Origin of the sequence: Afipia sp. GAS231 (genome assembly GCF_900103365.1) — a bacterium.
Lineage (GTDB): Bacteria > Pseudomonadota > Alphaproteobacteria > Rhizobiales > Xanthobacteraceae > Bradyrhizobium.
Genome location: NZ_LT629703.1, coordinates 7498944 through 7556614, shown reverse-complemented (window position 1 = coordinate 7556614; position 57671 = coordinate 7498944). Strand labels below are relative to the sequence as shown.

Sequence of the window (57671 nt, the reverse complement as noted above, 5' to 3'; positions counted from 1 at the left end):
GCAATTGCCTGCGAGCCCAATCGAGGAAAGGCCTCAGGCGTCCCAACCTGCGGCCCGGCATGAGACCGCCAACGTCTGATGGACAAAAAAAGCCCCCGGAGCGATCCGGGGGCTTGGGCCTTACAAGTGGGTGCATGCGGATCGGAGGCGGTGATCGCGCCTGACGATCGCCGCCACACGTTGAACGGTTAGCCTGCCGGTTCACGCCGGCGGGTTTCTTACGATGTAGCGCGTGACAGACCTAAGCTGTTGCCGCGCGGTTTTAAAAAGGAGTGCCGACGTGGCGACGGGCACCTGTGGCCCTGCAGCCACTAAACCTTTGTTCTTGCAACGGAACCGCGCATTTCGATTTACAGCGGACCTAACGAGTCCTTAGCTCTGGTCACCGGGCTGGGTACATTGTTTTAACGTTCAAATTTTTCAAAACCCGGGCGAGCCGCAGCGCGAAAATGCCTGCGGCTTTTGCTTTGAGACACGCGCAATCGCCTCACGAGGTGGCGCATCCGGACGAGGAGAGGTGAGGGCGGCCGGTTACCCGAGCTGTCTCGCCGCACTGTCTGTCCCAGCCCCGTCGGCTCTGGAACAGGTCAGAGGGAGGAAGTCAGGATGTTAAGTCGAACAATTCGGCAGGCCACCGAAGTTAATCGTCTATGATCACTAGGCGAGCCCTGAACCTTGGTCGGGTCCCGGAAACGCTTCGATCGTAGCTTGAACCCGTGGGTTTTGTCGGCCTGAGTTGAAAAATTCAATTTGTTCAACGGTTGTTTGGAGGATTGGTGATCCTCCTAAAATTCCTAGTCCCTCTTCTGCACAGTGCTTTCTTAATGACAACATTGCGATACACGGATGCTGCGTCGTGGCATCCAGTGAGCGCGCGTAGACGATGACCTTTTTGGTAGAGCCTTGGAGCTAGTTGCTCAAATGGCTCTGCAGGTTTTTCAGGCACTCGATCGCCGAATCGTCAGACAAGACATCCCAGGCGAGACTGCAAATTAAATTAACAAGTCGCCCTGCGTCTGACTCAGATCCCGGCGACCATACCTCAAACGTTTTGGTGCTCGCCGCTGTTCGACAGTGGACGTCGATTGTGATTCCGTCGAAGCCTAGAGTCTGTTCAATCTTGAAAGGCGCCAGCAACATAGCGTCCAGTTCGGTCCAAAACCGCGATGCACGATCGGACGAAACAATAGCCTTACGAGCGAACCGTTGCTCAAAGATGCTCTTGGCACCGATTAGTTCCAACGTAGTGCCGTCGCAGTTAGCTACCACGCGCAGCAGGGCTTTAGGATCAAATGAGGGACGAAATCGCGCTTCTGCAATTCGGAGCGTTTCCTGCCGATCTGGACGCGGTTGGCCAACCGATCGCTCGGCGGCCTTCTTTGCCAGGAATTTCATCAATGGGACGGGAGCATCTTCTTGAGGAGGGAGGGGGGAGTATTCGCCTCCTACTGCCTGAACCAGGATGCGCATCCCATCGGACCAACCCAATAGTTCGATCATTGTCCGTGGATCGAGCCTGTCGTCTTGCGCCCACCCTTCGAAGAGGTCACCTAGCGAAATCAACTCTGCTCCTAAAAGGGTATTGAGGAGGGCGCGGGAGGTATCGCATAAAAATGGCGGATTGCTTCGGCTTCGGAACCGCTTATCGTTCGGCTGAGCGGCTTTCTCTCCCGAACATAACCCTGAATGTCAGATGCTAGGCTGCTCTCACGCCGGCTTCACTCCGCCTCCACTTCTGATTTAGAAGCCTCAAGCAACTCCTCCATTTTTTGTTGAAGATCGGATCGATCGCTGTCGTCGGCGTTTCGGAATTCCGCCAGGGCAGCCGCGTACCTGCTTGCACAGAGTAAAATATGGTGATCCGGACTCGAAGCGTCGACCATCGTTCGTTTCCAACCAAAATGAGATGGTGCGTTGTACGTTCGTCACAATCAGAGTTGGGCCATCTTTAGCCCGGTATAATCGGCAACCCGTCCTTTGCTCGCCGCTCAGCTTCCACCAGACCGATCAACCGACCTGAGAATACTGAGGTTACGATTACAAATGCGGCAGCAAGACCCTGATACAATTCCGTAAGCGCGGTAGGGTTATTTGGGGTGCCATCAAGCCAGATGCAAACCGCAATAGCTGCTGTCGCAATTGCACTTCCCCACGCAATCGTCATGTATGATCTTCGACTAACCATAACTGTGGTGAGATGTGTGGCGAGCGCGACCGGGGCGGCAAAGCCAGCGGTAACGATGATGAACACGCCGGCGCGCACTTCTTGCCGGGCGGCGTCGCGCTTGATGCGGGCATCCTTCAGCGACACGTCCTGCAGCGAGCCCAAGCCATGCCAGCGCTCTTTGCCGCCGATCCAGTACCGGTACGACCAATTGCGCGACGTCGCGCTCGCAACGACGAGGTAAAGGCCGTCACCATCCGGATATTTTCCCGGCGTGATCTGGCGCGAAACTTCCAACGGACTGAGTTTTCCAGCCATGACGTGTTCTCCAAAAACCGTCCGCCAAACTCACGGGAAAAAACCACGGTCGGCGCTTTGACTACGGAGAACACTGTAGAACATCCAAGTACAGCGTTCCGGCTCAAAGCACTGACATTACTGTGGATTTCGAACAACGGCGAACAAGGGAGAACAGTATACTGGCGGAAGGGGTGGGATTCGAACCCACGGTACCCTTGCAGGCACGCCGGTTTTCAAGACCGGTGCCTTAAACCGCTCGGCCACCCTTCCGTCTTGGAATGCTGCGGCTTAGCAGGGGCGTGCCGCCGGGGAAAGCCACAATTCGGGCAGGCCCGGCGGCGTGGTTCTAGCCGAACGCAAAGGCCAGCAAACTGGAGCACAGCAGCAGCAGGCTAGCCGTGGTCAAGGCGAGGAATCCGTTGGAGACATAGTCGTGGTTGCGCATGGTACACCTCACGCTCACGATGCTCGTCCGAATTGATTAAAGCTTTCCAAATCTCCGAAGGGGGCGGGTGGCGCGTTTCCGCGTCCACCCGGCCTCAAGCGGCCCAAAAATCAGGCCCTGGAACGAAAACCTTCAAACGCGTGGGCAAGAAAAATCCCGGCGCTCACCAGGCCCATCACTGCAGTCACTGTCTCAATCATCGCAAAAGTCCTTTTGCGCCCCTGCACCCACCAAACGACCGCGCCGTTGCACAGTCAAAAAGATTCAGGGGGCGGAATCCAAATCGCGCTGGAGTGATGATTTGCTGCAACAGGTTGTCTGAAACCAGGACAGGCAAATGCGAGAGGTGCGCATTTTGCTCGCGTATTTCAACGGATTCGCTTGGCAACCAATCGTTCACCACGCAGGCGCTGACCCCATTTCCGCCGCGTTCCGGATGCGATATCTTCATCACTTGATGCGGAGGTGGGCCGCATCGTGATTCATGGTCGTGGCCGCCTTGGTGCAGGCGTCCGACCGCTGGAATGGTAATTGGGGCGAATGGGGATTCGACGGTCAAATCCGAAGGTGATGGCGCGTGGCGCGGCGGCCTTGGCAGCGTGCCTTGTCCTCGCCAACTGCGCCTCATCGGGAAAATTCGCCAGCCGGGTCGATCCCAAATACGGCGTTTCTTCGAGCCCCCGGGTGGTGGCGCTCGGCGACCCCGTGCCGAAGGGTGGCGGGACCTATCGCGTCGGCAAACCCTACACCGTCGGCGGCCAAGTCTACGTCCCGGAAGAGGATAACAGCTACCGCGCCGAGGGCATGGCCTCCTGGTACGGCGATGATTTCCACGGCCGGCTGACCGCCAATGGCGAAGTGTTCGACATGGGTTCGCTGACGGCGGCCCATCCGACCCTGCCGATGCCGAGCTACGCCCGGGTGACCAACCTGCGGAACGGCAAATCCCTGATCGTTCGCGTCAACGACCGCGGCCCGTACCATGGCAACCGTCTCATTGACGTCTCGAACAAAGCCGCCGAACTGCTTGATTTCAAAGGAAATGGCGTCGCCAAGGTTCGGGTTGAATATGTCGGCCGGGCGCCGCTCGAAGGCTCCGACGACCGCCAGTTGGAGGCGACGTTACGAACCGGAGTTCCCGCGCCGTCGCCGTCGATGGTCCGGGTAGCCTCGGCTCGTCCGTTCGTTCCCGAAATCCCGTCGTCCGCGGGCCGGATTCGTGGCGAGGTTCCGATGCCGGAAGGGCGCCCCTATAGCCTCGGCAACAGTTCGGCCGATTACGCCTCGATCAACGCGACCTCGGAAATGTCGGCATCCAGCCGCTCCCGGGGCCGGGCGCTCGAAAACCCCCGCGCTGTTTCCTACGAGAACGACGCGAACTATGCGGCCCCAAGCTCGGCCTATCTGCCGGTCGATCCGCGCGGCCCCAGCGAAGTGCTCAGCGGTCGCGGGCTCTACTAACTTCTCAAGAATTCGATCACCGCCGCGTTGACCTCGTCAGGGCGCTCCTGCTGCACCCAGTGGCCGGCGCCGTCGATGATCAGCTTTTGCCGCAGATTCGGCAGCACCCGGTCCAGCTCGTTGACGCGCTTGGCGCCGATCAGGCCGGTGATGACCGAATCCCTGGATCCCGCGATGAACAATGACGGCTGATGGATCTGCGCGCCCTGCCAAGGCGCGGTCAGGTCCCAGTTGCGGTCGAGGTTGCGGTACCAGTTCAGCCCACCGCGGAAGCCGGAGTGCCGGTAGGCCTCAGCGAAATGGGCGATGTCGGCCTCGCTGAGCCAGTCCGGCAGCGTCAAGACAGGCGGGATGTTGCCGAGAAAGCCCTTGCCCTCGGTGACGAAGAGCGCCGCGGGGTCGGAGACGCCGCGGCCTAGGATCTTGCGCATCGAGGTGGCGACATCGTGCTCGAATTCCGCCTCGGCGATCCCTGGGGTCTGGAAATATTGCCAGTAGAAATTGGTGACGCCACTGGCGGTGAGGCTGTCGAGCGGCCGGGCGCGGCCGCGAAAGGGCGGGGGAACGCTCAAGCCTGCCACCTTGGTGAACATGTCCGGGCGGAACAGCGCCGCATGCCAGGCGACCGGCGCGCCCCAGTCGTGGCCGACGATCACGGCCTGCGTTTCGCCCAGCGCCGTCACCAGCGCGACCATGTCACCGACCGTGTCGAAGATGCTGTAGGCTGCGACGTCGGCGGGCGCGCTGCTCCGGCCATACCCGCGCATGTCGGGGGCTACGACATGAAAGCCCGCCTCGGCGATGGCGTTGATCTGGTGCCGCCACGAATAAGACAGTTCAGGCCAGCCATGGCAGAGCACGACCAGCGGACCCTGGCCCTGCTCGCGCAAAAACAGCTCGATCCCGTTGGCGGAAATGGTGCGTGTGGATGGCATCGCGTTTCCGCCCTGTTTTTCGTATTTTGTCGGGAAATTGCAGTATCGGCACGATACGGTCGTTCGACCGGCGCTGCAATCCGATCGACACGGCAGCAAATCCCAAAAGCTGTGTTGTTTGCGATACTTCCACCTGTTAGAACGCCCGGATTCAGGACATCGCAAATGGCCGTCGAGACCCCCGTTTTCCGCCAATTGAGAGCCGCGGCCGCGTTGCCGTGGCGCAGCCTTGTGGCGTCAGCGCTGGCGCTTGCCATCGGCTGGGGCGGGATCGTCTATGCCGCCAACAACAGCGTGCAGGGCGCCAAGAAGGACGAGGGCGGTTTTGACGGGGACGCGCCGACCGCGATCCTGATCGAGGCTTCCAGCGGCAGCGTGCTGTTCGAGAAAAATGCCGACGAACTGCGCGCGCCGTCCAGCATGATGAAGTTGATGACGGCGGAGGTGGTGTTCAACGCCATCAAGAAGGGCGACGTCAAACTGACCGACGAGTACCGGATCAGCGAGAACGCCTGGCGCAAGGGCGGCGCGCCGGCGGGCGGCTCGACCATGTTTGCGGTGCTCAACAGCAAAGTGTCGGTCGATGATCTCCTGCATGGCGCGCTGATTCAAAGCGGCAACGATGCCTGCATCGCGCTGGCCGAAGGCATGGCCGGCAACGAGCGCATCTTCGCCGCCGACTTCATGACCAAGCGCGCCCGCGAGCTCGGCCTGACCAAATCGACGTTCGGCAATTCCAACGGGCTGCCCGATCCCGCCAACAAGATGACGGTGCGGGAACTATCGAAGTTGGCTCGCTTCGTGATCCAGACCTATCCCGACATGTACAAATTGTTCGGGGAGAAGGAGTTCACCTGGAACAAAATTCGCCAGCAGAACCGCAATCCGCTGTTGAACTCGCTCACCGGCGCCGATGGCCTCAAGACCGGCTATACCAAGGAGGGCGGCTACGGCATGGTCGGCTCCGCCGTGCAGAACGACACGCGGCTGATCGTCGTGGTCAACGGCTTGGAAGATCCCGATGATCGCGCCACCGAAGCCAAGAAGATGCTGGAATGGGGCTTTCGCAATTTCGAGACTCGTACCCTGTTCGCGGCCGACCAGCCGGTCGGCTACGCAAAAGTGTTCGGCGGCGACAGCCGTTCGGTCAAGCTCGCCAGCCCCGAGCCGATCAAGCTGATGGTGCCGAAGAACGGCAGCGAGAAATTGATCGCCCGCGTCATCTATAACGGCCCGGTGCGCGCGCCGGTGCAGTCCGGCCAGCCGGTGGGCGTCGTCAGGGTCTGGCGTGGCGCCAACATCGCGATGGAAGCGCCGGTCTATGCGGCCGAATCCATCGGCACCGGTTCCACCATGCGCCGCGCGATCGACGGGGCCAGCGAGCTCGTGATCGGCATGTTCCGCGCGAGCGCAGAGAAACTTTGACCATGGCCGAAGCAGCGCTGAACCGGCCTTCCGGACGCGGAAAGTTCATTTCGTTTGAGGGCGGCGAGGGCTCGGGAAAGTCCACGCAGATCAAGAAGCTCGCCCAACGTCTGGCGACCGCGAAGCTGCGCGCCATCGTCACGCGCGAGCCCGGCGGATCGCCGGGGGCCGAGATCATCCGGCATCTGGTGCTGTCGGGCATGGGCAAGCTGCTCGGGCCCGATGCGGAGACATTGCTGTTTGCGGCGGCGCGCGACGACCATGTCCGCACGGTGATCCAGCCCGCGCTCAGTCAGGGCACCTGGGTGCTGTGCGACCGGTTCTTCGATTCGACCCGCGCCTATCAGGGCAGGTTGGGACAGGTTTCACCTAGCGTCCTCAACGCCATGCAGCGGGTCACGATCGGCGACCTGAAGCCCGACCTCACCATCATTCTGGATATCCCGGTCGAGGTCGGCATGCAGCGCGCGGCGGCACGGCGCGGCAAGGGCGCGCCGGATCGCTTCGAGGCGGAAGATCTCCAATTCCACCAGGACCTGCGGGACGCCTACAAGCAGATTGCCGCGGAGGATCCGCAGCGCTGCGTGCTGATCGACGCCAATGCCGATGCCGACGCGGTCGCAGCGGAGGTCTGGAAGGCGCTGCGCGACCATCTGTTCACGCTTCCCGCGGCCGCGGCGACTACCGCATGAGCGCCCGCAAGACCGAACAGGAAATCGCCGTCCGGCATCCGCGCGAAACCGCGGAGCTGTTCGGCCATCGCGAGGCGGAAGCGGCCTTGCTCAATGCCTACCGCAGCGGAAGAATCCCGCATGCCTGGCTGATCGGCGGCCCGCAGGGCATCGGCAAGGCGACGCTGGCCTATCGGATGGCGCGGTTCGTGCTCGCCCACGCCAATCCGCTGGCGCCGTCCGTGCAGCGCGCCGAGACGCTCGCCGTCGATCCCTCCGATCACGTCGCGCGCCAGATCACGGCCGAGGCCCATGGCGGCCTCTTGGTGCTCGAGCGCGGCCTCAACGACCGCGGTGTGCTGCGCACCGTGATCACGGTCGACGAGACGCGGGAGACGATTTCATTTTTCGGCTCGACGGCGGCAGTGGACGGCTGGCGGGTCTGCATCGTCGACACCGTCGACGAACTCAATCCAAACGCGGCCAACGCGTTGCTGAAGATTCTGGAGGAACCGCCGCAGCGCTCGCTGTTCCTGCTGGTCAGCCATTCGCCGGCGCGGGCATTGCCGACGATCCTGTCCCGCTGCCGCAAATTGCCGTTGCGACCGCTTTCGACCGCCGACGTGGTCCGCGCGGCGGCGCTAGCTACCGACAAGGACGCCAACGACCCGGCCCTCACCGAGGCCGCAGAGGCATCGGAAGGCAGCATATCGCGTGCGCTGACACTACTCGGCGGCGATGCGCTGAAACTGCAGCAACGCACTGCGGCCCTGCTGGCGACCCTGCCCAAGGTCGATCCGCGCGAGCTGCACGCGCTGGGCGACGCGCTCGGCACCAGCGACCGCGTGGCGCTCGCGGCCTTCATCGACGGCATCGACCGCTGGATCGGCGAAAAGCTGCGCGCCGGCGACGCCAACGCGAATCTGCCGCGCCTTGCACGGCTGGCGGAGGTATGGGAAAAGATCGTCCGCGCCGCGCGCGACACTGAATCGTACAATCTGGAACGAAAACCACTGGTTTTTTCGGTTTTCGGAATGCTCGCGGAAGCGACGCGGTAGCACCGCCTGACATCCATCCAGACCAACTTGTTTGAATGACATTTGAGGGAATTCGCCGTGGCGACGTCTAAGAAGAAGGCTTCCAAAAAACACAAGGCGAAGAAGGCCCGCAAGGCTGCGCCCGCAAGCGCCAGCAAGAAGGCGACGGCGAAAAAGCGCACGGCGAAGAGCAAGCGCAGCGTGAAAAAGGCCGGCAAGACCGCGAAGCGGGTTGCCAAGAAGGCTTCCAAAAAAGCCGCGAAGAAGACGGCCAGAAAAACGGCCAAGAAAACAGCCAAGAAAACAGCGAAGAAAGCTGCGAGGAAAACGGTAGCCAAGAGGACGGTGGCCAGAAAAGCCGTTGCCGCGCCGAAGAAGGCCAGCGCGGTCGACCGGACTTCATCCGCCGAAAAGGCTCCAAAGACGGTTGCGCCGCGAGTCATTGCGCCGAAAATCGTGAAGCCTGCGCCCAAGCCGGTGCCCGCGCCGACGGCCGAACGCAACACCTACTTCATCACGACAGCCATCGCCTATCCGAACGGGCAGCCGCATATCGGCCACGCCTATGAAGCGATCGCAACCGACGCGCTGGCGCGGTTTCAGCGGCTCGACGGCAAGGACGTCTTCTTCCTGACCGGCACCGACGAGCACGGCCAGAAGATGATCCAGACCGCGACCGCCGAAGGCATGACCGCGGCCGAACTCGCTGCCCGCAACGCCGCCCGCTTCCGCGATATGGACCTGCGTCTGAACGTGTCGTTCGACCGCTTCATCCGCACCACCGAGCCGGCGCATCATCATTCGGTGCAGGTGGTCTGGAACCGGATCCAGCAGAATGGCGACATCTACATCGACGTCTATTCCGGCTGGTACTCGGTGCGCGACGAAGCCTATTACGCCGAAGACGAAACCGTCGTCGGCGAGGACAATGTGCGCCGCGGGCCGCAGGGCTCGCCGGTCGAGTGGGTCGAGGAGAAGAGCTACTTCTTCAAGCTCTCGGCCTATCAGGACCGGCTGCTGGCGCTGTATGAGAACCAGCCCGATTTCATCGGGCCGGATTCGCGCCGCAACGAGGTCATCAGTTTCGTCAAAGGCGGGCTGAAGGACCTGTCGATCTCGCGCACGACCTTCGACTGGGGCATCAAGGTACCGAACGACCCCGAGCATGTGATGTATGTCTGGCTCGACGCGCTGACCAATTACATCACCGGCGTTGGCTTTCCCGACGAGAGCGATCCGAACTGGCGCTACTGGCCGGCCGACGTCCACATCATCGGCAAGGACATCATCCGTTTCCATGCTGTGTACTGGCCGGCGTTCCTGATGTCGGCCGGCATTCCCGTGCAGAAGCGGGTTTACGCGCACGGCTTCCTGTTCAGCAGGGGCGAGAAGATGTCGAAGTCGGTCGGCAATGTCGTCGACCCCTTCAACCTGGCCGACCAGTATGGCGTCGACCAGATGCGCTATTTCTTCCTGCGCGAGGTGTCGTTCGGGCAGGACGGCAACTACAACCATGAAGCCATCGTCGCGCGCATCAACGCCGATCTCGCTAACGGTCTCGGCAACCTGGCGCAGCGCTCGCTGTCAATGATCGCCAAGCAACTCGGCGGCGTAATGCCGGAACCCGGCGACTTCACCGACAGCGACAAGGCGATGCTGGCGATGGCGGACGGTATGCTGGAGCCATCGCGGACCGCGATGGCGACCCAGCAGATCCATCAGTGGATTAATACCGTCTGGGCGGTGGTCGCCGAAGGCGACCGCTATTTCGCCGGCGAGCAGCCGTGGGCGCTCGCCAAGACCGATCCGGCGCGGCAAAAGACGGTGCTGTACGTCACCGCCGAAGTGGTGCGTCAGATCGCAATCCTGGCCCAGCCGGTAATGCCGGATGCGTCGGCAAAACTGCTCGACAGCCTCGGCGTGCCTGCGGATGCGCGCGACTTCAAGGCGCTGGGCACGCGGATCGTGGCCGGCACGGCGTTGCCGGCGCCGGTCGGCGTGTTCCCGCGCTATGTCGAGCCCAAAGTCGATATCAAGGCAGATTGAGCGGTCGCATTCCATGCTCGTCGACAGCCACTGCCATCTCGACTTTCCGGATTTTGCCGAGGACCTCGACGCCATCGTGGCGCGCGCCGAGACCGCCGGCATCGGCCGTATCGTCACCATCTCGACCCGGGTGAGGCGGCTCGGCGGGCTGCTGGCCATCGCCGAGCGGTTTCCCAATGTCTATTGCTCGGTCGGCACCCACCCGCATAACGCCGACGAGGAAGACGGCATTCCACCCAGTGAGCTGATCGAACTGGCGAAGCATCCGAAGGTCGTGGCGCTCGGCGAAGCGGGGCTGGATAATTTCTACGAGCACGGCTCCAGCGGCGCGCAGGAGCGCGGTTTTCGCGCGCATATTGCGGCGGCCCGCGCCACCGGCCTGCCGCTGGTCATTCACACCCGCGAGGCCGACGAGGAGTGCGGCCGCATCCTCGAAGAGGAAATCGCCGCGGGACCGTTCAAGGCCGTGCTGCATTGCTACACCGGCGGCCGCGAGCTGGCGATGAAGGCGATTTCGCTGGGCCTTTCGATCTCGTTCACCGGCATTCTGACGTTCAAGAAGTCCGAGGCGTTGCGCGAACTCGCGGCCGAACTGCCGGCGGACCGCATCATGGTCGAGACCGACTCGCCATATCTCGCGCCGGGCAAGTTTCGCGGCAAGCGCAACGAACCGTCCTACGTCGTCGAGGTCGCAAAAGTGCTGGCGGAAACGCGCGGGGTGTCGCTGGAGGAAATTTCACGGCAGACCACCGAAAACTTCTTCCGCCTGTTCTCCAAGGTACCAGCGCCGAAGGCGGTCGCATGACGCTGACGCTGACAATTCTCGGCTGCGGTTCCTCGGCCGGTGTGCCGCGCCCGGCGCTGGGCTGGGGCGCCTGCGATCCCAACAACCCGAAGAACCGCCGCCGTCGCTGCTCGTTGCTCGTGGAGCGCACCGGCGGGCACGGCACTACGCGGATCGTGATCGACACCTCGCCGGACCTGCGCGAGCAGTTGATCGACGCCGAGGTCGACCATATCGACGCGGTGTACCTGACTCACGAACATGCCGACCAGACCCACGGGATCGACGATTTGCGTTCGGTCGTGATGCACCAGCGGCGGCGCATTCCGGTTTATTTCAACCAGTCGACCGCCAAGGACATCATGGCGCGGTTCTCGTACTGCTTCATCTCGCCCGAGGGCAGCGACTACCCGCCGATCCTGACGCGCCATTCGATCGAGGCCGGCGAGAGCCACACCACCGAAGGGAAGGGCGGTCCAGTGAAGCTGGAGGCCTTCCTGGTTCATCATGGCAAGATTCCCGCGCTCGGTTTTCGGGTCGGCGGCGCAGCTTATACGCCCGACCTGCACGACATTCCCGAGGAGAGCTTTCCGGCGCTGGAAAACCTCGATCTCTGGATCGTCGACGGCCTGCGCTACGCTGGCCATCCCAGCCATTTCAGCGTCAGCGACGCGCTCTCATGGATCGAGCGCTTCAAGCCGCGCCGCGCCGTCATCACCAACATGCATTCCGACCTCGATTACGAAGTGCTGCGGAAGGCGCTGCCGGCCGGCGTGATCCCGGCCTATGACGGCATGCGGTTGACGCTGGATCGTGCAGGTTGAGCCTGGTTCGACGCTGTGACGCCTGTTGCCGGCAAAAGGAGTGGTTCGATGATCGCTCTGTTCTTTGAAGTTCAGACCCGGCCGGGCCACCGGGATCAATATCTCGACCTCGCCGCATCGCTGCGGCCTGCGCTCGATGCGATGGGCGGCTGCCTCTTTATCGACCGGTTCAGCAGCCTGAGCCGTGAAAACCTGCTGCTGTCCTATCAGATCTGGCAGGACGAAGGCGCGATGACGGCATGGCGGGTTCACGGCTACCATCACGAGGTCCAGACCATCGGCCGCGAAAAGGTGTTTTCGGACTATCGAATTCGCATCGCCCAGGTGATCCACGAGGAAAGGCCGGGGCAGCCGGTCTGGCAGCCGGAGCGGCGCACGCCGTACAACGATCCGGCGCGGCGCCATCCGACCTTTGTGCTGGTCGCGGAATCGAAGCGCGCCGAACTTCCGGTGCAGACCGAGTGGCGCCGTGATTCCTTCAACAGCGTCTACCACGACGGCACTTTCGCGCATTTGATCGATGTGCCGGATCAACAGGCCGGTGTCGAGTTGGGCCGCCGTCTACTGAAGGACCCGACGACGGAATATTTCCGCATCGTCGAGGTCATGCGCGACTACGGCATGTACGAGCGAGCCGAAGCGCCGCAGTATTATCCGCCGGTGGAACGTAGCCCTTAAATCCGTCGTCCCGGCGAACGCCGGGACCCATACCGCGTGATGTCTCGGCTTAAAAAAGCTGTTCGACGACCTGTCGAAACCACAAACGCCTGTGGTTATGGGTCCCGGCTCGCGCTTCGCTTGGCCGGGACGACAGCTACGCCGAAATCGCCTTGGCCGAGCCCACTTGATTGCGCAGCAGGAACTTCTGGATCTTGCCGGTCGACGTCTTCGGAATGACACCGAACACCACCGCCTTCGGCGTCTTGAAGCCGGACATGTGGCTGCGGCAGAAGGCGATGATCTCGGCCTCGGTCGCCTTGGCACCGTCCTTCAGTTCGACGAAGGCGCAGGGCACTTCGCCCCATTTGGAATCCGGCTTGGCGACGACCGCGGCGAACAGCACCGAGGGATGCTTGTAGAGGACATCCTCGACCTCGACGGATGAGATATTCTCGCCGCCTGATATGATGATGTCCTTGGAGCGGTCCTTGATGATGACATAGCCGTGCGTGTCGAGCACGCCGAGATCGCCGGTGTGAAACCAGCCACCGGCAAAGGCTTCCTCGGTGGCCTTCTCGTTCTTCAGATAGCCTTTCATCACGATATTGCCGCGGAACATCACCTCGCCGATGGTCTCGCCGTCGCGCGGCACTTGCCGCATGGTTTCGGGATCGATCACGGTGACGCCTTCCTGCAGCGGGTAGGGCACGCCCTGCCGGCGCTTGAGCTGGGCGCGCTGGTCGGCTGGCAGATCGTCCCAGCCGGGCTGCTCGGCGCAGACCGACGCCGGGCCATAGACCTCGGTCAGCCCGTAGACATGCGTCAGCTTGATGCCGATATTCTCGGCGCCTTCAAGCACGGCCACCGGCGGCGCCGCGCCTGCGATCAGGCCGACCACCGGACGCGCCTTGGCGCCCTTCGGCGCACCGGGCGCATTGATGAGGGTGTTGTAGACGATCGGCGCGCCGGCCATGTGGGTGACGCCATGCTGCGGGATCAGCTCGAAGATCTTCGCCGGATCGACCTTGCGCAGGCAGACATTGATGCCGGCGGATGCCGCGACCGTCCACGGAAAGCACCAGCCGTTGCAGTGAAACATCGGCAGCGTCCAGAGATAGACCGGATGCTGGCCGAGATTGGCGGCCAGGATATTGCTGACGGCGTTTAGGTAAGCGCCGCGGTGATGGGTCACGACACCCTTTGGATTGCCCGTTGTGCCCGAGGTATAGCTCAGCGCGATCGCGTCCCACTCGTCGCCGGGCGGCCGTGCCACGAAGCTGGGATCGCCTTGGGCTACCACCGCTTCATATTCGAGTTCGCCAATGCGCTTGCCGCCCGCGAACGCCGCATCGTCGACGTCGACAACGAAGGGTTTTGGCCCCGCCATCAACGTCAACGCTTCCGCGATCACGCCGGAAAACTCCGGGTCGACCAGAATGATTTTTGCGCCGCCATGGTCGAGCTGGAACGCGATCGATGAAGCATCGAGCCGGATGTTGAGCGCGTTCAGCACGGCGCCCGCCATCGGCACTGCGAAATGCAGTTCGTTCATCGCCGGGATGTTCGGCAGCATCGCCGCCACCGTATCGCCATGGCCGATGCCGCGGCCGGCGAGCCAGGACGCAAAGCGCCGGCAGCGGTCGTAGGTCTCCGCCCAGGTAAAACTGCGGCCTTCATAGACGGTGCTGACGTGATCCGGGTAGACCGCAGCACTCCGGGCCAGGAAGCTCAGCGGCGTCAGCGGCACATAGTTCGCCGGCGTCTTCTGCAATCCGATTGTGTACTGGTTCTGGGCTGCGCTCATCGGCTCCGTCCCATTGGCAAAGTTGACGTTACAGGAACCCGATCGAAATCCACGGGAAGATCGCCACGATAATCAGGCCGATCATCAGCGCCAGCAGGTAGCCCCAGATCGGCTTGATCCCCTCGGCCGGATCGACCTTTCCGATGGCGCAGGCGGCATAATAGCCGACCCCGAACGGCGGCGCGAACAATCCGATCCCCATCGCCAGGATGATGATCATCGCGTAGTGCACCTCGTGGACGCCGACGGCGCGCGCGATCGGGAACAACAACGGCCCGAACAGCACGATCGCCGGAATGCCCTCCAGCACGCTGCCGAGCACGACAAAGGCCACGATCGACACCGCGATGAAGGTCGCCGAACCGCCGGGCAGGCCGGTCATGGCTGAAGCCAGCGCCCGCGAGAAGCCTGATTGCGTGAGGCCCCAGGCCATGCCGGTGGCGCAGCCGATGATCAACAGGATCGCGCCCGACAGGCACGCGGTCTCCACCAACATTGGCACGATCCGCCGCCACTCGAACTTGCGGTAGATCAAAAGGCCGTAAACCAGAAAGCCGACGATGAAGGCATAGATGATGCCGATGGTGGAGACTTCGGTCGCGGTTGCGATGCCTTCGACCACGGCGTAGCGGATCACGAACGGCAGCGCCAATGCGGGCAGGGCGATGACGAAGGCGCGGCCGATCTCGCGGCCGCTCGCCTTGGTGACGTGCTCGAGGTTTTCGCCGCGGTAACGCCACCACACCAGCGCCGACAGCGTGATCGCCAGCACCACGCCCGGCAGCAATCCGCCGGTGAACAAGGCGGCAATCGACACGCCGGTGACCGAACCGATCGTGATCAGCACCAGGCTCGGCGGAATGGTTTCGGTCTGCGCGCCGGTGGCGGCGAGCAGGGCGACCAGATCGCCCGGCTTGGCGCCGCGCAGCTTCATCTCCGGAAACAGCACCGGCGCCACGGCGGCCATGTCGGCGGCCTTCGAGCCGGAGATGCCCGACACCAGATACATCGCGCCGACCAGCACGTAATGCAGCCCGCCGCGGACATGGCCGAGCAGGCTCGCCAGGAAGCCGACCATCGCCCGCGCCATGCCGGTCATCTCGATCAGGAGTCCTAAGAACACGAACAGCGGCACCGACAGCAGGATCAGGTGGCTCATGCCCTCGTCCATGCGCCCGATCAGCACCATCAGCGGCGTGCGCGTCGTCAGCGCCAGATAGCCATAGGTCGCAAGGCCAAACCCGAACGCAATCGGCACGCCGGCAAACACGCAGAAACCGGCGACGCCGACAAAGAAGATGATGAGGTTGAGATTGCCGAGCGGTTTCAGCGTTCCCTTCAACAGCCAGAACACGGCGATGACAACAGCAACCGACAGGATCGCGCGCAGCACCATCCAGAGATCGCCGGCCCGCAGCAGCCGCAGAAACGCGAACAGGCCCATCAGGCAGATGCCGACCGGCAAGGCCGCGGCGCGCCAGCTATTGGAGATCTGCAGCGCCGGCGTCGTGATGAAACTTTCCTCATAGGCATAGTCGTAGGACGGCCATACGATCATCAACAGGAACGCCAACGCGGCGCAGGTCGCGACCAAGTCCAGATAGGCGCGCATCGCCGGCCGGGCGCTGGCGACGATCGCCGTCATGCGCATGTGCTCGACGCGCCGGAATGCGACCGCGGAGCCCAGCATCGCCAGCCACAGGAACAGGATCGACGCCAGTTCGTCCGACCAGATCAACGGACTGTGCAGCACGTAGCGCGACACCACGCCGGCAAACAGGATCACGATTTCGGCGACCACCAGAAAGGCCGCCGGAATCTCCACCAGGATTCCGAGGAAATGTTCGACCGACGCCAATCCAGAACGGCGGCGAGGGGACCTTGCGGTCACCTCGCCGGGCGCGATCTCGGTCAATTCGGCATGAGCCATGACGGCCCCCTGCACTTATACTTACGAGAGTTTGCCGACCGACTTTTCCAGGATTTCCCAGGCCTTGTCGCCGTATTTGCCCTTCCATTCCGCGTAGAAGCCGGCGGAACGGAGTTTTTCCCGGAACGGCGCCACGTCAGGCTGGTTGAAGACCAGGCCCTTGCCGGCCAGTTCTTCGCGGACGGTGATGTTGAGCTTCTCGGTATCGGCACGCTCCTTGACCGCGGCGGCGTTAACGTTCTTGGCGACGATGGTCTTGATGTCATCAGGCAACGCCGCCCAGGCACGGCGGTTCATCAGGAACCAGAAACCGTCCCACATGTGGTTGGTCATCGAGCAGTATTTCTGCACTTCGTAGAGTTTTGCGGTCGAGATCAGCGCCAGCGGATTTTCCTGACCTTCGACGATCTTGGTCTGCAGCGCCGAATAAACTTCGCTGAAATTGATCGAGGCGGGCGAGGCGTCGAACGCCTTGAACATCGAAGTCCACAGCGGCGAAACCGGCACGCGGATCTTGAAGCCCTTGTAGTCGTCCGGACCATTGATCGGCTTGGTCGACGACGTGGTCTGCCGAAAACCGTTGTCCCAGATCTTGTCCATGACCTCGAGGCCGGCCTTGTTGATCTCGCCACGCACATAGGCGCCGAGATCGCCGTCCATGGCCGCCCAGACCGACGGGTAGTCCTTGAACGCGAAGCCGACGCCGTTGATCGAGGCCGCCGGCACCAGGGTGGCCAGGATCAGTCCGGACAGCGTGAAAAACTCGATGCCGCCGGAACGAACCTGGCTCAGCATGTCGGTGTCGGAACCGAGCTGGCTGTTCGGGAAAACCTGCATGTCGAACCGGCCGCTGGTCTCGGCCTTGATCGCGGCGGCCATCTCGCGGGCGCGCGTCATGAACGGATGCGATTCCGGAAGATTGTTGGCAAATTTGTAGGTGAATTCGGCCGTCTGGGCCCGCGCCACCATGGGTGCGCCAATGCCGCCCAGAACCGCTGACGCAGCGGATGCCTTCAGAAGCGTGCGTCGTGAAAAGCTCATCTGTTTCTCCCTTGAGGCTTTTTGTTCTTGAGATGCAATTCTATACGGACCTGACGCCATCAGGTCATCAGCGATCTCGCATTCGCGTCGGCTTATTGCAGCGGACACGAGCCACGGCAACATCGGCTTTAGGACCAAGTGACGCGTGCGAAGGCCACGGAGCGATCGAGACCGTGGATGGGATACAGATGGCTTCAGCCAAGCCGACGAACCAGCGCCAATCCTGAGGGCGTCTGGAAGGAAATCCGGCTAAATATCTGATCTAATTATAGATATAAATATTCCATAATATACCTTATGCGAATTACAGATATGGCCGTTGGGTTTTGCGGGTATGCTCCGGACCAACGCCCCTGCGATCGTCGGATGCGTATCGGGCTACAGGAGAAACGACAGCGCCGCCTCGCAACGGTCTTCGATCTTCAGGGTCAGCAAGTCGTCTGCGCGCGTCCGGCCGAGATTGACGGCGGCGATCGGAATACCGCGCCGTGCTGCCGCCTGAGCGAACCGGAACCCCGAATAGACCATCAGGGACGAACCCACGACCAGCATCGCGTTGGCCTGCTCCAGAGCCTCCATAGCCAAGGCAATCTGATCTCGCGGAACGCTTTCGCCAAAGAACACGACGTCAGGCTTCATGAGGCCGCCACAAGAAGCGCAAGGCGGCACGGCAAAGCCCGAGAAGTCCATATGGTCGAGTTCGGCATCGCCATCCGGCAACGCAGCTGCATCCAGGCCAGCCCAGGGCGCGTTGAGGCGGACCAGATCTTCCTGGAAGTCGGCACGGCGCCGGGCGGCCGAGCAGGCCATGCAGCGGACCAGATCGAGGCGGCCATGAAGGTCGATCACCACCCTGCTCCCGGCGGCCTGGTGCAATCGGTCCACATTCTGGGTGAGGAGCATCTGGCTGCGGCCGGCTGCCTCGAGACGCGCCAAGGCGTGATGCGCATCGTTGGGACGGGCTTGTCCGAAGCGCCGCCAGCCGATCATGCTGCGGGCCCAATAGCGGCGCCGGGTGGCATCGTCGGCGACAAACGCCTGGAAGCGCACGGGCTGTGTCCGTTTCCAGCTGCCATCGGCATCCCGATAGTCGGGAATCCCCGAATTCGTGCTGCATCCGGCGCCTGTCAGAACGAACAGTCGATCGTGACGCCGGACGAATGCTTGGAGGTCGCTGTTTGGCATTTCGAACGATATTTAATCGTTCGCTGCCCGCATTGCCATGCTGTCCGGCCCGAACGCCCGAACAGTTTACGCCCCACGCGGTGCTCAAAATCGCCTATATCTGTACCGGCTGAAACGGCGCTTGCGAACAGGACTTGCCATGAACATGACGGTCTCGGCCGACGCTTACGCGCCGCGTTACATCAAGCTGAATGCGCGCGACAACGTCGCCATCATCGTCAACGATTTCGGCCTGCCCGCCGGGACCAAATTCGGCTGCGGCCTCGAACTGCGCAACTTCGTGCCACAGGGCCACAAGGTGGCTTTGGCTGACATCGCGCAGGACGCAGCGATCGTGCGCTACGGTGAAATCATCGGCTATGCGCTGCAGCCGATCATGACCGGCGAATGGGTCGAGGAAGCCCGGATCCGGATGCCGGAGGCGCCGGACCTCGACAAGCTCGAGATCGCCAACGCAGTGCCGGAGACGCAACCTCCCCTGACCGGCTACACGTTCGAAGGCTTTCGGAACGCGGACGGCTCGGTCGGCGTCAAGAACATCCTCGCCATCTCGACGTCGGTGCAATGCGTCTCCGGCACGCTGGAATTCGCGTTGAAGCGGATCAAGGCCGAACTGCTGCCACGCTATCCCAATGTCGACGATGTCGTGGCCGTGACCCATGCCTATGGCTGCGGGGTCGCCATCAATGCGCCCGACGCGATGATCCCGATCCGCACCCTGCAGAACATTGCGAGGAATCCGAATTTCGGCGGCGAGGTCATGGTGGTCGGCCTCGGTTGCGAAAAACTTGCCCCCGAGCGGTTGATCCCGGAAGGCAGCCCGTCGCACCTGACGCGGCTGCAGGACGAAGGCAATCAGAGCTTTGGCGACATGGTCGAGACCATTTTCAAAATGGCCGACGCCCGCCTGAAGGTCCTGAACCAGCGCAAGCGCGAGACCTGCCCCGCCTCCGACCTCACCGTCGGCCTGCAATGCGGCGGCAGCGACGCCTTTTCCGGCGTCACCGCCAATCCCGCGCTCGGATTCGCTTCCGATCTGCTGGTTCGAGCCGGCGCCACGGTGATGTTTTCGGAAGTGACCGAAGTGCGCGACGCCATCGAGCTATTGACGCGCCGCGCCGTCAACGCCGACGTCGGGCGCGCGCTGGTGCGCGAGATGGACTGGTACGATGCCTATCTGGCGCGCGGTGGCGCCGATCGCAGCGCCAACACCACGCCGGGCAACAAGAAAGGCGGCCTCGCCAACATCGTGGAGAAGTCGCTGGGCTCGATCGTCAAGTCCGGCTGCAGCGCGATCTCGGGCGTGATCGGCCCCGGCGAGCGCGCGCATACCAAAGGCCTGCTGTTTGCCGCGACGCCGGCCAGCGATTTCGTCTGCGGCACCCTGCAGCTCGCCGCCGGCATGAACCTGCAGGTGTTCACCACCGGGCGCGGCACGCCTTATGGCTTAGCTGAAGCGCCCGTCATCAAGGTCTCGACGCGGACCGAGTTGGCCCGGCGCTGGTCGGACCTGATCGATTTCGACGCCGGCCGGATCGCCAGCGGCGAAATCACCATCGAGGAAGCCGGCTGGGAACTGTTTCACTTGATCCTGGATGTCGCCAGCGGCCGCAAGCAGGTCTGGGCCGACAAATGGGGCCTGCACAACGATCTCGTGTTGTTCAACCCTGCCCCGGTGACGTGAACCGCTTGCCTAGCGTCCTCTGAACCGCGGCTTGCGGCGCTCAAGAAACGCGCCGACGCCTTCCTTGTGATCCTCGGACAGGCTGGCCAGCGCGAACTGGTCGAGGTCCATATGGCTGGCTAGATCGTCGAGCGCGTGTGCGAGCCGATTGACGGTGAGCTTGGTCATCGCGACCGAGATCGGCGGTTGGGCCGCGACCTTGCCGGCGAGCGCCATCGCGCTGTCGAACGCCTTGCCGGGATCGGCCACCTCCTCCACCAGCCCCCATTCGTAAGCCTCGGCCGAGGAGATGCGCTGGTCCGCGAGAATCACGGCCTGCTTGGTGCGTGCCGGTCCCATCAGGTGCAGCATGCGCGGCACGCTCTGCCAGCTCATGTTCATGCCGAGCCCGATCTCGGGCACACGGATGTGCGCATCGCGGGCCATGACGCGGAAATCCAGCGCTACCGCCAGCGCGACGCCGCCACCGACGCAAAAGCCTTCGATGGCGCCGATGGTGATCTGCTCCATCTCCTGCCACGCCCGCGTCAGCCGCGGCCCGAGCTTGAGATGCCGGCGCAGCGCGCCGAGATCCATGGTCTGGCGCGACTTGCCCTCGGGATCCCTGAGATCGAAGCCGGCGCTGAACGATTTGGCGCCGCCCGTCAGCACCACGACCGAGGTCTCCGCGTCGTCCTCAAAGCTGCGGGCCGCATCGGTGAGCTGGCGCAGCGCCTCCGGCGACAGCGCATTGATGCCGTCGCCACGGTCGAAACGCACGACCGCGATGCGGCCCTCGGGCCCGAGGCCTTTCTCGATGGTCACAAATTGCGTCAAGCGGGCCTCCCTGCCCTGTTCTTCTTGATTGGTATAGCGCTTACAGATGCCCGGTGCGTTCGCGCGCGGGCCTGCCTTCGGGCGCCGGCCACCGGATCGTAGTGCCGAGCGTGATCCAGTTGGCATTCTCGCCGGTGATGTTGTGGCCGTAGATCAGGTCGACCGAGAAAATCTCGTTGGGCCGGTAGCGCACGCCGGTCTGGAATCGCGGCCGCACCACGCTCGGAATATCGGATTGCCCGGCCTGGCCGTAGGCCTCGATGGTCCACTGCAAGGTGTCGGTGAACTTCCAGTCGAAACCGATCCCGTAGGTGAAGTAGTGCCGGTCGACGGTGCGGTCCCACAGCCAACCGCCGTTGAGATTGATGCGGGTGACCTCGGTCAGCCGGAACGTCGCCGGGATGGTCGCAAAGACGGTCTGGTTTTGCCCGGTCAAGGCATCGAACTGACCGCCGCCCGAAATCGAAAAGCCGAGCTTGCCGACGCCGGTCGGCTCCAGGTTCATCTTGGCCTTCGGCGCGAAGGTGGTGCTCCAGTCGCCGCCGCTGCGCGCCTCGTTGCTGAGCATGCTGAGTTCGACCGGCTTCAGCTTGAACGGATCGACCACGCAGGAGGGGTTGGCGACCATCGAAAAATCGGTGTTGGTCGCGGCCTGCATCCAGCTCTCGACCTTGCAGGAGCCGGTCTCGGAAATATCGGCGGCATCCACCGCATAGGCGCCATTCGCCGCCCGCGCAGCTCCAGCCGAAAACCCGGCCAAAATGACCGCTATCGCCGCTAGTCCGATGCGCCCTGCCCTGATCCCCATCGGAGAAACGTACCAGAGTCGCCGCCTCGACATGGCCCGGATTTTACGACTATCCTTGCGGCATGAGCGAACATGAACACGACCATCACCACCACGATCACGACCGTTCCGAACTGTCGGAGACCGAGCTGCGCGTCCGCGCGCTGGAGACGATCCTGACCGAGAAGGGCTATGTCGATCCGGCGGCGCTCGACGCCATCATCCAGGCCTATGAGACGAAAATCGGTCCCCACAATGGCGCGCGCGTCGTCGCCAAGGCCTGGACCGATCCCGCCTTCAAACAGGCGCTGCTGGATGACGCCACCAAGGCGGTGAGCACGCTCGGTCATGTCAGCCGGGTCGGCGACCATCTCGTCGCGGTCGAGAACACGCCACAACGCCACAACATGGTCGTGTGCACGCTGTGCTCCTGTTACCCCTGGGAAATGCTCGGACTGCCCCCCGTCTGGTACAAGGCGGCTCCGTATCGCTCACGCGCGGTCAAGGATCCACGGGGGGTGCTCGCGGACTTTGGCGTCAGCCTGCCGAAGGAAATCGAGATCCGGGTGTGGGATTCCACTGCCGAGACGCGTTTTCTGGTGCTGCCGATGCGGCCGGCCGGCACGGAAGGCTGGAGCGAGGCTCAACTGACTGAACTCGTCACGCGTGATTCGATGATCGGCACCGGCTTTCCAAAGACGCCGGGAGCGCCGTCATGAACGGCGTGCACGACATGGGCGGCATGGACGGCTTCGGCAAGGTCGAGCCGGAGCCGAACGAACCGATGTTTCACACCGAATGGGAAGCGCGCGTGTTGGCCATGGTGCGCGCGATGGGCGCGGCCGGTGCGTTCAATATCGATACGTCGCGCTTTTACCGGGAAATGTTGCGGCCGGACGTCTATCTCGGCAGTTCCTATTACAAGAAGTGGTTCCTTGGGCTCGAAGACCTTCTGGTCGACAAGGGCTTTATCTCCGCCGAAGATGTCGCTGCCGGACATGCGGTCCAACCGCCGAAGCCGCTCAAGCGCGGCAAGTTCGAGGTCGACGATGTCGAGCGCGTGATGGTGCGCGGCAAATTCGGTCGCACCGCGCCGGCCCCGGCGAAGTTCAAATCGGGCGATCGGGTGCGTGCCAGGAATATTCACCCGACAACACACACCCGGCTGCCGCGCTACGTCCGCGGCCATGTCGGCGTCGTCGAGCGCGACCACGGTTGTCATGTGTATCCGGATACGGCCGCCACCGACTCCGGCGAGAATCCGCAATGGCTCTACACGGTCGTGTTCGACAGCGTTGAACTATGGGGGCCTGATGCCGACCCGACCCTGAAAATATCCATCGACGCATTCGAGCCCTATCTGGAACTCGCATGATGGACGCCGCAGCGGCCCGCGCTACCGACCATGTGCCGGGCATTCCCCGTGACGAGGACGGTCCGGTGTTTCGTGAGCCTTGGGAAGCGCACGCCTTTGCCATGGCGCTGACCCTGCATGACCGCGGCGTGTTTACCTGGACTGAATGGGCCAGCGCGCTTGCGGCCGAGATCAAGCGCGCACAAGCCAATGGCGATCCCGACACCGGCGAAACCTACTACCGGCACTGGCTGGCGACGCTGGAAACTCTGGTAGCCGAAAAGGGCGTCGCGACATCCGAAACCCTAAATCGCTACCGCAACGCCTGGGACCACGCCGCCGACCGCACGCCGCATGGCGCGCCGATCGAACTGACGCAACAGGATTTCGGCTAGTCACGACTCCTCAAATCGTCATACCCGCGAAGGCGGGTATCCAGTATGCCGCGGCTTCTCTGCTCTAAATCAGCTATCTCGGATACTGGATCGCCCGCCTTCGCGGGCGATGACAATGCGAATATGCGGCGCACAGCTACTCTTCCGCATACTCCCGCCAGCCCTTGGCGCGCAACGCGCAGGCCGGGCATTCGCCGCAACCATAGCCCCAATCGTGCTGCGCGCCGCGCTCGCCGAGGTAACAGGTGTGGGAATGTTCGCGGATCAGATCGACCAGCCCTGCCCCGCCGAGTTCGTGCGCGAGTTTCCAGGTCGAGGCCTTGTCGAGCCACATCAGCGGCGTGTGCAGTTCAAAGTTTTTGGCCATGCCGAGGTTGAGCGCGGACTGCAGCGCCTTGATGGTCTCGTCGCGGCAATCCGGATAGCCGGAGTAATCGGTCTCGCACATGCCGCCGATGATGTGACGGATGCCGCGCCGGTAGGCCAGCGCCGCGGCGAACGTCAAAAACACCAGATTGCGGCCCGGCACGAAGGTATTGGGCAGGCCATCCGCGCCCATCTCGATCGCGACGTCGCGGGTCAGCGCGGTATCGGAAATTTCGGCCAACGTGGGAATCTCCAGTGTGTGGTTCTCGCCGAGTCTTGTCGCCCACTCCGGCCGCAGCGATGTGATGCCTGACAATAGCCGGTCGCGGCACTCAAGTTCGATGGCGTGGCGCTGACCGTAGCTGAAGCCGATCATTTCGACGCGCGCAAAGCGCTGCAACGCCCAGGCAAGGCAGGTGGTGGAATCCTGGCCGCCGGAAAACAGCACGAGCGCGGTTTCGGATTTGGATTGATCGCTCATGGTGTCCTTGGCCGACGCGCTCGCTCAGTGTGACTTGTCAATGTGAACTGCATCACGGAGTTCGCACAAAGTCGCGGGTATTTCTAGCTGCAAGCGTCGCCAACAATGGATTTCTGTCATGGGCTATTTCGACGGTCTCACCAGCGGCAGCTTCAAGACGGCGCAGGATGACCGCAAGCTGTTCTTTCCCTGGGGCGTGCTCGGCGGCGGGTACGCGATCGCCTCGGAGCAGGATTATCAGCGGCTGCGACAGCAAGTGAAAGCCTACATGGTGGTGACGCTGGTGCTGGTCATCGTATCCGGCATGTATGAGCCCTATCTCGCCCCGCTTGCTGTCGCCGCGCTGCTCGTTTGTTTCTATCTCGGCTGGATGTGGCGCGCGCTGCCTCGCATGGAACGCTCCGACGAAAAACTGTCCCTGCAGGAAAGCATGACGTCACAGGCCCGCGCGCATGGCCCGGTGGTGCTGTGGTTGCTGGAGATCGCTTGCATTGTCTTCGTCATGTCAGGCATCGCGATGCTGATATTCGATCCCGGCAACCGGCTCACCGCACTCCTTTGCACCGCCTTTTTCGGGCTTTGCGCCGCGAAGATTGCTCGCCTGATGGTGCTCCGGCGCCGCACGACGGCCACGCAGGTATAGCGGCCAATCGGTGGAAATCACGCTTGTTCCGGCTCGTTTTGCTGGGATCGGGCGGCTGCATGCGGCATAAGTTCCGAACCTCAAACGTTCGGTGCCGCATGACCCCTTCCCGCGATATTTCAAGACTGCTCGAAATCATGGCGGCGCTGCGCACGCCGGTGACCGGTTGCCCGTGGGACCTCGAACAGGACTTTGCGACCATCGCGCCCTACACCATCGAGGAGGCCTACGAGGTGGTCGATGCCATCGCGCGCGGCGACCTCGACGATCTCAAGGACGAGCTCGGCGATCTCCTGCTGCAGGTGGTGTTCCACGCCCGAATGGCGGAGGAGCAGAATGCCTTTGCATTTGGCGATGTGGTCGAAGCCATTTCGCGAAAGATGATCCGGCGGCATCCCCATGTCTTCGCCGACAAGGACGGCAAGTTGACACCCTCCCATGTCAAGGAAGCCTGGGACCGCATCAAGGCCGAGGAAAAGGCCGAGCGCGCCGCGCGCCGGCCGCAGCAACCTGCCGAACACAAATCGCTACTGTCCGGGATCAAGGCCGGCCAGCCGGCATTGACGCGCGCGATGGAATTGCAGCGTAAGGCGTCGACCGTCGGCTTCGACTGGAACGACCCGCGCGCGGTGCTGCACAAGATCCGCGAGGAGGCCGACGAGATCGAGGCGGCGCTCGATGGCGGCGATGCCGAAGAACTCGCGGCCGAAACCGGCGATCTCCTGTTCGCGCTGGTCAATCTGGCGCGCCATGTCGGCGCCGATCCCGAAACCGCGCTACGCGCCACCAACGCCAAATTCGAACGCCGCTTCGGCCATATCGAGCGCGCCTTGGAAGCCAAGGGCCGTTCGCTCGAAAATGCCTCGCTCGAGGAAATGGACGCCCTGTGGAACGAGGCGAAGGCTGCGGAGCGCAGCAGCGATTATAACAACGTGCCCCGCAGAATGAGCGCGGCTACGCCGAAGTAGATGACGAGGCCGGTGACGTCGACCAGCGTTGCGACAAACGGTGCGGACGCACTCGCCGGGTCGAAGCCGACGCGCTGCAGAATAAACGGCAGCATCGAGCCCGTCAGCGATCCGAAGGTCACGATGCCGACCAGCGCGGTTCCGACCGTGATCGCGACCAAGATCCAGTGTTCGCCGTAGTCGAAAATACCCAGCGTTTGCCAGATCGTTATTCTCGCTATTCCGATCAGGCCGAGAATGGCCCCGAGCGTCAGGCCGGTCGGCAGTTCGCGCACCGCGACCCGCCACCAGTCGCGCAGCCGAAGTTCGTGCAAGGCCAGGGAGCGGATCAGCAGCGATGTCGCTTGCGATCCCGAATTGCCGCCCGAACTCATGATCAGGGGAATGAACAGCGTCAACACGATGGCCTTCTCGAGTTCGCCCTGGAATGTCTGCATCGCGCTGGCCGTCAGCATTTCGGACAGGAAAAGCGCGCAGAGCCAGCCGCCCCGCTTCTTGATCATCTGGAGAAAACTGATCCGCAGATAAGGCTCGTCCAGCGCTTCCATGCCGCCGAACTTCTGAGCGTCTTCGGTCGATTCCTCGACGATGGCGTCGATGACGTCATCGACGGTGACGATGCCCAGCACATGGCCCGGTGCGTCCACAACGGCCACGGCGAGCAGATCATATTTCGATATCAGCCGCGCCGCATCCATGCGATCGGAATGCGGCCCGACGGTCAGCGGCTTGCGGGCGGGCGCCGCGGTCAGGACGTTGGCATGCGGATCGCCGGAGATCAGACGGCGTAGCGGCACCGCCTGGATCAGCGTCTTCTTGACGGGATCGACGACGAAGATGGAATAGACGGTTTCGCGGGTGCGCTCGACCATCCGGATGTGATGCAGCACCTCCGCGATGGTCCAGTTCGAGGGCACGCTGACGAACTCGGTCGTCATGATGCTGCCGGCGCTGCGCTCCGGATAGGCCAGCAGTTCCGAGACCGTGGTCCGGGTTTCCTGGTTCAGGCCATTTAGCAGCGTGGTCCGGAGCGGCTCGATCAGTTCCTTGAAAATATCCGCCGCGCGATCCGCCGACACGGCTGACAACAGAGCGACGGCCGTCTCGGTCGGGAGTGCGGCGATGATCTCGCAGACATTGTCAATACCGGGCTGATCGAGCACCTCGACAGCCTTTTCCGAAGACAAATGCTGAAGGATTTCGGCGGCAGCTTCCGGCGGCCGGGCGTTGAGCGCCACAATGATATCCGGCGCCCTTTCGAGCGCGAGATCGCCTGCCGCATGCGCGGCATGGTCGGCAGCAACGATCGTCTCGGAGGAATTCGACATCACGGACCTCACTCTTGGCGTCCGGAGCGGAATGGACCAAGCCCGCGCAAAACTCAAATACAAAGTGGATCGGTGGGGTCCGGACGCAGGATATCAAGGCCGCAGCCAGGTAATCCCGCTCCGGGTCACTCCGCTGTCACATTAGCTGTCAGGGGTGGCCCGGATGAGCCGGCCTCATGCCGCGCGCGGTACTGCCCCAAACCGCGAGACCACGATATCCCGCTTGGTCTCGTCGACGCGCACGGTCATGTCGAAGCGGTCGTCGTGCAACTCCTTGGCCAGAACCTCGGCATTGCGATGCAGCCAGCTGATGCCGGCACCGTCCGACGCCTCGATCGACAGGTCGAGTGTAATCCGGGTCGCGGCCAGCCGGTCCTCGATCGCGGTCAGCAGCGCTTCGATCCCCTCGCCGGTTTCGGCGGAGACCAGGAAGCACGGCCGCTCCGGCGGACGGCGGGCGGCAATGTTGCGCAGGTTCTCGCGCTCCTCGGGGTCGAAGCGGTCGATCTTGTTCCAGACCTCGAGCAGGCGGGCGCCGGCGTCGGGATCGATGCCGAGCTGGCGTAGCACGGCGTCGACATCACGCTCCTGCGCCTCCGCATCCTCATGCGAGATGTCGCGGACGTGCAGGATGATATCCGCCTCCAGCACCTCTTCCAGCGTGGCGCGAAACGCGGCGACGAGTTGCGTCGGCAGGTTGGAAATGAAGCCGACGGTGTCCGACAGCATCGCCTTGCCGCCATGCGGCAGGCTCAGCGCGCGCAGGGTCGGATCGAGGGTCGCAAACAGCATGTCGGCGGCCTGCACCTCGGCGCGCGTCAGCCGATTGAACAGCGTCGACTTGCCGGCATTGGTGTAGCCGACCAGCGCCACCACGCGGTACGGCACGCGCTGCCGTCCGGCACGGTGCAGCCGCCGCGTCGCCTGCACCTTCTTGATTTCGTTTTCCAGCCGCGTGATGCGGTCGCCGATCAGGCGGCGGTCGGCTTCGATCTGGGTTTCGCCGGGACCGCCCATGAACCCGAAGCCGCCGCGCTGACGCTCCAGATGGGTCCAGGACCGCACCAGGCGGCTGCGCTGATAGTTCAGATGCGCAAGTTCGACCTGAAGCGAGCCTTCCTTGGTCTTGGCGCGGCGGCCGAAAATTTCCAGGATCAATCCGGTGCGATCGAGCACCTTGGTGTTCCAGGCCTTCTCGAGGTTGCGCTGCTGGATCGGCGACAGCGCGCAATCCATCACCACCAGCTCGATATCGTGGCCCGCGATCAGACCGGTGATCTCCTCGACCTTGCCCTTGCCGAGATAGGTGGCAGGCCGGATCTGGCTGATCGGTGCGATCAGCGCTTCTACCACGGTCAACTCGATGGCACGCGCGAGCCCGGCGGCCTCGTCGATGCGCGCTTCGGAATCGCGCACGCCGTCGTTCGTCTGCGCATCGGCATCGCCGCGGCGCATCCGCACATACGGGCCGATGACAATCACCCGCCCGGTTTGCTGGCCCCCCGCCGACCTCGGTCGGTCGGCTTCCCCGTTACGGTCCAGGGGTTCCAATCAGGTCACTCTCACGCCGGAGCATCCTCGCCGCCCTCGAACAACTGGATCGGAGCGCCGGGCATAATGGTCGAAATCGCATGCTTGTAGACCAGCTGCGAATGACCGTCGCGCCGCAGCAACAGGCAGAAATTGTCGAACCAGGTGACAATCCCTTGCAGCTTCACTCCGTTGACCAGGAAGATCGTGAGAGGCGTTTTGGTTTTACGAACGTGGTTGAGGAAGGTGTCTTGTAGATTTTGTGCGCGGTCTGCCGCCATTGTTTTTATCCCGCCGTCTTGTGCTTCTTTTTATTAAACCGGTTGCTGCTCTCTAACGGAGCCTCCCCCGATCGCCGTCCACCCCTGAGATCCCCCTCCGGTTGGCTCGGCGGTACGATTAGAGGGCACGCGCGGTTTTTAGGCAAGCCGGTTCGCGCGTCACCCACGAGGAACCTGCTTTTCATTCTCCGCAAATGTACGGAAAGAGATGAATATTCCCAAGCAATTGCATGGATCGCTGCCCACGCCGCAATGACGGCAGGTTGGCTCTACCCCACGCCCAGTGCCTTCAGCTTGCGGTGCAGGGCCGAGCGTTCCATGCCGACGAATTCCGCGGTCCGCGAGATATTGCCGGAGAACCGGCTGATCTGGGCGATCAGATAATCGCGTTCGAAAACTTCCCGCGCCTCGCGGAGCGGCAACCCCATGATGTGTTCGCCGTTGTTGCTGGTCGGCATCGCCGGCACCATCGAACCGACGTCCTGCGGCAGCATGTCGGCCGTGATGATCACCTCGGGCCCGCCGCCCGCCAAAATCATCACACGCTCGACGTTGTTGCGGAGCTGGCGCACGTTGCCGGGCCAGACGTGCGACTGCAACACCGCCATCGCGTCCTGGCCGATCTGGCGTTTCGGCAAGCCGCTGGCCACCGAAATCTGGTCCATGAAATAGTCGATCAGCTCGGGAATGTCCTCGCGGCGTTCCGACAGCGGCGGTACCCGGATCGGCACCACCGAGAGCCGGTGATAAAGATCTTCGCGGAATCGCCCTTCCGCGATCTCCTCCTCCAGATTACGCGCGGTCGAGGAAATGATGCGGACATCGACATGCACCTTGACGGTGCCGCCGGAGCGCTGAAAGGTCTGATCCACCAGCACGCGCAGAATCTTGTTCTGGGTCTCGCGCGGCATGTCGGCGATTTCGTCGATGAACAGCGTGCCGCCATGGGCCTCTTCGAGCGCACCGGCCTTGCGCGCCTGTTCGCCGTTCGACTGCTCGATCCCGAACAGCTCGACTTCCATCCGCTCCGGCGTGATCGCGGCGGCATTGATCACCACGAACGGTCCTTCGGAACGGCTCGAGGCATGGTGCAGCGTGCGCGCCGCCAGCTCCTTGCCTGAACCGGAGGGGCCGACGATCAGAATTCGGCTGTTGGCCTTGGCGGCACGGTCGATGGTCTGGCGCAACTGGTTCATGCAGGCGGAGCGGCCGGTCAGAACGCTGGCGGCGGGCGCCAGCTGTTTCAGTTCCTTCACCTCGCGCTTGAGGCGCGAGGTTTCCAGCGCCCGTGTCGCGACCAGGATCAGCCGGTCCGACTTGAACGGCTTTTCGATGAAGTCATAGGCGCCGCGCTTGATCGCCGCGACCGCCGTTTCGATGTTGCCGTGGCCGGAGATCATCACCACCGGCACGTCGGCGTGATCCTTCTTGATCTGCTCCAGCAACTGCAGGCCGTCGAGCTTGGAGCCCTGCAGCCAGATATCGAGGAACACCAGATGCGGGCGCCGGTTGGCAATTTCCGTGAGCGCCGAATCGCTGTCGCGCGCCGTCCGGGTCTGAAAACCCTCATCATCAAGAATACCCGCAACGAGATCGCGGATATCTGCCTCGTCGTCGACAATCAGAATGTCACTGGCCATGGGTTACACCTGTCTTGTCAGTTGCCGGTTGCGGCTTCGGTTTTTGTTTCATCATTGGTCGTAGGACCCGCCTCTGTGGTTCCGGAGGTGGACATCTTTGTTTCGCCGCCGCGCTCGCTCGTCGGCGGCGCCTGCTCTTTCGCTTCGCCCTTCGCAGCCTGCCCGGTGACGGAAAACCGCAGCCGCATCCAGGCGCCGCGCTGTCCGGGCCGGAAATCGGAGGCATCCTTGAGCTCGATGCGGCCGCCATGGTCTTCGAGCACGCGGCCGACGATGGCGAGCCCAAGCCCGGTGCCCTTTTGGCGCGTCGTCACATAGGGCTCCAGCAAGCGGGCGCGACTGACCTTGGGCAGACCGATGCCGTTGTCGATGACGTCGATCAGGATGTCTTCGTTCTCGCGCGCGGCGATGACATCGATACGACCCTTGCCGAGTTCTTCCGGCGGCACCTGTTCGATCGCTTCGGTCGCATTCTTGATGATGTTGGTCAGCGCCTGCGAAATCAGCCGGCGGTCGAACTGCGCCCGCATCGGGTCCTGCTTGATTTCGGCCACGATATCGAGGTCGGGATGCCCGACCTTCATCAGGAACACCGCCTGGCGCACGGTATCGGCGACGTCCTCGCCCTCCATGACCGGCTTTGGCATCCGTGCAAAGCGGGAGAATTCGTCCACCATCCGTCTGATATCGTCAACCTGTCGCACGATGGTATCGGTACACTGCTCGAAGATGCCCTTGTCCTCGACGATGACCTTGCCGAATTTGCGGCGGATGCGTTCGGCCGAAAGCTGGATCGGCGTCAGCGGATTCTTGATTTCATGGGCGATGCGGCGGGCAACGTCGCCCCAGGCCGAGGTGCGCTGTGCGGACACCAGATCGGTGATGTCGTCGAGCGTGATGATGTAGCTGTCGCGCGAATGGCTGGTCTGTTCGGCGCTGACGCGAACCGACAGGTTGCGCTCCTGGCCGTCGCGCATGATGGTGATCTGGCCCTGCACCAGGCGCTGGGTGCCCTCGCGCGCGGTTTTCATCATGTCATCGAGCTCGGGCAGCACGTCCGACAGCGGATGGTCCAGCGTCTCCGACTCGGCGTGGCCGATCAGCTTTTCGGCCGAACGGTTGAGGATGCCGACGCTGCCGGAAGCGTCGACGCCGATGATCCCCGCGCTGGCCGAGGACAGCACCGCCTCGATGAAGCGGCGGCGACTATCGATCAGGTCCGAGGCGCTGACCAGTTCGTCGCGCTGGGTGCGCAATTCCTGCGTCATCTTGTTGAAGGTCTGGCCGAGCTGGGCGAGATCGCCCTCGGATTTGTGGACCGGCACCTGGACGTGCAGGTCACCGGTCGACACGATATTGGCGGCGCTCATCAGGTTGCGGATCGGCGCCACCAGCCAGTTGGCGAAATTCAGCCCGATCAGCACCGACGCCATCAGGATGGTCAGCGCGATCACCGCGAACATCAGCGCGAACGCGACCTGAATACCGAGCCGCCGCGATTCGATCTGGGCGTATTCGGCGACGCTGGCCTCGGTCTGCTTGAGCTGCGCGACCACGCGGGGATCGAGCAGCCGCGCCACATACAGGAAGGTATTTTCGAAGGTCCGCAGCCGGATCACCGCCGCGACGTAGTTGGCTTCCGGAAATACCGCGATCTGCGGCTCGTTTTCATCGACATTGGTGAGGAATTCCGGCGCCGGCGTCGTGAACTGCTCCCGGATACCGGTCTGCGCCGTCTCCAGAATGCGCCCGTCCTTGTCGAGCAGCATGGCGCCCGGCAAATTGCGTGACGCCGCGTTGGCCGTCAGCAACTCCCTGAATGACCTGCGGTCCTGATCGAACAGGATTCGTTGCGCCGGATTGCCGAGATCGTTGGCCATTCCCAGGATGTCGCCGCGAATGAGCTGGGCGTGCTCATAGGTATAGGCACGGGCCACGATCAGCGAATTCTGCATGACCTCCTTGGTCGGGCCCGAGAACAGCCGGTCGAGGCCGCGGTCGATGGTGACGTTGGCGACAACAGCCACCAGCACCGCCGGCAACACCGCGATGACCGAGAACAGGCTGACGATCTGGACGTGGAGCCGCGCCGCCGCCCGTCCGCGACGCCGGGCCACGATCACCAGCCAGACTTCGCGGACGATAATGCCGACCAACAGCAGAATGGTGGCCGCATTGATCAGCAGGAAGGAATAGACGACGTGGCGGGTCGGCTCGATCGGCGTCAGGCCGCTCAGCACCATGAAGGTCAGGAACGCCGACAACAGGGCTATACCGACGGCAAACGGCGCCACCCACTTCCGCAGGATACCTCCCGTGGATTCGGTAAGCGACGGGTCGAATGATGGCGCCGAGGTCTCTGCGGTGGTCATTCCGGCAATCGGTGTGATGAATGGCTTAAGGTCCGCTGGCTGCGGACTGATGCATTCATATCACAATGTTGCCGAATTGCGACAATTCCGCGGCGTGCCTCGCTGCGAATTGATCGATCCCCAGCGGCTATCGGCTCCATGGCGCGGCAACCGACCTGCCGCGCACTGGAATGCCTCTAGCCGCCGCTCCGGTAGACCTGAATGTCGAGGTCCCGGATCTTCTTGCGCAGCGTATTGCGGTTTAGCCCGAGCAGGTCGGCCGCGCGGATCTGGTTGCCGCGGGTGGCTGCCAGCGCTGCCGTCAGCAGTGGCACTTCGATCTCTTTCAGGATGCGGTGGTAGAGGCCGGGCGGCGGCACGCCGTTTGGAAAGCCCGAGAAGTGCGAGGACAGATAGGCTTCCACGGCGCCGCCGAGATTCTCCACGCCCAAGGGAGCACTGCCGCCGGATGCGACCGCCGGCGGGGCCAGTTCGCCATCGATCACCGAGCCGGTGATGACGTCCTGCGGATAGAGTGCCGCCAGCCGTCGCGCGAGGTTTTCCAGCTCGCGCACGTTGCCCGGCCAGCGATGCTGCTTGAGGCGCTCCAGCGCCAGCGTGTCGAGTTTCTTCGGCGGCAGGCCGTCTTTTTCCGCCAGCGAGAAGAAATGCCTGATGAGATCGGGCAGATCTTCGATGCGTTCGCGCAACGGCGGCAGCCGCAGCGGCACCACGTTGAGACGGAAGAACAGATCCTCGCGGAACAGGCCCTGCTGAATCAGGATGCGCAGATCCTTGTTGCTGGCGGCAACGATTCGCACGTCGGTCTTGATCGGGGTCCGGCCACCGACGGTGGTGTATTCGCCCTGCTGCAGCACGCGCAGCAGCCGCGTCTGCGCCTCCATCGGCATGTCGCCGATTTCGTCGAGAAACAGCGTGCCGCCTTCGGCCTGTTCGAAGCGGCCGGAGGCGCGGGTGTTGGCGCCGGTAAACGCGCCGCGCTCATGACCGAACAATTCGGACTCGATGAGGTCGCGCGGGATCGCCGCCATGTTGACCGCGACGAACGGGCCGTTGCGGCGCTTGCCGTAGTCGTGCAGCGCGCGCGCGACCAGTTCCTTACCGGTGCCGGACTCGCCGGAGATCATCACCGTGAGGTCGGTCTGCATCAGCCGCGCCAGCACCCGGTAGATTTCCTGCATTGCCGGCGAGCGGCCGACCAGCGGGATCGAATCGAATTCGCCCTCGTCGGGGGCATTGGCCACCCGCTCCTTGGGCTCCGCCAAGGCGCGGCCGACGATGGTGATCAGCTCCTTCAGGTCGAATGGTTTCGGCAGATATTCGTAGGCGCCGCGCTCCGAGGCCCGGATCGCCGTCATGAAGGTGTTCTGCGCACTCATGACGATGACGGGTAGGTTCGGCCGCATCTTCTTGATCCGCGGCAGCAGATCGAACGCGTTCTCGTCGGGCATCACCACGTCGGTGATGACGAGATCGCCCTCGCCCTGGCTGACCCATCGCCACAGCGTCGCCGCGTTTCCGGTCAGGCGCACCTCGTAGCCGGCGCGCGAAAGAGCCTGGTTCAGAACCGTGCGGATGGCGGTGTCGTCATCAGCGACTAGAATACTACCTGCGGGCATTGTTTCTCCTCATCTTGCTTTCTCTGAGGCAGGCGACGGCGTACCCGAAACGTCGTCGCGATTGCTGTGATCGAAATGTTTGGTGGGATGGAACATCGGCAGCAGCACGCGGAACGTCGTCTTCCGCGGCTGGGATTCGCATTCGATGATGCCGCCGTGATCGCCGACGATCTTGGCGACCAGCGCCAGCCCAAGCCCGCTGCCGGTCTGCTTGGTGGTGACGAAGGGGTCGAACAGGTTCGGCAGCAGATCTTCCGGCACGCCGGAGCCATTGTCCTTGACGCAGAATTCGAGCGGCAGCGACACCCGCGATTTCTTGCCGGGTATCGACAGCCGGACGCCGGGCCGGAACGCGGTGGTGAGCTGGATTTCCGCGTCGCTGCCGAGATCGACGACCGCTTCGGCGGCGTTCTTGACGAGGTTGAGGAATACCTGGATCAACTGGTCCTGATTGGCCAGCACCGGCGGCAACGACGGATCGTAGTCCTCGATGAAGCGGATGTTGCGGGCAAAGCCGGACTGCGCCAGCCGTTTGACGTGGTCGAGCACGGAATGGATGTTGACCGGGCCGCGCGCCACCGGGCGATCGTCGCCGAACACTTCCATGCGGTCGACCAGCGTCACGATGCGGTCGGCCTCGTCGCAGATCAGTCGCGTCAGCATGCGATCTTCGGATGACGCCGCCTGCTCCAGCAATTGCGCCGCACCGCGGATGCCGGACAGCGGGTTCTTGATTTCGTGCGCCAGCATCGCGGCCAGCGCGATCACCGAACGCGCCGCGCTGCGATGCGTCAGTTGCCGGTCCATCTTGTCGGCGATGGTGCGTTCCTGCAGCATGACCACGATGTGGCCGGGCCGCTCGGTCAGCGGAGCGACGTGAAGATCGACCTGCCGATCGCCGCCGATCCGCGGCGTGCCGAGATCGACCTTGTATTCGTTGACCGGCGAGCCGCTCGACCGCACCTGATCGATCAGCGCCAGCAGCGGACTGCCGAACGGCACCAATTCCTTCAGCGACTGCCGCCGCAGGAACTGCGTGGAAATCTCGAAAAAGGATTCGGCGGCGATGTTGGCATCGACGATGCGGCCGTCCGGCGCGACCAGCAGCACGGGATTGGGCAATGCGTTGAGGATCGCATCGCTGTCGGTGGGCAGTGACCGGCGATGTTCTGCGGCTGACGTCATGCAGCGGCACTCCAAGCAAAATCGTCGAACGCGTCCTGGAGCGATCGGTGCACGCGGTGCGGATCCTCCGACGTCAAAATCTTCTGCCGCCAGCCCTTCAGCGTCTCCGCCGGGGCGCGGCTGCACTGCGCCGCAACCTCCAGCGCCCAGCCGAGATGTTTTCGCGCGTGCCTTAGCCCGATGCGCAATCCGTAATGTCGACAGACTTCGTCATAAAGCGCGGTGATGTGCGCGAACTGTTCGGAGAGATGCGGAGCGGATTCGGCTTTGCCGGTTTCAAGCCGGCGGCCGATCTGGCCCGGCAACCACGGCTGGCCCTGCGCGCCGCGGCCGATCATCACGGCATCGGCGCCCGACATATCAAGCGCGCGTACGGCCTTCTCGAACGACGTGATGTCGCCATTGACGACCAGCGGAACCGTGATCGCATCCTTGACGGCGCGCACCGCCCTCCAGTCCGCTTCGCCCTTGTAGAACTGACAGCGCGTGCGCCCGTGCACCGTGATCATCTGCACGCCGGCGGCTTCCGCGCGACGCGCGAGTTCGGGCGCGTTGTGCGAGCGATCGTCCCAGCCGAGCCGCATTTTCAGCGTCACCGGCACCTTCACAGCGGCGATGGTCGCTTCGATCAGCTTCGAGGCGTGATCAAGATCGCGCATCAGCGCCGAGCCGGACTGGCCGCCGGTCACGTGACGCGCGGGACAGCCCATGTTGATGTCGATGATGTCGGCGCCGGCGGCTTCCGCGACCTTGGCTCCTTCCGCCATCCAGTGGGTTTCGCAGCCGGCGAGCTGAACCACATGGGGCCCGATCCCGGCCGCCTCGCAGCGCAACCGCGACATCGGCTTGCCATTCACGAGGTCATCGCTGGCGGTCATTTCCGAAACGACCAGTCCGGCGCCGAGTCTGGCAGAGAGTCGTCGAAAAGGCGCGTCGGTGACACCCGACATCGGCGCCAGGAGAACCCGGTTGGCGACAGCAATCTCGCCTATTTTCAACGGCTTAGGGCGTGAACTTTCCAGGCCGGTCACGGAGTTCTCATGGTTGGTGCGGCAGCGTCATTGCGGCCGTCGGCGCATATTGTGAGCACAAATCTTGTGCAGTCAAGCTTCATGCCTACACTTTAGACAGTTCTATCATTTGTGCAAGTGCACTGCAACAAAATCTGCTTTTCCCACAGCTATTGGGAAACGCTCTGTTTTTGCGCATTCGGCATGGTAAGGGCTGTGCGCCAGCGAAGGCGCCATCCCGCCCCTCAACCCGATCCGCCTGCCACAGAGTCCGATGTCCAAACCCAAGCGTACCGCCGCCATCCTCGTCGCAGCCGGGCGCGGCCTTCGCGCCGGCGCCGGCGGACCCAAGCAATACCGCACCATCGGCGGCCAGACCGTGATCTTCCGCGCCATGGAGGCGTTTTGCGAGCACCCGGATGTATTCGCCGTGCAGCCGGTCGTGAATCCCGATGACATCGCGATCTTCAATGATGCCGTGGCCAGCCTGCGCCATCAGCCTCCGACCAACGGCGGCGCGACGCGCCAAGCCTCGGTGCATGCCGGCCTCGAGGCGCTGGCCGCGGAAAAACCCGACATCGTTTTGATCCACGATGCCGCCCGTCCGTTCGTGACGCCAGCGGTGATTTCGCGCGCGATCGACGCGGCGGAACGCACCGGCGCTGCGGTCCCGGCAATTGCCGTCACCGATACGATCAAGCAGGTCAGCGCCGCCGGCGACGTCGAGGCGACGCCTGACCGCGCGAAGCTGCGGATCGCGCAAACGCCGCAGGCGTTTCGCTTCGACGTCATCCTCGAGGCCCATCGCCGCGCCGCGCGCGACGGCCGCAGCGATTTCACCGACGATGCGGCGCTCGCCGAATGGGCGGGATTGACGGTAGCGACCTTTGAAGGCGATCCTGCGAACATGAAACTCACGACACCCGAAGACTTCGTCCGCGAGGAAGCCCGCCTCGCCAGCCAGCTCGGCGACATCAGGACCGGCACCGGTTACGACGTGCACGCCTTCGGCGACGGCGACCACCTGATGATCTGCGGCGTCCGCGTGCCGCACACACGCGGCTTTCTCGCCCATTCCGACGGCGATGTCGGCCTGCATGCCTTGGTCGACGCCATCCTCGGCGCGCTGGCCGACGGCGACATCGGCTCGCACTTCCCGCCCAGCGACATGAAGTGGAAGGGTGCCGCGTCCGACAAATTCCTCGCCTACGCGATCGAGCGCGTCACCGCGCGCGGCGGCCGGATCGCCAATCTCGAGGTCACGCTGATCTGCGAGCGTCCGAAGATCGGCCCGCTGCGCGACGCCATGCGCGCGCGCATCGCCGAGATCACCGGCGTCAACATCTCGCGCGTCGCCGTCAAGGCGACCACCAGCGAGCGGCTCGGCTTTACCGGCCGCGAGGAAGGCATCGCCGCGACCGCGAGCGCCACCATCCGTCTTCCCTGGAGCGAATAGCATGAGCGGCAGCGACGCCCGCGCCCTCTCCCGCTCGCTGCTCGATTTGTGCCGGATGCGCAAGCTGACGGTTGCGACCGCCGAATCCTGTACCGGCGGGCTCGTCGCCGGCGCGCTGACTGACATTCCCGGTTCCTCCGACGTCATCGATCGCGGCTTCGTCACCTATTCCAACGAGGCCAAGCGCGCGATGCTCGGCGTCAAGGCCACCACGCTCGCGACCTTCGGTGCCGTCAGCAAGGAAACCGCCACCGCGATGGCGATCGGCGCGCTGGAACGCGCCGGCGTTGATCTCGCGGTATCCATCACCGGCATCGCCGGCCCCGGCGGTGCGACGCCCGGCAAGCCGGTCGGCCTGGTGCATTTCGCGGTCGCCGCCCGCGACGGCCGCATCCTGCACCGCGAATGCCGGTTCGGCGCCATCGGCCGCACCACCGTGCGCCATCGCTCGGTGGTCGAGGCGCTGCGCATGCTGATGGAGCTGGCGCGCGGACCGCAGGCGCCCGCAAAACCTCGCCGTGCGGCCGCCAGCCGGCTGCGCCCCCGCGTCGCCCGCACGCCCCGGGGCGGCGCGGTCAAACGGCGACGGCCGACGCGTTCATAGCCGTCATTGCGAGCGCAAGCGAAGCAATCCATCTCTCCGTGGAAAAGGTCTGGATTGCTTCGTCGCATCCGCCTTCGCCCGAAGGCGGGCTTCGGCGGACAAGAGTGCTCCTCGCAATGACGTGGATAGAGTCTCGATCGCCGGCTATCACCGGCCCTTCCCGTAGACCACATCCGCGCGCTTCTCGAAGGCCGCCGCAAAGCGCTGGAACGCCGCGTCGAACATCGTGCCCATCAGCATCGCCAGCATCCGGCTCTTGAATTCGTAGCTCAGGAAAAATCCGACATCGCAGTCGGTTTCGGACCGGGCCTCGAAGCTCCAGCGGTTTTCCAGGTTGCTGAACGGCCCCTTCAGGTACTCGACCAGGATCTTGAGGTTCGGCCGGTCCAGCGTCACCCGGCTGGTGAAGGATTCCCGCACCAGCTTGAACGACACCGTCATGTCGGCAACGACGATCTCGGTGCCATCGGGCTTGGGCGTGCGCTGGCGAATCTTCAGCGAATGGCACAGCGGCACGAATTCCGGATAGCGCTCGACGTCGGCGACCAGATCGAACATCTGCTGCGCGGTGTGATGAACCCGGCGCTTGCTGGAAAATCTCGGCATCGGCTCAGCGCGACAGTGCAGCCCGGGCCGCTTGCAGCTTGGCGAAATCGTCGCCGGCGTGATGCGATGAGCGGGTCAGCGGGCTCGCCGACACCATCAGGAAGCCCTTGGTGTAGGCGACCTTCTCGTAGCCTGCGAACTCGTCCGGGGTGACATAGCGCATCACGGCGTGATGCTTGCGGGTCGGCTGCAGATACTGGCCGATGGTGAGGAAATCGACCTCCGCCGAGCGCAGGTCGTCCATCACCTGCAGTACCTCGTGGCGCTCTTCGCCGAGGCCGACCATGATGCCGGATTTGGTGAAGATGGTGGGGTCGATTTCCTTGACCCGCTGCAACAGCCGGATCGAATGAAAATAGCGCGCGCCCGGGCGCACCGTGAGATAGCGCGACGGTACGGTTTCCAGATTGTGGTTGAACACGTCGGGCTTGGCTTTGGCGACCACCTCGAGCGCGCCTTCCTTGCGCAGGAAATCGGGGGTGAGGATTTCGATCGTGGTGGTCGGACAGCGCGCGCGGATGGCGCGGATGGTTTGTGCGAAATGTTCGGCGCCGCCGTCGGCGAGATCGTCGCGATCAACCGAGGTGATGACGATGTGCGCCAACCCGAGCTTGAAAGTCGCCTCCGCGACATGCTCCGGCTCCGAGGCATCGAGCGCGCCGGGCATGCCGGTCTTGACGTTGCAGAACGCGCAGGCGCGGGTGCAGGTGTCGCCCATGATCATGAAGGTGGCGTGCTTCTTGTCCCAGCATTCGCCGATGTTCGGGCAGCCGGCCTCCTCGCACACCGTGACGAGGCCGTTCTCCTTGACGATCTTGCGGGTGTCGGCGTAGCCGCGGGTGTTCGGCGCGCGGACCCGGATCCAGTCCGGCTTCGGCGGCGACAGCGCGTCCGGCCGGTTCACCTTTTCGGGGTGCCGCGGGCGTACCTGGGTGGTGGAGACGGTATCGACGAGGACGACCATGTTCAGTCCGGTAGTTGCTGAGTTACCTAGCTAATCCGTGTCGCTGATCGTCGCAACCCGATTGCGGCAGATCTGCAATCTGTCTGTGCGACGCTAGCAGAAACGTGCAAAATATAGGCAGTTTTCATCTGTTCCACAGTGATTCTCACCTGAAATGGCTCGAAGCCCCAAGACGGCCGTTGCCGCCGCCCACAGCCTCGGCAAGCCGCTGAAACGCTCGTTTTTTGCCCGCAGCGTGCTCGAGGTGGCGCCCGACCTGATCGGGGCGACGCTGCTGGTCGACGGTGTCGGCGGCATCATTGTCGAGGTCGAGGCCTATCACCACAGCGAGCCGGCCGCGCACTCCTTCAACGGGCCGACGCCGCGTAACATGGTGATGTTCGGCCCGCCGGGGTTTTCCTACGTCTACCGCTCCTACGGCATCCACTGGTGCGTCAACCTCGTCTGCGAAAAGGCGGGCTCGGCCAGCGCTGTGCTGATCCGCGCGCTGGAGCCGACCCACGGTATCCCGGAGATGCGCCGGCGCCGCGGCCTGCATGACGAACGTTCGCTGTGTTCCGGCCCCGGCAAACTCTGCGAGGCGCTCGGCATCACCATTGCGCACAGCGAACTGCCGCTCGATACCCCGCCGTTTGCGTTGCATGCGCGGACAGGCCAGCCCGAGGTTGTCACGGGGTTGCGGATCGGGATTACCAAGGCGGTCGATCTGCCGTGGCGGTATGGACTGAAGGGTTCGAAGTTTGTGAGCAAGCGGTTTTGACATTGCGGGGTCTCCGCCATCGATGCCGTCATTGCGAGGAGCGAAGCGACGAAGCAATCCATCTTGCTGCGCAAAGGAAGACTGGATTGCTTCGCTTCGCTCGCAATGACGGCGGATAGTCACGACTTCACATTCTCGCGGCATGATTTGCCCGAAGTTTTGCATTTCGTTCGCCCACGAAGCATAGAGGGCGCGGGGAAGACCGGATGCGCGCTGCACCCGCGGTCTCGCAGGCGTGTTGCATAGGAATATGCTGCCCACGAGCATACAGGTTCAGCGGAGAACATCCGGCCTCCCCCACGCAATGGCTTTACGGCTTATACGAGATCGTCCTGGTGACCGGCTGTCTTGCCACCATCGCAAGCGGTCTGCTTTCGCTTCCGCCAACTTGACGCCAGCACCGGGGCGTCGGACCCAAACGATTTCACCGTACGCAAAGGCCGCGCTCGTCAGTCGCAGCCTCGCGTCCACCGCATCTCACCGCACGGTCGTGACGATCGCGATCGCCCCTCTTGTTGCCGCGAGACGGGCGGAGTTAAACTCCTGATTTGCCCGACGGCTCAACAGAATTATTTTTATCCGAAGGGCTAGACAGGTTTTTGGTGATTTGCCCGTCGGGCTACTTTGTCGCAGCGCGCGAGATCAATTTGTCATTGCGCGCGCAAGCGAAGCAGTGCATGCGGCCTTCCGCACGCCGATCAGTTCATCCTGAATGACGGATCGAAGCCCAATTCGCGTTTCGCCTTCGCGCTCGACACGACGTCACAGTCCTCGGCGATATTGTAGACTCCGCTGCCCTGGGTTACGGCGAGGAAAGCCGCGTGGGCCGCTGCATCGATGTGCACCGACGGCGGCTTTGGCGGCAGCTCGTACCAGGTGTCCGGTCCATAGAAATAGCCATAGCGCAGCACGACGCCGTCGATACCGGCCGTCGCCAGGACCTCGTGCTCAAGCGCGACAATTCCCTGAACGGTCAACGCACGCACGTCGTCCGCTGCGAGATCGAGCGGGTCGCCCTCGTCACGCATCCCGTTGCCGGGTGCATAGACAAACGCGATGCTCTGCGCGACCGCGCGGCGGACGCCGGCGATCTTTGCTGCCTGCATCAGATTTCCCGTGCCTTCGATACGCATCCGGCGGTTGGCCTCTTGCGCGGCCGGATAGCCTGGCGTGCCCGGGCCGCTCAAGAGATCGGTGAGCTGATGGATGACGATGTCGGGTCGCGCGGCGACGACCGCCCCAGCCAGCGCGCCGGCATCGAATACGTCGACCACAACAGGCACGACGCCGACCTCGCGCAGCAGCGGAATTTTGGCGGCGGTGCGTGTCGTGCCGGTAACCTCGTGCCCCGCGTGGCACAGCAGAGACGCCAGCCGCCGCCCGACTGCACCGGTCGCACCCGCCAGAAAAATCCTCATGCGCGCCCCCTCACACCGCGTGGTGACAGACCGCCTCGACCCGGTTGCCGTCGGGATCGCGCAGGAATGCCGCGTAGTAGGAGGCATGATGGTCGCGCAGGCCCGGCGCGCCGTCGTCGGTGCCGCCGGCCGCGATGCCGGCATCCCAGAACGCATCGACCTGGGTTCGCCATTTTGCCTTGAAGCACCAGTGGCGGCCGAAGGCGTCGTCGGGCTTCGCACCCTTGCGGATGGTGAGATAGACCCGCTCCGGATACGCGGCACGCGCCCGCTCGCCATAGCCGAGCCAGTCGTCGCGGCGGCCGACCTTGACGACGTCGAGCGTCTTCATGATCGCGTCATAGAACCGTTCGGCGGCGGCAATGTCGGAGACGCTGATGGAGACGTGGTCGAGCATTATTGGCTCCGCTTCAAATTCAGTCCAAGCAGATATTTTGCCTTCGTCATGCCCGGGCTTGTCCCGGCCATCCACGTCTTCAACCGCCAAACAAGACGTGGATGGCCGGGACAAGCCCGGCCATGACGGTATAGTACGACCTCGCCTACGACGCGTTTTTCAGCCGCTCCAGCGCTTCGAGGATATTGGCTTGTCGCGCCACCGCGGCCTCGCGCTTTTCTCTCTCTTCCTCGACGATCTCTTCCTTCGCGTTGGCGACAAATTTCTCGTTGGAGAGCTTTGCATCGACCCGCTTGATGTCGGCGTCGGCCTTGCCGAGTTCTTTCTCGAGGCGTCCCCGCTCGGCGGCGAAATCGATCACGCCCTTAAGCGGCAGCGCGACGACCTCGCCACGCACCAGGAGCTGCACGGCGCCATCGGGCGTGGTATCGGCGAAGGAAATCTTCGACAGCCGCGCCATCCGCTTGGCGACGTCGCTCCAGCGCTGTACACGATCCTTTGTCTCGGCCGATACCCCGACGAGCACGAGCGGGGTCAGCGTCGACGGCGGGATGTTCATCTCCGCCTTCACCGAGCGCACGGTGCTCAGGAGATCGACCACCCAGCCGATTTCGGCTTCTGCCGCGGGATCGCTGAAGTCGCCGGCGTCGAGCGCGCGGATGACAGGCGGAATGATGGCGTCGCTCGGGCTTGCGATCGCTATCTCGGCCAGTTGATCGGCGGACAGGCCCTTGCGCGGCCATTCGGCCAGCACCAGTAGGCCGTCGCGCTCGGCCGTCACCGCCCACAGCTCTTCGGTGATGAAGGGCATGAATGGATGCAGCAGTTTCAGGATCTCGTCGCGCGCCCAGGCGACCATGGCGCGGGTCTCGGCCTTGGCCGCGCCCTCCTCGCCCAGCAGCACCGGCTTCGCCAGCTCGAGATACCAGTCGCAATAGACGTTCCAGACAAAGCGATACATCGCGCCGGCGGCATCGTTGAAGCGATAGGCCTCGATCGCCTCGGTGACTTCGCGCGTCGTGCGCGACGTCTCGTGCGCGATCCAGCGGTTCAGGGTTTCCTTCGCACTATGCGCATCGAAACCGGCGGGCATGTTGCAGCCGTTCATCTCGGCAAAGCGGCTGGCGTTCCACAGCTTGGTCGCGAAGTTGCGGTTGGTTTCAACGAGTTGCGGCGACAGCTTGATGTCGTGGCTGTGGGCAGCCCCGCGCGCCAGCGCAAAGCGCAGCGCATCGGCGCCGAAGTCGTCGATGACGCCGAGGGGATCGATGACGTTGCCTTTCGACTTCGACATCTTGGCGCCCTTCTCGTCGCGGACGAGACGGTGGATATAGACCGTCGAGAACGGCGTCTCCTTCATGAAATGGAGGCCCATCATCATCATGCGGGCGACCCAGAAGAAGATGATGTCCCAGCCGGTGACGAGGACATTGGTGGGATAATAGCGGCCGACCTCCGGCGTCTGGTCGGGCCAGCCCAGCGTCGAGAACGGCCACAGGCCCGACGAGAACCAGGTGTCGAGCACGTCCTCGTCGCGGACGATAAAACCTTCGCGCTTGGCCGGATCCTGCGCCATCTCGGCGCCCTGCTCCGGCGTGATGACTTCCTGCTCGACGTAATAGCCGAGCGCGTTGCCGACGGCTTCCTCTTCGGTCTCGGCGACGAACACCTTGCCGTCCGGCCCGTACCAGGCCGGGATCTGATGGCCCCACCAGAGCTGGCGTGAGATGCACCAGGGCTGGATGTTTTCCATCCACTCGAAATAGGTCTTTTCCCAGTTCTTCGGCACGAACGTGGTCGTGCCCGAGCGTACGGCCGCGATGGCCGGCTGCGCCATGGTCTTGGCGTCGACATACCACTGGTCGGTCAGATAGGGCTCGAGCACGGTGCCGGAGCGGTCGCCGTGCGGCACCATATGCGTGTTGGGCTCGATCTTGTCGAGGAAGCCGAACTCCTCCAGCCGCGCAACGATCCGCTTGCGAGCGGCAAAGCGTTCGACATGGTTGAACTCTTCGGCGAACTCGCCGGCGCCTTCCGGCAGTCCGCGCAGATAATCCTCGTTGCCGACCAGAGCCAGACAGCCCTCCTGATCGAGCACGCTGATCCGCGGCAGGCCATGCCGCTTGCCGACCTCGAAGTCGTTGAAGTCATGCGCCGGCGTGATCTTGACCGCGCCCGAGCCTTTCTCGGGGTCGGCGTAGTCGTCGCCGATAACAGGAATCCGGCGGCCGACCAGCGGCAGGATCACGTGCTCGCCGATCAGGTGGCCGAGTCGCTCATTCTCCGGATGCACCGCGACCGCAGTGTCGCCCAACATGGTTTCGGGGCGCGTGGTCGCGACCACGATGAAGGTCGTGGGATCGTCGGGATTGAAGCTCCTGCCCTCGATCGGGTAGCGCAGGTGCCAGAGATTTCCTTTGACCTCGGTCTGCTGCACTTCGAGATCGGAGATCGCGGTCAAGAGTTTCGTATCCCAGTTGACCAGCCGCTTGTCCTTGTAGATCAGGCCTTCGCGGTGCAGTTCGACGAACACTTTGACGACGGCGCGCGACAGCCCCTCGTCCATGGTGAAGCGCTCGCGCGACCAGTCGCACGACGCACCGAGCCGCTTGAGCTGGTTGACGATGACGCCGCCACTCTCGGCCTTCCACTGCCAGACGCGTTCGAGGAATTTGGCGCGCCCCATCTCGCGCCGGCCCGGCTCCTGCCGTTCCATCAACTGTCGCTCGACCACCATCTGGGTCGCAATGCCGGCGTGATCGGTGCCGGGCTGCCACAGCACGTCGCGGCCGCGCATGCGCTCGAAGCGGCAGAGAATGTCCTGCAGCGTGTTGTTGAGCGCGTGGCCCATGTGCAGCGAGCCGGTGACGTTCGGCGGCGGGATCACGATGGTGAAAGGGGCTGCGTCCTTCCGTTCGGGACGGCCGGCCTTGAACGCGCCGCTCGCCTCCCAAATGGCGGACATGCGGCTTTCGATATCGGCGGGCTGGTAGTTTTTCTCGATCATGACAACGCTGTTGAATCTGGAGGGCGTTTTGGACCGCGATCTCACCCGGCGTGCGGACAAGAAAATGCGTCAAAACAACGAGCTAGCGCCCGATTTGGATGTAAACGGACCCGAACGGGCCCCTAGAAAGCCACTGCGACGCCGCAAGTCAACCTGACCGGCCGCAATAAAGCCCTTCGAGGTGGCTGAATCAGGGCTGCACGCGGGATCGCCGGGGGACCGCAAGCGCTCCCGGGGTCAGCGCAAGCGCTCCCGGGATCAGCGGCCGCGCGAAACCCGTTCGATCTCGGCCTTGACGATCCGCTCGACCAATCCCGGAAGATTGTCGTCGAGCCAGGATTTCAGCATCGGCCGTAGCATTTCCTTGACCAGGTCTTCCAGCGTCCGGGCGTTGTTGCTCAGCACGGTATTGGCCAGCGAGTTGAAGGCGGACTCGACCGCCGAGACGGTCGAGTGCGACAGGATCTGCTGCTGCGGCGGTGCGGGTGCGCTTTCAAACAGCGGCGGCTCGTAGGCCGGCTGCCGGTGCAACGCCCTGGCCGCCGCGCTCTCGGAAAATTCGAGGTCGTCCTGCGGGTCGATCTTGTGGAACGAAGCAGCCTGGGGAGCGGCTGGTGCCGGGTCCGGCAAAGCCATCTCGTCAGTGAGATCGAACACGTCGGCTTCGGCCTGGGCTTCGGGCTGTGCCGGCCTTATGTCGGCCTCGGGCGTCGCGGCGTCGAGGCTTGCCAGCATCGCATCGATGTCGTCCTGGTTGTTGCTCACGACAGGCTCAGGCGCCGGCGGCGGCGCGGGCTTCGCTGCAGCGGCAGGCTTCGGCGCCGGCGCAATCGCCGACGGCGGAATATCCTTCATCGCGGGCTTGGTCGGCGCTTCCGGCTTGGCGGCGGCAGGCGGGCTTGCAGGCTTTTCTGTAGAAGCAGGCTTGGCCTCGTCGTCGGCAATGATGCGACGGATCGACGCCAGAATCTCCTCCATCGAGGGCTCTTGGACCTTTGCAGGTTGCGTCATCTCCGACTCCACATCGAAACCAATTTACACCAAGTGAGGGAAGGATTTCCGGTTCCGGATGTGCAGGCCGGGATTTTCATCGCGCTAGCCTGACTTGTCCCCAGATCAGGCACGCCCGATGCATCGCGCAAGCGTCCTGCTCCCCCAAGGTTACCCCAAAGGGTACCTCACAAGGCTGCTACCCGGCGCGCGGCCGTGAGATGTAAGAAAACGCGGCGCGAATCGCTCAGCTCACCCCGAGAACGGTACGTCATGCCGATAAATATTTGCAAGCAAACGCGCCGGGCGGATGCCGCCCGGTCACGAATGATTTGATATGTGTCGTAATTTTACGGGAGCAACGGCGCCATCGCGCGCCGTTGAAACAGCGAACGCAAGGGCGTCGCTGGCGAGCGCAAGCGCGCCACCGGCGAGCGCAAGTGCGCCGCCGATATCAGCGACCATCCGGCGTGCGCACGCCGGCCCAGCTGTCGCGCACCTGCTGATAGTGCACACTCGGATCGTAAACCGTGGTCGGCAGCTTGAGCACCTGCGGCGACAGCCGTCCCACCGAGTTCAGCACGGCGTAGGATGCAACGACGCGGTCATGCTGTGCCGTGACCAGGGCGACGCGCGCGTTGACCAGCGCCTGCTGCGCGTTCAACACGTCGAGCGTGGTGCGCTGTCCGGCCTTGGCTTCCTCGCGCACGCCGTTCAGCGCGATTTCGGAGGCCGTGACCTGCGATTGCGCGGACTGCACCTGCGCCTTGCCGGCAACCAGTTGTCCCCATGCGGTGACGACATTGGCGCGGGTCGCATCGCGGGTCTGTTCGAGCACCAGGCGCTGCTGCGCCAGCGTTTCCTTGGACTGACGGATCAGCGAGTATTCGGCGCCGCCCTGATAGATCGGAACCGTCAACTGCGCGGTCGCGGACGCGCCGAACGACCGGTACAGCGTCATGGTGGATTCATAGGTCTGCTGGACCGAGGCCAGCAGGGTCACGGTCGGCAACAGCGCGCCTTCATTGACCTTGACCTGGAGATAGCTGACGTCGATGCCGTACATCGCCGCGGTGACGTTGGGATTTTCCGTCAGGCCAAGATCGACGGCGCTGGGCAGCGTTCCCGGCAGGAAGCGATCCACCGGCGAGCCCGCCGCAAGCGCTTCCGGTTCGTTGCCGATGATGCGGCGGAAGTTCGATTTTGTGGTGACGAGATTGGCTTCCGCAGTCAGGAGCTGGGTCTTGCCAGCAGCAAGCTGTGCCTCCGATTGCGCGACGTCGGTGCGCGTCACTTCGCCGACATTGAAGCGGTCGCGCGTCTGTTTCAGCGTCTGCTCGAGCACGCGAACGTTGCTCTTCTGCACTTCGACGATCGCGGCGTCGCGCAGATAGTCCATGTAGATGGTGGCCGCCGACAGCAGCACGGTCTGTTCAAGCACCCGCAACGCTTCGCGCGCGCCCGAGACCTGGCTCTCGGCCGTGCGGGTCTTGTTGGCGGTTTGCTGGCCGTTGTACAGGGTCTGCGCGATGGTGGCGCCGACGCTGCGCGGCGGATTGGCGCCGTGAATTTCGGTACGCACGATGTTGGTCGCGCTGCCGCCGGCGGTGCTGTTGGTGTCGGTATATTGATAACCGGCGCTGGCGGTGACTGCGACCTTCGGGCGATAGCCCGACAACGCCTGCGGCACGTTTTCATCGGTGAAGCGCACCGAGGCGCGCTGTGCGTTGAGCTGCGGATTGTTCTGATAGGCGCGCACCAGCGCCGCCTCAATCGTGTCGGCCAGGGCGGGCACCGGGCCCATACAAGCTAACAGAAGGACCGAAGCCGCAGCTCCAGTGAAAACCTTCACCCCACGCATCCCTGGAAATCCATTCATTGTCATTTCGCTTGATCACGATCATGAACACGAATGTGTGCACAAATGTGAACCAGCGTCGCTTCGGTCGAAGTGAGTCCCGGCTCACCTTATTCCGCAGCTAGGCTGGACGGAACTACCTCGCAAGCGCACACAGACGAAACTCTTAACGTGGGGCAATCCGGCCACACTTCTGATTCAGAACGGGATTTGACAGCCGTTCACGGCCGCCAAGCGCCGCAAAGCCTGCCGAAACGACTAGAAAACGAAGGCGGGAACCCGTTCCATGCCCGGCAGCACCGGAGCGGCGGCGTCGAACAGCGCCCGGCTCCCGAAATCCCCGTGGGAGCGGGTTACCAGCGTGGCCCGCTGCGGCTGCGACATCGCGAAAACGCCGACCAGCCGGCCGCCGTCGTGGAGCTGCCCGTAGAGCCGTTCCGGCACGGTCTCGGTGGCGCCGTTGAGCAGGATGACGTCGTAGGGGCCGTTCGCGGGGTCGCCGTCAGCCGCAGCCACCGTCCGGACCGCGACCTTTCCACAGCCATTCTGGGCCAGAATGGTGGTCGCCTTTGCCGCCAGCGCCGAATCGCTCTCGGTCGCCGCCACCTGGCCGGCGAATTGCGCGATTACGGCAGCGGCATATCCGGTCGCGCAGCCCACCACCAGCACGCGGTCGGTCGGCTTGATTTCGGCCGCCTGCAGCATCTTCGCCAGCACCGCCGGCTTGATCAGGAACCGCTTGGAGGAGCCTGTTTCGCTGACATCGAGATCGAGGTCCAGATAGGCCAGCGCGCGCTTGCTTTCAGGCACGAAGGCCTCGCGCGGCACCGCCAGCATGGCATCGATAATTCTGCTGTCGGTGACGTCGCTCGGACGCACCTGACCATCGACCATCTTCTGGCGCGCGGCCGAAATACCGGACATAGGCTGAGACCCTGAAAGCTTCGGCGATCGCGCCGGGGGAGCTGAAACCGGGTCATCTTTGGTACAAGCTCCGGCAAAACGCAACACGCCGGCCGCGTGTGCCAAACGCCCCCTATTCGATGGTCACGATCAGCCGGCCGATCAGCCGCGCAACCTCGTCCAGATCCCCGGAATCATGGTCTTCAACGGCCCGCGCCAGCCGAAGCAGGCATTCGTCGTCGCTCAGGGCTGGAACGTCGCTTGGGACGATCGATGGTACCGCGCGTATCAGGTCGGTCACAATGACTGGCATGGAATCGGCTCCCGTGAACCCGGCAATGTGCGGAGGCTCTGGCCGGATTGAGTCGATTTGGCGGCCCGGTCCATGATATCAGGGGATGGCGGCCTTGCGCCGATACGTTACGGATGATGTCCGGAGCAGGCGAAAAACCGGCCGCAAACCCTTGCTGCACAGAGTCTTTACGCTTCCGCGCAATACCGGGTCCGGGGCGGCCATTTGGTCCTTTGCAAGCCCGAAATGCTTTGTTATACGCTCCCCGCTCGCGAACGATTGTTTCGCCTATTCCTCGGTAGCTCAGCGGTAGAGCATTCGACTGTTAATCGAATGGTCGCTGGTTCGAATCCAGCCCGGGGAGCCAGCAAATTTCAGCATTTGAAATTCGGCGATCATCGGTATGGGTGGGCCCGGCTTGGCAGGGCCTGCGCAGCCTCTTCGCCCTTGCGCTACCCTTGACGCCTATCTCGAAGTCAGGTGCCCCGGTTGCGATGCCCGCCAGGCTGTAGCGCCAAATATCGTGGCAGGCCGCCGACGACCACATGTAACGCGCCGCGCCCTTGCCGGAGTACGAACGCGTGACGTTCGAGAGCTCGCCCTCGAAGGTCCCCGCCGCCACCCGCAAAGATGTGCATCAAGTTATTGGACTACTCTTTTGGCGGCACCGTACGCAAATAGGCGACGATCGCGTCGAGGTCGGCACCTGACACGGTGGCGTAGTAGCCGTAGCCCATGGGCGGCTTGAGCTTGCTGCCATCCTTGCTGACGCCCTGAGTGATGGCGCGTTTGATCTCGTCATCAGTCCAGCCGCCGATGCCCTTTGTCGTGCTAGAGGTGATGTTCCTAGAAACCGAGACGCCCCAAGGCCCCGGAAGCTCGAAGCCGCCAGCGCCCAACCTGTTCGCGAACTCGCGCCCCTGCGGCCCCATCGGCGTGTGGCACTCCATGCAGTGCGCAATCGTAGCGAGGTAGAGCCCCTCCTTCACCTTGTCGCTCAGCATCGCTTCCGTGTACGGGATTTCACCGCCCGGCGGGACTGGATGTCCTTGCTTCATCCTGTAAATCGGGTCCGGCACCGCATTCTTGATCGGCTTGATCGTACGCAGATAGGCGATCACCGCAGTGAGATCGCGGTCGGTCATAATCTCATAGAAACCGCTGGGCATGACCATGGCGACCGGCGCGCCGTTGCGCTTGATGCCCTTGCGCAGCAGTTGCTTGAGCTCGGCGTCGGTGTAATTGCCGATGCCGGTTTCCTTGTCCTGCGTAACGTTTGGTGCGGTGACCTTGAAAGGCGGCTCGTCCCAGGACAGGCCGCCAGAAAAAGCCTTATCCATGATGTCGCCCGAAGGACCCTTCGGCGTATGGCAATTACCGCAGGTCAGGATGCCGTTGACCAGATAATCGCCGCGATTAACCAAATCCGATTGCGCGCTGGCTGTGCCGGCCAATGCCACGCCGATGACGAGTGCTAGCAACCCTTTGCGGATCAAGAGGACACCCCCTAATTGGACCATTTCGAATTTAGCCTATGATAGAAAACTGATCAGTGCATTTCCGTTTGGGGTCAAACTGTTTCCCCCAACATAGCGCCGAATATCGCCGCACGCCGCCGGCTACCACGCATACCGCACCACGCCCTTGCCAGCGTAGCTGCGCGCGACGTTCGAGAACTCGCCCTCAAAGGTCCCCGCCGCCGACCAGCCGTTGATCCATTTCATCTCGACAGACGCGGTCGTCAGCGCGGAATCGCTCGCCTGCGCCGCGCCGTTGACGACAAAACTTGCGCCCGGCAGGGCCTGGAAGGTCGCACCTATCGATCGGTCCGGATCGAAATCATGGGCCCAGGCGAAGCGGCCGCGCAGCGCCAGCACGCCGTTGGGCACCGCGAAGGACTTGTCGGTGCGGATGCCAAGCTCGCTGCGGCTGTCGGTCACGCTCTTGGCTGAATAGGCAAGCGCAAAGTTCGCCGCGCCGGAGACGGCGGATTCCGCATAGGCCGGCAGATCGAAGGTGGTGAACTGCCCCGCCGCATAGGGCGCGATGCCGATGCCACCGACCCACGGCGCGACGAAGCGATAGCCGCCCTCCACGCGTCCGGAATAGGCATTGGCGTTGAACTCGGCGCGCAGTTGATCGATGCCCGTGATGGTCACCATGCGGTTGGTGGTGATGTCCTGCCAGCCATAGGCAAGCGCGCCGGTGATGTAGGCCGGACCGTTGGTGTGCCGCAGATAGGCGCCGGCCTGAAACAGGTCCGACCTCCCCGAGCCGAGATTGTTCACACTGAAGCTCGTCCCGCTGCCGGCGATCGCGAAGCCGGCAATGGTGAATGGCGAGAAGCGATAGTCGGCGCCGACAGCGGTGCCATAGATGCGCGAGGTCGCGCTGTTGGATCCCGTTGTTGTATTGCCGTCGGTGGTCTGCGAGCCGCCGAAGCCCGCGGCCCATGTGCTCCAGCGTGCCTCGAAGGCGACGGGCTGCGCCTTGGCATAGATCGCCGCCAGGGCATCGCGCGGGTTGCGCTTCCCTGCGTTAGCCTGCTCATCCGCGCTGGCATAAGCGTTGGCGCCGCCAGACGCATCCGTCGTATCACCGCGTCCCGCGACAAACGGATCGGTCATCACATTCATGAACTGCATCATCGCATCGAACGTGGTCTGCTGCGATCCCGTCGCGGTCTCGCCGGAGAGTTGGGTCAGACCGGCGGAGGTCAACCCGCCGAACACCAGCTGAATGCTGCCGTTCGAGTCGAAGAAATGAGTGACGGCATTGCCGACCGCCTGCTGATTGGGGCTTAAGCCGGATCCCGGCGGAGAGGCAAAGGCGAGCGAGAGATTCAGGAAGGCATCGTTGGCGTCATAGCTCAAACCCGTCGTGAAGCCGGACGGCAGGTTGGTGTTGACGACCGATCCGAACGTGCCCGACACGCCGCCGCTGGCTGTCAGAATGGTATACTGCTTGGCGACAGAGCTGCCGTTGGCAAACAGCGCCAGTACAGATGCGCCGCCGAGCGTCGCGGTCCCCGTCACATTGGCGAATGACGCTGTCGTACGGTTGAGCCCGATCAGGTAGGACGCGCCGGACTGAAACGCTAGACTGCCGCTGACGCTAGCCGAAATCCCCGGCGTCCCGTTGCCTGGCGCGAACGTACCGCCACTTGCAACGCTCAGGGTGTTGACCGAACCGGCACCAAAAAACGTGCCGCCGGAGATGGTGGTGGTGCCGTTGATGGTGCCGCTGTTGTTGAAGGTGCCACCGGTATTTGCGAGGCCACCGCTCAATGTGCCCGCGTTGCTGCCGGTGCCACTATTGGTGACGAGCCCGGAGACGGTTGCGCCCGCGGTATTGATAAAGGTGCCGGAAGTCGTGATCGCACCCGTCCAGGTCGCGTTGTTGGTAATGGTGCCGGTGTTGCCAGCGACATTGGCAACGTAGACCCCGTTGTTGGTCACCGTGCCGGCATTGTTGAGGTCATCATGTACCGTACCGCCCGCGGCGACGGTAATCGCGCCGGTCGCGTTGTTGGTGACCGACCCGAACGTCGCCGAACCGCCGCCGTCGACCACAAAGTCTGCCGAGTTGGTCAGCGATCCGCTCTGCGTGATCGAGCCGCCACTGGCGATCTCCAGTGTGCCATTGTTGACTGTCGTCGTGCCCGCATGGGTATTGGTTCCGGACAGCATCAGCGTGCCGGCACCGGTCTTAGTGACACCGCCTGAGCCGGAGAGGCTGAAAGCAAAGCTGACATTGGCACCGTTGGTATCGAAGATGGCGCCATTGCCGCCGATCGGCGCGAGCTGGGACGAAATGTCGGTCGAGGTGCCTGACGCCCATTGCAACCCGCCACCGTTCAGCGTGATCGCCCCGCTGCCGAGGTTGTTGGTCGCGCTAAAATTGATAAGGCCGCCCGTCACCATGGTGCCGCCGCTGTAGGTGTTGCTGCCGGTGAGCGTCAGCGTGCCGGTGCCGACCTTCACCAGCGAGCTGCCGCCACCGCCGAGGATCCCGCCGTCGGCGATAACCCCGCTGACCGCAGTGGACAAATTGTTGCCGCCGACTGTGAGCTGGTTGCTGCCGAGGCTGAAAGTCCCGCCGCCCGCAATTGAGCCGGCGCTAATCCTACCGTCGTTGTTAGGGCCCGTGCTGGCTGAGAAGTCGAATAGGCCGCTGCTATTGTTGGTAAGCGCGGCGTTCCCGGCCGTACTGTTACTAAAGAAATAGACGTTGTGACTATTGGTGATGGCAGAGTTGGCGGCGGTGCTGTTGCGCTCGAATTCGATCTCTTCGTTATTGATGATGGCGGCGCTGCCGGCCGTGCTTGGCAAGACAGTCGAGCTGGAGTTCGAGAAAAAAATCCCGCCGTTGTTGGTGATCGTGGCGCTGCCGGCGGAGCTGGCGTCGTTGAAAAAGATGATGTCGAGGCTGTTGTTGGTAATGGTGGCGCTCCCAGCCGTGCTGGTGTTCGAGAAAGTGATTCTGCCGTTGTTGGTGATCGTGGTGCTGCCGGCCGTGCTGCTGTCGTTGAAAAAGATGCCCCCGCTCGCGTTGTTGATGACGGGCCCGGTGCCGGCTGTGCTGCTGTTTCCGAAAGTGATTAAGCCGCTGTTGATGACGGAAGTGATGCCGGCGGCATTGTTGACAACCTTGAAGGTGCCGGAATTGTTCACTGCCCCAATGATGGTTGCGGAATGGGTAGTGTCGCCGAGCTGCAGCGTCGAAGAGGCAAGGATCGTGGTGCCGCCGGTGTAGGAGTTGGTCCCGGTAAGGACCAATGTTGAGCCCAGCGTCGTCAGCATCCCCTGGCCCGTGATATTTCCAGAGATGGTGAACGTGGTGCCGTTGGCATCAAACGAGCCGCCGGACGTACCGAGGTTGAAGTTGTTCGTGAAAGTCAGATTGCCTGCCCCGGTCTGGAAGGTGCCTCCGTTCAAGGTCACGTCGCCCGAACCGACCGAGCTGTTGGTGGTCACCTGCAGCGCACCTGCCGTGACCGTCGTTCCCCCCGAATAGGTGTTGGTGCCCGAGAGCGTTAGCGTGCCGTCCCCGGCTTTGGTGATCCTGCCGCCCGTGAGCGTGGATGCGAAGGCGACGTTGTTGCTATTGGTATCGAAGGTCGCACCATTGCCGCCGATCGCCGCGAGCTGCGACGAAATGTCGGTCGAGGTACCTGATGCCCATTGCAACCCGCCACCGTTTAGCGTGATCGCCCCGCTGCCGAAGTTGTTGGCCGCACTAAAGTTGATGAATCCGCCGGTCACCGTGGTGCCGCCGCTGTAGGTGTTGCTGCCGGTGAGCGTCAGCGTGCCGGTACCGACCTTCACCAGTGAGCTGCCGCTACCGCCACCGATGACGCCGCTCACCGCAGTGGACTGGTTATTGCCGCCGACGGTGAGCTGGTTGCTGCCGAGTTGAAAGGTCCCCGCGCCCGCAATTGAGCCGGCGCTGAGTTTGTGATCGCTGTTGGGACCGCTGCTAGCCGAAAAATCAACGACGCCGCCGCTATTGTTGGTGATCGCGGCGTTGCCAGCCGTGCTGGTGCCGCCGAATCTAACGGTGCCGATGCCGTTGTTGGTGATGGCGGCACTGCCGGCCGTGGTGGCGTCCAAGAAAGAGACGGCGCCACTGTTGTTGGTAATGACGGAGCTGGCGGCGGTGCTCGTGTTGCTGAATCGGACGACGACGCTGTTGGTGATAGTTGAGCTGCCGGCAGTGGCGCTGTTGTTGAAATCGACGGTACCGTTGCTGTTGGTGATGACGGCGCCGCCAGCTGTACTGGTGGCATTGAAAGTTAGCGTGGCGCCAAAGGTGTTGGTGATGGCTGCGGTGCCGGCCGTGCTGGTGTCGAGGAAAGTGGTCATGCCGCGCCGGTTGTCGATCGCGGTGCTACCAGCCGTGCTAGAGTTGTTGAAATTGAGAAGCCCGAGGTTGACAATGGCCGCGCTGCCGCCGTTGATGACAATGCCGGCGCCAGAGAAATCCAAGATTACGCCTGAGTTGGTGAGGCTGTAGGCCGAGGCGCCGGAATTGAAGGTCCAGCCGCCGATGTTGGTACTGACCGAGAACGATATGTTGTTTTGGTTCGACGTGCCGAAGAAGGCCGTGCCGCCGGGCACCGTGTTCGGCGTCCAGTTTCCGGCCGCGTTGAAATCGCCTGTGCCGTTGAGATTCCACGTCGCGTTCTGCGCCGCCGCCGGCAAGCCGCCCAGCGCCAGCGCCGACGAGGCCAGCAAGACGATGCGAAGTCGGTGCACGATCGCTCGCAATGCTCGATTTGGCGGCGTAACGAAAGACCGTCGCGTGCCGACCAACCGTCCCCCTGCATGACCAGAATTCAAGACCCAACTCCGTCGCCGGCATTCCTATCGGTTTTATCGCCGGGCCTTTGCGACACGCGCAGGCCGCCGGCTACCATGCGTAGCGCACGACGCCCTTGCCGGCGTAGCTGCGCGTGACGTCGGAGAACTCGCCCTCGAAGGTCGCCGCCGCCGACCAGCCGTTCATCCACTTCATTTCGGCCGACGCCGTGGTCAGCGCGGAGTCGGAAGCTTGCGCCGCGCCGTTCACGACGAACGAAGCGCCGGGCAGCGACTGGAAGGTGGCGCCGACCGCGCGGTCCGGACTGTAATCGTGCGCCCAGGCGGCGCGGCCGCGCAGGGTCAGGACGCCGTTTGGCATCGCGAATGATTTGTCGGCGCGCAGGCCAACTTCGCTGCGGGTGTCGGTGACGCTCTGCGAGCCATAGGCCAGCGCAAATGTGTTCACCCCCGACAACACCTGCTCGGCATAGGCCGGAAGATCGAACGTCGTGAATTGCGCGGCGGCATAGGGCGTGACGCCGATGCCGCCGATCCAGGGCGTGACAAAACGATAGCCGCCCTCGACGCGGCCGGAGAAGGCGTTGGCGTTGAAGCGCGCCTGCAATTGATCGACACCTGCAATCGTCACGGTGCGGTTGGTCGTGATGTCCTGCCAGCCATAGGCCAGCGCGCCGGAGATATAGGCTGCACCCACAGTGTGGCGGACGAAGGCGCCGGCCTGGAACAGGTCGGAGCGGCCCGTGCCGCCATTGGCGACGCTGAAATTGGTGCCGCCGCCGGCCAGCGCAAAGCCGGCGATGGTGCGCGGCGAGAAGACGTAGTCTGCCCCCGCTGCCATGCCGAACATGCGGCTGGTCGTATTGTTGGATCCCTGCGCGGCATTGCCGTCGGTCGATTGCGAGCCGCCGAAGCCGGCCGCCCA

49 protein-coding genes and 2 tRNA genes (2 of these 51 cut by a window edge) are annotated in these 57671 nt (G+C 63.3%); 19 read left to right on the top strand and 32 right to left on the bottom strand.

The features are described 5' to 3' along the window. Nucleotides 1-79: the 3' end of a hypothetical protein gene (locus BLS26_RS35295; protein ID WP_074817049.1), read on the top strand. 332 nt of this gene lie to the left of the window's left edge; 79 of the gene's 411 nt are visible here — the last part of the coding sequence; its start codon lies beyond the left edge, outside the window; its stop codon occupies nucleotides 77-79. An 830-nt stretch (nucleotides 80-909) separates the two neighbouring features. On the opposite strand, the gene BLS26_RS35290 is transcribed toward BLS26_RS35295, so the two are convergent. The 4 genes from BLS26_RS35290 to BLS26_RS35280 form a co-directional block, all read right to left on the bottom strand. After that, nucleotides 910-1500, bottom strand: a complete 591-nt coding sequence (locus BLS26_RS35290; protein WP_157676687.1) for a hypothetical protein — start codon at nucleotides 1498-1500, stop codon at nucleotides 910-912. Between the two features lie 218 nt (nucleotides 1501-1718). Further along, nucleotides 1719-1883 carry a hypothetical protein gene (locus BLS26_RS36180; protein WP_157676686.1) on the bottom strand — a complete coding sequence of 55 codons (165 nt, stop codon included), beginning with the start codon at nucleotides 1881-1883 and terminating at the stop codon, nucleotides 1719-1721. Nucleotides 1884-1948: 65 nt separating this feature from the next. After that, nucleotides 1949-2482 (bottom strand): Arm DNA-binding domain-containing protein, encoded by a 534-nt coding sequence (locus BLS26_RS35285; RefSeq protein WP_092517387.1) that lies wholly within the window; start codon nucleotides 2480-2482, stop codon nucleotides 1949-1951. A 162-nt stretch (nucleotides 2483-2644) separates the two neighbouring features. Next, a tRNA-Ser gene (locus tag BLS26_RS35280) sits at nucleotides 2645-2734 on the bottom strand. 715 nt (nucleotides 2735-3449) lie between these two features. Between BLS26_RS35280 and BLS26_RS35275 the strand changes: the two genes are divergently transcribed. Continuing rightward, a complete protein-coding gene (locus BLS26_RS35275; RefSeq protein WP_092517385.1) occupies nucleotides 3450-4370 on the top strand; it encodes a septal ring lytic transglycosylase RlpA family protein in 921 nt (306 codons plus the stop codon). Here the strand turns inward: BLS26_RS35275 and BLS26_RS35270 are convergent. Then, nucleotides 4367-5305 (bottom strand): alpha/beta fold hydrolase, encoded by a 939-nt coding sequence (locus BLS26_RS35270; RefSeq protein WP_092517383.1) that lies wholly within the window; start codon nucleotides 5303-5305, stop codon nucleotides 4367-4369. The two genes, BLS26_RS35275 and BLS26_RS35270, sit on opposite strands and share 4 nt — an antisense overlap. Before the next feature lie 165 nt (nucleotides 5306-5470). Here BLS26_RS35270 and BLS26_RS35265 point away from each other — a divergent pair, with 165 nt between their 5' ends. From BLS26_RS35265 to BLS26_RS35235, 7 genes are read left to right on the top strand one after another with little or no spacing between them, the layout of a single operon-like run. Continuing rightward, nucleotides 5471-6730 carry a D-alanyl-D-alanine carboxypeptidase family protein gene (locus BLS26_RS35265; RefSeq protein ID WP_092517381.1) on the top strand — a complete coding sequence of 420 codons (1260 nt, stop codon included), beginning with the start codon at nucleotides 5471-5473 and terminating at the stop codon, nucleotides 6728-6730. 2 nt (nucleotides 6731-6732) lie between these two features. Further along, entirely contained in the window at nucleotides 6733-7422 is a 690-nt protein-coding gene (gene tmk / locus BLS26_RS35260; protein ID WP_092517379.1) for a dTMP kinase, read from the top strand. After that, nucleotides 7419-8459: a DNA polymerase III subunit delta' gene (locus BLS26_RS35255; protein WP_092517377.1), complete on the top strand. Its 1041-nt coding sequence runs from the start codon at nucleotides 7419-7421 to the stop codon at nucleotides 8457-8459. Before tmk ends, BLS26_RS35255 begins: the two co-directional genes overlap by 4 nt. A gap of 57 nt (nucleotides 8460-8516) precedes the next feature. Then, nucleotides 8517-10484: a methionine--tRNA ligase gene (gene metG, locus BLS26_RS35250; protein ID WP_092517375.1), complete on the top strand. Its 1968-nt coding sequence runs from the start codon at nucleotides 8517-8519 to the stop codon at nucleotides 10482-10484. Nucleotides 10485-10497: 13 nt separating this feature from the next. Beyond that, nucleotides 10498-11289, top strand: a complete 792-nt coding sequence (locus BLS26_RS35245) for a TatD family hydrolase (RefSeq protein WP_092517373.1) — start codon at nucleotides 10498-10500, stop codon at nucleotides 11287-11289. Continuing rightward, a complete protein-coding gene (locus BLS26_RS35240) occupies nucleotides 11286-12092 on the top strand; it encodes an MBL fold metallo-hydrolase (protein WP_092517371.1) in 807 nt (268 codons plus the stop codon). Before BLS26_RS35245 ends, BLS26_RS35240 begins: the two co-directional genes overlap by 4 nt. Nucleotides 12093-12140: 48 nt before the next feature. Then, nucleotides 12141-12770, top strand: a complete 630-nt coding sequence (locus BLS26_RS35235) for an antibiotic biosynthesis monooxygenase (RefSeq protein ID WP_092517369.1) — start codon at nucleotides 12141-12143, stop codon at nucleotides 12768-12770. A gap of 136 nt (nucleotides 12771-12906) precedes the next feature. Here BLS26_RS35235 and BLS26_RS35230 read toward each other — a convergent pair whose 3' ends face one another. From BLS26_RS35230 to BLS26_RS35215, 4 genes are all read right to left on the bottom strand, one after another. Beyond that, nucleotides 12907-14556, bottom strand: coding sequence for an acyl-CoA synthetase (locus BLS26_RS35230; protein ID WP_092517366.1), 1650 nt, complete (start codon nucleotides 14554-14556; stop codon nucleotides 12907-12909). 28 nt (nucleotides 14557-14584) lie between these two features. Beyond that, the gene (locus tag BLS26_RS35225) at nucleotides 14585-16486 is read right to left on the bottom strand and encodes a TRAP transporter large permease subunit (protein ID WP_092517362.1); all 1902 of its coding nucleotides are present in this window, start codon (nucleotides 16484-16486) and stop codon (nucleotides 14585-14587) included. A 21-nt stretch (nucleotides 16487-16507) separates the two neighbouring features. Then, nucleotides 16508-17527 carry a TRAP transporter substrate-binding protein gene (locus BLS26_RS35220; protein ID WP_092517360.1) on the bottom strand — a complete coding sequence of 340 codons (1020 nt, stop codon included), beginning with the start codon at nucleotides 17525-17527 and terminating at the stop codon, nucleotides 16508-16510. A 378-nt stretch (nucleotides 17528-17905) separates the two neighbouring features. Further along, nucleotides 17906-18712, bottom strand: a complete 807-nt coding sequence (locus tag BLS26_RS35215; RefSeq protein ID WP_092517358.1) for an NAD-dependent protein deacetylase — start codon at nucleotides 18710-18712, stop codon at nucleotides 17906-17908. A gap of 139 nt (nucleotides 18713-18851) precedes the next feature. Here BLS26_RS35215 and garD point away from each other — a divergent pair, with 139 nt between their 5' ends. Then, the gene (garD, locus tag BLS26_RS35210; RefSeq protein ID WP_092517356.1) at nucleotides 18852-20396 is read left to right on the top strand and encodes a galactarate dehydratase; all 1545 of its coding nucleotides are present in this window, start codon (nucleotides 18852-18854) and stop codon (nucleotides 20394-20396) included. Between the two features lie 9 nt (nucleotides 20397-20405). On the opposite strand, the gene BLS26_RS35205 is transcribed toward garD, so the two are convergent. Then, nucleotides 20406-21212, bottom strand: a complete 807-nt coding sequence (locus BLS26_RS35205) for an enoyl-CoA hydratase/isomerase family protein (protein ID WP_092517354.1) — start codon at nucleotides 21210-21212, stop codon at nucleotides 20406-20408. A gap of 40 nt (nucleotides 21213-21252) precedes the next feature. Next, entirely contained in the window at nucleotides 21253-22020 is a 768-nt protein-coding gene (locus BLS26_RS35200; protein WP_092517352.1) for a hypothetical protein, read from the bottom strand. A gap of 62 nt (nucleotides 22021-22082) precedes the next feature. On the opposite strand from BLS26_RS35200, the gene nthA reads away from it, so the two are divergent. From nthA to BLS26_RS35185, 3 genes are read left to right on the top strand one after another with little or no spacing between them, the layout of a single operon-like run. Beyond that, on the top strand, nucleotides 22083-22718 hold the full coding sequence (gene nthA, locus BLS26_RS35195; RefSeq protein ID WP_092517350.1) for a nitrile hydratase subunit alpha: 636 nt from the start codon (nucleotides 22083-22085) through the stop codon (nucleotides 22716-22718). Further along, nucleotides 22715-23374 (top strand): nitrile hydratase subunit beta, encoded by a 660-nt coding sequence (gene nthB / locus BLS26_RS35190; RefSeq protein ID WP_092517348.1) that lies wholly within the window; start codon nucleotides 22715-22717, stop codon nucleotides 23372-23374. The genes nthA and nthB overlap by 4 nt, the downstream gene beginning before the upstream one ends. Further along, entirely contained in the window at nucleotides 23371-23748 is a 378-nt protein-coding gene (locus BLS26_RS35185) for a nitrile hydratase accessory protein (protein WP_092517346.1), read from the top strand. Before nthB ends, BLS26_RS35185 begins: the two co-directional genes overlap by 4 nt. A gap of 136 nt (nucleotides 23749-23884) precedes the next feature. Here the strand turns inward: BLS26_RS35185 and queC are convergent, their stop codons facing one another. Beyond that, nucleotides 23885-24595: a 7-cyano-7-deazaguanine synthase QueC gene (gene queC, locus BLS26_RS35180; RefSeq protein ID WP_092517344.1), complete on the bottom strand. Its 711-nt coding sequence runs from the start codon at nucleotides 24593-24595 to the stop codon at nucleotides 23885-23887. A 118-nt stretch (nucleotides 24596-24713) separates the two neighbouring features. On the opposite strand from queC, the gene BLS26_RS35175 reads away from it, so the two are divergent. After that, nucleotides 24714-25238, top strand: a complete 525-nt coding sequence (locus tag BLS26_RS35175; protein ID WP_092517337.1) for a hypothetical protein — start codon at nucleotides 24714-24716, stop codon at nucleotides 25236-25238. A gap of 98 nt (nucleotides 25239-25336) precedes the next feature. After that, nucleotides 25337-26206, top strand: coding sequence for a nucleoside triphosphate pyrophosphohydrolase (gene mazG, locus BLS26_RS35170; protein ID WP_092517325.1), 870 nt, complete (start codon nucleotides 25337-25339; stop codon nucleotides 26204-26206). Here mazG and mgtE read toward each other — a convergent pair. The 8 genes from mgtE to dusB form a co-directional block, all read right to left on the bottom strand. After that, the gene (gene mgtE, locus BLS26_RS35165; protein ID WP_092517323.1) at nucleotides 26161-27534 is read right to left on the bottom strand and encodes a magnesium transporter; all 1374 of its coding nucleotides are present in this window, start codon (nucleotides 27532-27534) and stop codon (nucleotides 26161-26163) included. The two genes, mazG and mgtE, sit on opposite strands and share 46 nt — an antisense overlap. A gap of 174 nt (nucleotides 27535-27708) precedes the next feature. Continuing rightward, a complete protein-coding gene (gene hflX / locus BLS26_RS35160; RefSeq protein ID WP_371360722.1) occupies nucleotides 27709-29016 on the bottom strand; it encodes a GTPase HflX in 1308 nt (435 codons plus the stop codon). 80 nt (nucleotides 29017-29096) lie between these two features. After that, nucleotides 29097-29345, bottom strand: a complete 249-nt coding sequence (gene hfq / locus BLS26_RS35155) for an RNA chaperone Hfq (RefSeq protein ID WP_006020546.1) — start codon at nucleotides 29343-29345, stop codon at nucleotides 29097-29099. Between the two features lie 269 nt (nucleotides 29346-29614). After that, on the bottom strand, nucleotides 29615-30985 hold the full coding sequence (locus BLS26_RS35150; RefSeq protein ID WP_092517319.1) for a sigma-54 dependent transcriptional regulator: 1371 nt from the start codon (nucleotides 30983-30985) through the stop codon (nucleotides 29615-29617). 17 nt (nucleotides 30986-31002) lie between these two features. Then, the gene (locus BLS26_RS35145; RefSeq protein ID WP_092517317.1) at nucleotides 31003-33357 is read right to left on the bottom strand and encodes a PAS domain-containing sensor histidine kinase; all 2355 of its coding nucleotides are present in this window, start codon (nucleotides 33355-33357) and stop codon (nucleotides 31003-31005) included. 176 nt (nucleotides 33358-33533) lie between these two features. Next, on the bottom strand, nucleotides 33534-34976 hold the full coding sequence (ntrC, locus tag BLS26_RS35140) for a nitrogen regulation protein NR(I) (protein ID WP_092517315.1): 1443 nt from the start codon (nucleotides 34974-34976) through the stop codon (nucleotides 33534-33536). Nucleotides 34977-34985: 9 nt separating this feature from the next. Then, the gene (locus tag BLS26_RS35135) at nucleotides 34986-36161 is read right to left on the bottom strand and encodes a nitrogen regulation protein NR(II) (RefSeq protein WP_092517312.1); all 1176 of its coding nucleotides are present in this window, start codon (nucleotides 36159-36161) and stop codon (nucleotides 34986-34988) included. Continuing rightward, nucleotides 36158-37159, bottom strand: a complete 1002-nt coding sequence (gene dusB / locus BLS26_RS35130) for a tRNA dihydrouridine synthase DusB (protein WP_092517310.1) — start codon at nucleotides 37157-37159, stop codon at nucleotides 36158-36160. Before dusB ends, BLS26_RS35135 begins: the two co-directional genes overlap by 4 nt. Before the next feature lie 286 nt (nucleotides 37160-37445). Here dusB and BLS26_RS35125 point away from each other — a divergent pair, with 286 nt between their 5' ends. Together BLS26_RS35125 and BLS26_RS35120 are read left to right on the top strand one after the other, a co-directional pair. Next, the gene (locus BLS26_RS35125) at nucleotides 37446-38627 is read left to right on the top strand and encodes a bifunctional 2-C-methyl-D-erythritol 4-phosphate cytidylyltransferase/2-C-methyl-D-erythritol 2,4-cyclodiphosphate synthase (RefSeq protein ID WP_092517307.1); all 1182 of its coding nucleotides are present in this window, start codon (nucleotides 37446-37448) and stop codon (nucleotides 38625-38627) included. Nucleotide 38628: 1 nt separating this feature from the next. After that, complete coding sequence (locus BLS26_RS35120; RefSeq protein ID WP_092517305.1) at nucleotides 38629-39231, top strand: CinA family protein; 603 nt, start codon at nucleotides 38629-38631, stop codon at nucleotides 39229-39231. 147 nt (nucleotides 39232-39378) lie between these two features. Here BLS26_RS35120 and BLS26_RS35115 read toward each other — a convergent pair whose 3' ends face one another. Continuing rightward, nucleotides 39379-39837, bottom strand: coding sequence for a type II toxin-antitoxin system RatA family toxin (locus tag BLS26_RS35115; RefSeq protein ID WP_092517303.1), 459 nt, complete (start codon nucleotides 39835-39837; stop codon nucleotides 39379-39381). 4 nt (nucleotides 39838-39841) lie between these two features. Next, complete coding sequence (gene lipA, locus BLS26_RS35110) at nucleotides 39842-40801, bottom strand: lipoyl synthase (protein WP_092517301.1); 960 nt, start codon at nucleotides 40799-40801, stop codon at nucleotides 39842-39844. A 154-nt stretch (nucleotides 40802-40955) separates the two neighbouring features. Between lipA and BLS26_RS35105 the strand changes: the two genes are divergently transcribed. Next, nucleotides 40956-41561 carry a DNA-3-methyladenine glycosylase gene (locus BLS26_RS35105; protein WP_092517298.1) on the top strand — a complete coding sequence of 202 codons (606 nt, stop codon included), beginning with the start codon at nucleotides 40956-40958 and terminating at the stop codon, nucleotides 41559-41561. A 698-nt stretch (nucleotides 41562-42259) separates the two neighbouring features. Here BLS26_RS35105 and BLS26_RS35100 read toward each other — a convergent pair. The 7 genes from BLS26_RS35100 to BLS26_RS35070 form a co-directional block, all read right to left on the bottom strand. Continuing rightward, nucleotides 42260-42979: an NAD(P)-dependent oxidoreductase gene (locus BLS26_RS35100; RefSeq protein WP_092517296.1), complete on the bottom strand. Its 720-nt coding sequence runs from the start codon at nucleotides 42977-42979 to the stop codon at nucleotides 42260-42262. Nucleotides 42980-42989: 10 nt separating this feature from the next. Beyond that, nucleotides 42990-43376 (bottom strand): VOC family protein, encoded by a 387-nt coding sequence (locus BLS26_RS35095; protein ID WP_092517294.1) that lies wholly within the window; start codon nucleotides 43374-43376, stop codon nucleotides 42990-42992. A gap of 145 nt (nucleotides 43377-43521) precedes the next feature. Then, complete coding sequence (locus tag BLS26_RS35090) at nucleotides 43522-46383, bottom strand: valine--tRNA ligase (protein ID WP_092517291.1); 2862 nt, start codon at nucleotides 46381-46383, stop codon at nucleotides 43522-43524. 258 nt (nucleotides 46384-46641) lie between these two features. Further along, on the bottom strand, nucleotides 46642-47394 hold the full coding sequence (locus BLS26_RS35085; protein ID WP_092517289.1) for a PopZ family protein: 753 nt from the start codon (nucleotides 47392-47394) through the stop codon (nucleotides 46642-46644). Nucleotides 47395-47827: 433 nt separating this feature from the next. Further along, nucleotides 47828-49234: a TolC family outer membrane protein gene (locus BLS26_RS35080; RefSeq protein ID WP_092517287.1), complete on the bottom strand. Its 1407-nt coding sequence runs from the start codon at nucleotides 49232-49234 to the stop codon at nucleotides 47828-47830. A 255-nt stretch (nucleotides 49235-49489) separates the two neighbouring features. Next, nucleotides 49490-50155, bottom strand: coding sequence for a protein-L-isoaspartate O-methyltransferase (locus tag BLS26_RS35075; RefSeq protein WP_092517285.1), 666 nt, complete (start codon nucleotides 50153-50155; stop codon nucleotides 49490-49492). A 112-nt stretch (nucleotides 50156-50267) separates the two neighbouring features. Further along, nucleotides 50268-50447 carry a hypothetical protein gene (locus BLS26_RS35070; protein ID WP_092517283.1) on the bottom strand — a complete coding sequence of 60 codons (180 nt, stop codon included), beginning with the start codon at nucleotides 50445-50447 and terminating at the stop codon, nucleotides 50268-50270. A 271-nt stretch (nucleotides 50448-50718) separates the two neighbouring features. On the opposite strand from BLS26_RS35070, the gene BLS26_RS35065 reads away from it, so the two are divergent. Continuing rightward, nucleotides 50719-50793 (top strand) — tRNA-Asn (locus tag BLS26_RS35065). Between the two features lie 283 nt (nucleotides 50794-51076). Here BLS26_RS35065 and BLS26_RS35060 read toward each other — a convergent pair. The 3 genes from BLS26_RS35060 to BLS26_RS35050 form a co-directional block, all read right to left on the bottom strand. After that, a complete protein-coding gene (locus BLS26_RS35060; protein WP_244541794.1) occupies nucleotides 51077-51922 on the bottom strand; it encodes a c-type cytochrome in 846 nt (281 codons plus the stop codon). 123 nt (nucleotides 51923-52045) lie between these two features. After that, a complete protein-coding gene (locus BLS26_RS35055; RefSeq protein ID WP_157676685.1) occupies nucleotides 52046-56683 on the bottom strand; it encodes an S-layer family protein in 4638 nt (1545 codons plus the stop codon). Between the two features lie 154 nt (nucleotides 56684-56837). Beyond that, nucleotides 56838-57671, bottom strand: partial view of an autotransporter domain-containing protein gene (locus BLS26_RS35050; RefSeq protein ID WP_244541793.1) — the end only. 2235 nt of this gene lie beyond the right edge of the window; only the last 834 of its 3069 coding nucleotides appear in the window; the start codon falls outside the window, past its right edge; it ends in the stop codon at nucleotides 56838-56840.

Coding starts and splice junctions, on each gene's coding strand:
- BLS26_RS35290 (WP_157676687.1), bottom strand. CDS start 1,500: ATGATCGAACTATTGGGTTGGTCCGATGGGATGCGCATCCTGGTTCAG.
- BLS26_RS36180 (WP_157676686.1), bottom strand. CDS start 1,883: ATGGTCGACGCTTCGAGTCCGGATCACCATATTTTACTCTGTGCAAGC.
- BLS26_RS35285 (WP_092517387.1), bottom strand. CDS start 2,482: ATGGCTGGAAAACTCAGTCCGTTGGAAGTTTCGCGCCAGATCACGCCG.
- BLS26_RS35275 (WP_092517385.1), top strand. CDS start 3,450: ATGGGGATTCGACGGTCAAATCCGAAGGTGATGGCGCGTGGCGCGGCG.
- BLS26_RS35270 (WP_092517383.1), bottom strand. CDS start 5,305: ATGCCATCCACACGCACCATTTCCGCCAACGGGATCGAGCTGTTTTTG.
- BLS26_RS35265 (WP_092517381.1), top strand. CDS start 5,471: ATGGCCGTCGAGACCCCCGTTTTCCGCCAATTGAGAGCCGCGGCCGCG.
- tmk (WP_092517379.1), top strand. CDS start 6,733: ATGGCCGAAGCAGCGCTGAACCGGCCTTCCGGACGCGGAAAGTTCATT.
- BLS26_RS35255 (WP_092517377.1), top strand. CDS start 7,419: ATGAGCGCCCGCAAGACCGAACAGGAAATCGCCGTCCGGCATCCGCGC.
- BLS26_RS35245 (WP_092517373.1), top strand. CDS start 10,498: ATGCTCGTCGACAGCCACTGCCATCTCGACTTTCCGGATTTTGCCGAG.
- BLS26_RS35240 (WP_092517371.1), top strand. CDS start 11,286: ATGACGCTGACGCTGACAATTCTCGGCTGCGGTTCCTCGGCCGGTGTG.
- BLS26_RS35235 (WP_092517369.1), top strand. CDS start 12,141: ATGATCGCTCTGTTCTTTGAAGTTCAGACCCGGCCGGGCCACCGGGAT.
- BLS26_RS35230 (WP_092517366.1), bottom strand. CDS start 14,556: ATGAGCGCAGCCCAGAACCAGTACACAATCGGATTGCAGAAGACGCCG.
- BLS26_RS35225 (WP_092517362.1), bottom strand. CDS start 16,486: ATGGCTCATGCCGAATTGACCGAGATCGCGCCCGGCGAGGTGACCGCA.
- BLS26_RS35220 (WP_092517360.1), bottom strand. CDS start 17,527: ATGAGCTTTTCACGACGCACGCTTCTGAAGGCATCCGCTGCGTCAGCG.
- BLS26_RS35215 (WP_092517358.1), bottom strand. CDS start 18,712: ATGCCAAACAGCGACCTCCAAGCATTCGTCCGGCGTCACGATCGACTG.
- garD (WP_092517356.1), top strand. CDS start 18,852: ATGAACATGACGGTCTCGGCCGACGCTTACGCGCCGCGTTACATCAAG.
- BLS26_RS35200 (WP_092517352.1), bottom strand. CDS start 22,020: ATGGGGATCAGGGCAGGGCGCATCGGACTAGCGGCGATAGCGGTCATT.
- nthA (WP_092517350.1), top strand. CDS start 22,083: ATGAGCGAACATGAACACGACCATCACCACCACGATCACGACCGTTCC.
- nthB (WP_092517348.1), top strand. CDS start 22,715: ATGAACGGCGTGCACGACATGGGCGGCATGGACGGCTTCGGCAAGGTC.
- BLS26_RS35185 (WP_092517346.1), top strand. CDS start 23,371: ATGATGGACGCCGCAGCGGCCCGCGCTACCGACCATGTGCCGGGCATT.
- queC (WP_092517344.1), bottom strand. CDS start 24,595: ATGAGCGATCAATCCAAATCCGAAACCGCGCTCGTGCTGTTTTCCGGC.
- BLS26_RS35175 (WP_092517337.1), top strand. CDS start 24,714: ATGGGCTATTTCGACGGTCTCACCAGCGGCAGCTTCAAGACGGCGCAG.
- mazG (WP_092517325.1), top strand. CDS start 25,337: ATGACCCCTTCCCGCGATATTTCAAGACTGCTCGAAATCATGGCGGCG.
- mgtE (WP_092517323.1), bottom strand. CDS start 27,534: ATGTCGAATTCCTCCGAGACGATCGTTGCTGCCGACCATGCCGCGCAT.
- hfq (WP_006020546.1), bottom strand. CDS start 29,345: ATGGCGGCAGACCGCGCACAAAATCTACAAGACACCTTCCTCAACCAC.
- BLS26_RS35150 (WP_092517319.1), bottom strand. CDS start 30,985: ATGGCCAGTGACATTCTGATTGTCGACGACGAGGCAGATATCCGCGAT.
- BLS26_RS35145 (WP_092517317.1), bottom strand. CDS start 33,357: ATGACCACCGCAGAGACCTCGGCGCCATCATTCGACCCGTCGCTTACC.
- ntrC (WP_092517315.1), bottom strand. CDS start 34,976: ATGCCCGCAGGTAGTATTCTAGTCGCTGATGACGACACCGCCATCCGC.
- BLS26_RS35135 (WP_092517312.1), bottom strand. CDS start 36,161: ATGACGTCAGCCGCAGAACATCGCCGGTCACTGCCCACCGACAGCGAT.
- BLS26_RS35125 (WP_092517307.1), top strand. CDS start 37,446: ATGTCCAAACCCAAGCGTACCGCCGCCATCCTCGTCGCAGCCGGGCGC.
- BLS26_RS35120 (WP_092517305.1), top strand. CDS start 38,629: ATGAGCGGCAGCGACGCCCGCGCCCTCTCCCGCTCGCTGCTCGATTTG.
- BLS26_RS35115 (WP_092517303.1), bottom strand. CDS start 39,837: ATGCCGAGATTTTCCAGCAAGCGCCGGGTTCATCACACCGCGCAGCAG.
- lipA (WP_092517301.1), bottom strand. CDS start 40,801: ATGGTCGTCCTCGTCGATACCGTCTCCACCACCCAGGTACGCCCGCGG.
- BLS26_RS35105 (WP_092517298.1), top strand. CDS start 40,956: ATGGCTCGAAGCCCCAAGACGGCCGTTGCCGCCGCCCACAGCCTCGGC.
- BLS26_RS35100 (WP_092517296.1), bottom strand. CDS start 42,979: ATGAGGATTTTTCTGGCGGGTGCGACCGGTGCAGTCGGGCGGCGGCTG.
- BLS26_RS35095 (WP_092517294.1), bottom strand. CDS start 43,376: ATGCTCGACCACGTCTCCATCAGCGTCTCCGACATTGCCGCCGCCGAA.
- BLS26_RS35090 (WP_092517291.1), bottom strand. CDS start 46,383: ATGATCGAGAAAAACTACCAGCCCGCCGATATCGAAAGCCGCATGTCC.
- BLS26_RS35085 (WP_092517289.1), bottom strand. CDS start 47,394: ATGACGCAACCTGCAAAGGTCCAAGAGCCCTCGATGGAGGAGATTCTG.
- BLS26_RS35080 (WP_092517287.1), bottom strand. CDS start 49,234: ATGCGTGGGGTGAAGGTTTTCACTGGAGCTGCGGCTTCGGTCCTTCTG.
- BLS26_RS35075 (WP_092517285.1), bottom strand. CDS start 50,155: ATGTCCGGTATTTCGGCCGCGCGCCAGAAGATGGTCGATGGTCAGGTG.
- BLS26_RS35070 (WP_092517283.1), bottom strand. CDS start 50,447: ATGCCAGTCATTGTGACCGACCTGATACGCGCGGTACCATCGATCGTC.